Here is a 57,671-nt window from a genome sequence, read left to right on the forward strand (position 1 = left end):
ACAAATAAAGTCCAACCTAGCCATCCTCGGATACTCAGCAAACAAAAAGGAGTATAACTTCCTGCAATCAAAAGAAAAATCGAACTATGATCGAATACTTGGAACACCTTTTTTGCTTTTGTAAAAATCAATGAATGAAACAAAGTAGACGTTAAAAATAAAAGAATCATCATCGATCCATAGATAGCATAAGAGACAATATGGAGGGAGGAATGCAAGTGGGCACCTTTTACTAAAAGAACCACTAGTCCCGCGATACTCAATCCAGTCCCAATTCCATGGGTGACTGCATTAAACACTTCATTTAATATTTCATACGTTCGATTAAATTTCGTTTTTTCCATGAAAACGGCTCCTTTACTAGGTGTAATTAATGAAAAATCATTATTTGTCTGTTATACTAAAAATAGAAATTGTCTTACATGTAGTTTAACATGAATAAGGCATCTTGTTAAAGAAAGAGAGAGAGAAAATAATGACAAATGTAAAAATCGTAACAGATTCTTCATGTACGATGGAAAAAAATGTACGCGATGCTTTAGGCATTCGTGTCATGCCGCTATCCATCATGATCGACGGAACAGTATATCCCGATGATGACCAACTAGACGGCGAAAGATTTATGGAAATGATGGCGAAAGCAAAAAATCTGCCCAAAACAAGCCAACCACCAATTGGAGAATTCATCTCGATGTATGATGAGCTAGGAGAAGACGGCAGTGAAGTGATTTCGATCCATATGACAAAAGGCTTGAGTGGAACAGTAGAAGCAGCAAGACAAGCCAGTAATCTAACAAAAACGAAAGTAACGGTTATCGACAGTGATACCACTGACCAAGGATTATCTTTTCAGGTAATTCGAGCAGCTGAATTAGCAAAAGAAGGTAAAACAGTAGAGAAAATCCTTGAAGAAGTCAAAAAAGTACAAGACAATACAAAATTATACATCGGAATATCCACACTAGATAACTTGGTAAAAGGTGGAAGAATCAGCCGAACAACTGGTTTGCTGTCTAGTGTTTTGAACATACGCGTGGTGATGAATTTCGCCCATTCTGAATTAATCCCTGTAACTAAGGGGCGAGGAAAGAAAACGTTCGATAAATGGTTTAATAATTTGAAAAATGAACTGAAAGAATTGCCAAATGTGCGACAAATCGGTATTTCACATGCGGATGCAAAAGAATTGGCGCAAGAATTCAAAGAGGGTTTGCAAGAATTATTCCCGGACATGCATATCCCTGTACTGCATACGAATCCGGTTATCGCTACGCATACTGGTAAAGACGCGTTTGCAATCATGTATTATGTAGATTAGTCGAAAAGAGGATAAGCCCTCAGCCTGAAAGGCTTGCAGCTTATTCTCTTTTTCTTTATAAAATTAGGAAAATAATTGTTTTCTTTTTTCATAAAGACTACCTTTTTGATAAAATTTTTGATAACATTAGAACCAATCGAATACAAGAGGTGAAAAAATGAAATTAACGAAACGACATTTGATCCTCGTTTTGTTCCCATTATTAATTGCGATCATCATCTATGCAGGTTTAGCTGCTTCTATACCGAAAGCTGGCCCACTAATGAAACCAGTAACTACTGTGAGAGAAGATCCAAATAAAAAAGAAAAACTTCACTACATAGCTATCGGAGATTCGCTGACTGAAGGAGTAGGAGATCAAACCAAGCAAGGAGGATTCGTTCCCCTTGTCGCAAATGATCTAAAAGACCGTTATAATTTGACCGCGGTTGAAACAGAAAACTATGGTGTAAATGGTGAACGAAGTGACCAGATCTTAAAGCGAGTAAAAACAAAAGAAGAAATTCGAAACAATATCAAAACAGCTGATTTTATCACACTGACTGTTGGCGGTAATGATTTGATGAAAGTTATCCAAAATAATTTATTCGGGTTAACGGTCAATTCCTTTAAAAAGCCACTGAAAAACTATCAGGAAAATGTCACAGAACTATTGGAAGAATTTCGATCCCTCAATAAAACCGCACCTATTTACATTTTAGGCATCTACAATCCATTTTATTTGAACTTTCCTGAGATCACTGACATGCAGACAATTGTTAACAATTGGAACAAAGGAACAGAAACGGTGACAAAAAAAATGCCGAACTGCTACTTTATCCCAATCAATGATTTGCTTTATCAAGGATTGAATCAGGAAGTAGGTGTCACAGAAGAAGGAACAGATCAAACAACTAGCACGACAGAAAATCTAAATGGCATCAAAAATAATGTGCTCTATGAAGAAGATCATTTCCATCCAAATAATTTAGGTTATCAATTGATGGCAAATGCAGTGAGAGATCAGCTGATCGAGACACAAAACCAATGGTTAGAGAAGGAGGATGATCAATAAACATGAAAACAAGATCTGACGTATCTTCAAACAAAACAAAGAAAACAAATTACTGGAAATTCGCCTTCCTTATCCTTCTTGGGGTAGTACTTGGTTCGACCGTATTTTTAGGCAGCCGTATTTTTGCTAATCGGGAACCAGAACTCCCAGAAATACCAGCTCTTACGGAAAGACAAGGAGATCCTGTCTTAACGATCAATTCAAATAAAGAAAAAGTCAATCAAATCATCAGCTTTTTCCTTAGTGAGTATCAAAAAGATAGTGATATTGAATATAAATTTTATTTGGAAAATGAAGCACTACTCAATGGTACTTTCGAAGTACTAGGTTTTCCTATCGATTTCTATTTATATTTTGATCCGTATGTGATGGAAAACGGAAATGTCCAACTAAAAGCTAGAAGTCTTTCTATCGGAACATTGAGTTTGCCAATCAAAGATGTGATGAATATGATCAAGAGAAACTATAAATTACCAGATTGGATCGAAGTCAATACAGATGATCTGACTATCATGCTTAGGTTGGATCAATTCCGAATGCAAAACGGGATGTATATTAAAGCAGATAAAATCGACTTAGTAAATGATGACATTCGGTTTAGTCTATATTTGCCAAAAGATACCTCTGATGCTTCAAACAACTCAAATACCAACAAAACTAGCACCAGCAGTACTGAAAGCAAGACAAAAGAAAATAAAAAATCATCGGATGAGTAGTATTAGAGGGGGAATCATAATGGAACGAGCAATATTTGCAGGAGGCTGCTTCTGGTGTATGATCCAGCCTTTCGACACGCTTCCTGGTATCCATACAGTGATGTCAGGATATACTGGAGGGCATGTACCAGATCCGACTTATGAACAAGTAAAAAGCCAAACGACTGGACATACAGAAGCAGTGGAGATTATCTATGATCCAACATTGATTTCATATGAACAATTAGTAGAACTTTACTGGCAGCAAACTGATCCAACTGACGCTTTCGGACAATTCGAGGATCGCGGTGACAATTATCGCCCGGTGATCTTTTATTTGACAGAAGAACAGCGGATCATTGCTGAAAAAAGTAAGAAACAGTTAGCTGAAAGTGGACGTTTCGAACAGCCAATCGTTACAAAAATCGAACCAGCCCAACCATTTTATCTAGCAGAAGAAGACCATCAAGAGTATTATAAAAAGCATCCTGAAAATTTTAAAAGAAACCATGCACGCCGGGCTGCCTTTATCGAAGAAAATTGGAGGAACGAAGGGTGAATCGAAGCTTTTTTCATTATTTAATGACACTGCGAGGCGGTGGCACACATGATGCTTTATCTGTTTTCGCTACAGAAGCCGGTAAAGACATCCAATTTCCTAAGCACAGCTCTAGCTACGAAGAAATTTCTAATTATCTGGAACTGAATGTCGACTATTTGCCGTCCATGGATATCTTTGACGAAGCATGGGAAAAATATTTAGAAAATAATCATGACATATAAGAGATAGTTTTGTACTTTATGATCAAAAAAGTTTTTTGTCCAATAGCCTAATTGAAAGAATTATTTTTATTTCAGCTATCTAGTCGCATTTTTTTGATATTTTTCTTATAATAAAGAAAGAATGAAAAAAAGAGGGATGGATTGATAGAGATTGACAAAAAAACAACGCTATATTAATCGCTTCTGGCTTGTATTCAAATACTTACTTGTTTCTGTATTCCTTGCGTTCATGTTGCGGGGATTTTTATTCATCCCGGTACCAGTGGAAGGCAATTCAATGGAAAACGTGTTGAAGCAAGGTGATATGGTTGTGATGGAAAAATTTTCGGAGATCAGACGATTTGATATTGTTGTTTTTCAATTAGCAGATGGCACGATTTATATCAAACGAGTAATCGGTCTTCCAGGAGAAAATGTCAGCTACCAAAATGATCAATTGAAGATCAATGGGAAAGTAGTTAAGGAACCTTATCTAACTAAAAACCTGAAATCAGATCATGCAAATGCATCCTATACGACGGACTTTACACTACAAGAGCTAACGGGACAATCCAAGCTTCCGGAAGATAATTATTTTGTACTTGGAGATAATCGAAGAGTTTCAAAAGATAGTCGTTCGTTTGGCACGATCAATAAAACTGATATTCTAGGTAAAGCAAGATTTGTCTATTATCCACTTGATGAAATAAAATGGATCCAGTGAGAAACAATAAAGCGTGCAGTCTGTTGAGACTGCACGCTTTATTGTTTAATCCAAAATCAGTTTACTACCTTAGTACGTAAAATCAAACAGCTCGTTTAAACACTTTTCTAGCCTCTAAAGTTTTGATAAATGAATAAACAACCATTATTTGAATAGGGATTTGGATCATATTCCTGATGAATCTACCTAGAAAAATTACTTTGAAATCTGCACCAAACAAAACAGACATCAGCCAAGAATTGATAAAAAGGCTGACTGGGATCATAATCAATAATTGGGCAGCGATGACGGAAGGCAGGTTTATCTTTTTATGATATAAAAATAAGCCATTAATAAATCCACCAAGGAAAGCCGTGATAAGAAAAGCAGCTTGAAACGTTCCTGAACCAAATATCGTGAAATTTAAAGTGTTCGACAACATTTCAAGCAAACCAGCCCAGATCGGTCCATATAGATAACCCATAAGCGCCATACTTAAAAATCCGAATGTGATTTGAAAATAAGCAGGACCAATCGCTATCTTGTATAAGATGACATCAAGGGCTAATAAAAGAGCAGAGGTCGACAACAATCTTGCATTCATTTCGGGCAATCTAAAAACGTCTTTTGCAATCAAAGTGTTCAAAATATTCTCTCCTTTGTCAGTTAATAATAAAAGGATACCATAAAATCACCAATGTGTCATGACACATTGGTGATTTACATACACTGGCATCTAACAATTAAAAAAAGGGTGAGAAGACTGCTTTTATAAACTGTAAAAAAGAGATTGTACGAATAAAAAAAATAGAGGCGGAGAATACTTATCGTATCATCCGCCTTTGTTTTTTTGTTATAAAAAACGTCAGATTAGTTATCTGCTTACATCTTCATCCATACGGGTTCTAATGTATTTCCGTCTAGATCTTGGACTTCTAATGAAAACATTTCTTCTTCAGGCATTCCCATATCTACTTCGTGGAAAGTACCACCATTTTCTTTTGCAATTTGAGCAAATTTTTTTACTTCATCCGCATTTTCAACACTAAACGAAATCAAAGCACCACTTGTTTTTTTATTATCAGCTATTTCTTTATCTTTTATAAATTTTTTATAAAAATCATGAGAGAGAAGCATTATCCAAAAAGTGTCATCCCATACCATTGAACCAGCTTCTTCAGTAGAAAATTCTTCATTTTTTTTAAAACCCAGCTTTTCATAAAAAGCAACGGAACGATTGACATCAGCAACAGGAAAATTAACAAAAACCATACTATTCATTTGTTTCGTCTCCTTTCTGTTTTGTTCGTCTATCATCTCTTATTTAGGAAACGCTGTCAAAAATTTAGATTCATATATAGAAACCAAAATAAAAATTTGCATCATCAAAAAAGTGAAGATGTGATAGAATGAGGACTGGTTCACTTTCACTTAACTAATAGATGGAATTTCTTTATAACGCCGATTGTAAAATTAAGCTAGACAACTAAAAAAGTCATTTGTGCTACACTCAAAATAGTTCCGTCCAAAGAATTATAAGGAGTGAGTACAAATGACCTATACCCATCTTACAACGGATGAACTTGTAATGATAGAGTCTTATTTCAAAATAAATCAATCTGTTGCGAAAACTGCGCATTTCTTGAATCGTTCAAGACAAACGATCCATAAAGTATACCTGTTCTTCAAGCAAGGAAAATCAGCCTTAGAGTACTATCAACAGTATAAGAAAAACAAATCAAACTGTGGTAGACGCCCGCTTGTTTTACCTGAGGAACAATCAGAATATATTCAAAGAAAGGTTGTTCAAGGATGGACACCCGATGTGATTGTTGGTCGTGCAGCGTTTCCTATTCGTTGTTCTGCTCGTACCATTTATCGTATGTTCAAAAAGGGGCTATTTAATCCTTCTGACTTACCGATGAAAGGCAAGCGTAAACCAAATGGACATCAAGAAAGACGTGGAAAACAAGCTTTCCGTCGCTCTATTCATGAACGTGAAAAAGATTATAGCCAATTCTCAAATGAGTTTGGTCACCTTGAAGGTGACACTATCGTAGGTTTGAAACATAAAAGTGCTGTAATTACCTTAGTTGAGCGATTATCAAAAGTTATCATCACATTGAAACCGTGTGGTAGACAAGCGATTGATATTGAAAACAAATTAAATCATTGGTTTGAATCTGTACCGAAAAATCTATTCAAATCCATCACTTTTGATTGTGGAAAGGAATTTTCAAATTGGAAACAGATCAGTAATGCCAATGATATTGCCATTTATTTCGCTGATCCAGGAACGCCGTCTCAAAGAGGCCTAAACGAGAATTCTAACGGATTGTTACGTAGAGATGGTTTATTGAAATCTATGGATTTCAATTCAGTAGATGAATCTTTTATTCAATCTGTCGCATCGAAACGAAATAATATTCCTAGAAAATCACTGAATTATCGAACACCTTTGGAAGTATTTTTGAGTTACGTAAGTATTGATGATTTGTCTAACTTAATTTGACAATTAAGATAATAAAAAAGTGAATTTATATTGAAAAAGAAAAAAACAAGTAAAGCCGGGGAATATTCCGGTATGAAAGGAATGGAGAGAACAATGACCATCCAATGGTTTCCGGGACATATGGCAAAAGCCCGACGAGAAGTTTCTGAAAAAATGAAATATGTGGACATCGTATTTGAATTGGTAGACGCACGATTACCTTTATCTTCTCGTAATCCAATGCTAGATCAGATCATTCAGCAAAAACCTCGCCTTGTTTTATTGAATAAAGCGGATCTGGCAGATCCACAACAGACAAAGCTGTGGCAAGAATATTTTCGTAAACAAGGCCATCTTGCATTAGCTATCACGGCACAAGAAAGTAAAGGAATTAAAGGTCTAGTACCTGCGGCTAAAGAAGCATTGAAAGAAAAACGGGCAAGAGATGCTGCTCGGGGGATCAAGCCTCGCGCTATTCGGGCAATGGTCTTAGGTATTCCAAATGTTGGGAAATCTACGTTGATGAATCGACTAGTAGGCAAGAAAATTGCACAGACAGGAAATAAGCCTGGCGTAACAAAAGGTCAGCAGTGGCTTCGTTTAGGTAATGAGTTGGAATTGTTAGACACACCAGGGATTTTATGGCCCAAATTTGAAGATGAAGAAATCGGCAAAAAACTAGCGCTGACAGGCGCGATCAAAGACCAGCTTGTCCATTTAGATGATTTAGCGATTTACGGATTAGACTTTTTTGCCCGATATTATTCAGGAAGAATCAGCGATCGTTATGGTTTATCAATCGAGCAAGAAGAAAAATTGGCACCGGAATTACTGATGGATATTACAGCAAAACGTGGGTATAAAGAAGACTATGATCGTGGCAGCGAATTAGTCGTGCATGATATTCGTCAAGGAAAACTTGGACGATACACACTGGATCGTTGCGAAGAAATGGAGCAAAAAAGTGATGACTGAATCCATCCAAAGTATCAAAGAACGATTGAAAAGCATACAGAGAATAGATGATCCTACACTAGAATCATTAAGAAATGATCCACGCAAAGGCGTGCAGCAAGCACTGGCTTCTTTTGAACGACGATTGAAAAAGGAAGCATTAATTAAGGAAAAATATGAAGAAATGTTTTGCTTTGAAAAGCAAGGGTACGCACAAGGTCACCAATGGATTGCCGGCATTGATGAAGTAGGAAGAGGACCATTAGCTGGACCTGTCGTGGCAGCTGCAGTTATCTTGCCGAAAAATGAGATCATATTAGGGCTGAATGACTCCAAACAATTATCAGAGAAAAAGCGAGAACTTCTTTATCAACAAGTTCAAGAAAAAGCCCTGGCAATCGGGATCGGGATCGTTGATCAGCAGACAATCGATGATGTGAATATTTATGAAGCAAGTAAATTAGCGATGATCCAAGCAGTAGAAAAATTGTCCATTGTACCAAGCTATTTGTTGATCGATGCGATGACCTTGGATTTGCCTATTCAGCAGGAAAAAATAATCAAAGGGGATGCACGATCTGTGTCGATTGCTGCTGCAAGTATCATTGCTAAAGTATATCGAGACCAATTGATGAAAGAATATGACGTGCTTTATCCTGGATATGGTTTCTCGCATAATGCAGGTTATGGAACAAAGGAACACTTAGAAGGACTTGAACGACAAGGAATTACGCCAATCCATCGTAAAAGTTTTGCACCTGTAAAAAAATATTTACAATAAAAAACAGCCGCTTTTACGTATCTTATTAGAAAGAGAGACGAAAGGCGGTTTTATGATGTATCAAATAGAAGAAAATTTATTGAAACTTGCTTATACAAAAGGAATCAGTAGTCAAGGAAAATGGGCACTTGCTAACTGGATGATGCAGTATCCTTATAAAGAAATCGGATTTGAAGACATCATTAAGATAGGTAAAATAACCAAACACCGGGAGCTGTTTCGCAAAAGTTGGCAGGAAATTCACGCTAACTGGGGCAAAATCCAATCGAAACAGTCGTTTATCACTTGCTTTGATCCCAAATATCCCCCTCAGCTGCTTCACTTGACCTATCCGCCAATTGTACTGTTTTATAATGGTGATCTATCTTTACTTTCTTGTAACATGTTAAGCGTTGTTGGTGGAAGACACACTTCTGCTTTAGCCAAAAAAACAGTTTATTATTTACTAAAACCAGTGATAGAAGCTGGATATGTGATCGTCAGTGGCTGCGCGAAAGGGATAGATACATACGGTCACCAAGCAGCAATCTCTCATGGTGGACGGACAATCGCAGTCATTGGAACAGGGATAGAGCAAGTCTATCCTGCTGAAAATCGTGACTTGCAAGAGGTGATTGCAAATGATCATCTTCTTTTGAGTGAATATCCTCCTCAATCCGGCCCGAAAAAGCATTGTTTTCCAATGAGAAATCGGATTATCGCAGCTTTGTCTAAAGGAACATGTGTCTTTGAAGCCAAGAAAAAAAGCGGCTCTCTGATAACAGCACAGCAAGCATTGGATCTTGGAAGAACAGTTTTTTCTGTTCCAGGAAATATTTTAACAGAACATTCTACCGGATGTCATCATTTGATCCAAGACGGTGCAGTTTGCACGGTTTCGGGTGAAGATATCTTGGCAGAATTTAAAGAATAACACCATACTTTTCATTTGCTTTTCTTGACAAACGTTTTCTGAATGGATATGATTAGCTACGATTTGTATGAATCCTCTTTTAATAGTAGGAACACGACAATGGAAAGGAGTCCATTCAGTAATGGCGTATAAATATTTAGTGATTGTAGAATCACCTGCAAAAGCCAAGACAATTGAGAAATATCTTGGACGAAACTATAAAGTAATGGCCAGTGTTGGCCATATAAGAGATTTACCGAAAAGTAAAATGGGTATCGATTTTGAAAACAATTATGAACCCCATTATATTTCTATACGCGGAAAAGGCGATGTCATCAAAAGCCTGAAAGCCGCAGCAAAAAAAGCTCAAAAAGTTTACTTGGCAAGTGACCCGGATAGAGAAGGAGAAGCGATTGCTTGGCATTTAGCGTACCTACTTGGGTTGGATCTGAAAGAAAAAAATCGGGTGGTCTTCAATGAAATCACAAAAGACGCAGTCAAAGCAGCTTTTAAGGAACCAAGAACGATCGATGTAGATTTAGTAGATGCACAGCAAGCTCGTCGTACCTTAGACAGAATCGTTGGTTATTCGATCAGTCCTATTCTCTGGCGTAAGGTCAAGAAAGGGTTAAGTGCAGGACGTGTCCAATCTGTCGCTTTAAAAATTATTATTGACCGTGAAAAAGAGATCCGAGAATTTGTTCCAGAAGAATATTGGAGCATCGACGGTAATTTTAAAAAAGCTCGCAAGAAATTCAAAGCAAATTTCTGGGGAATCGACGGTAAGAAAAAGAAATTACCAGATGCACAAAGTGTAAAAGAAGTCACTGCTAGAATTGATGGAACAGACTTCGAAGTTAAAAAAGTAGAAAAGAAAGAGCGCAAAAGAAACCCTGCGAATCCTTTCACTACAAGTAGCCTGCAACAAGAAGCTGCCCGTAAGTTAAACTTTCGAACAAGAAAAACCATGATGGTAGCACAGCAATTATATGAAGGAATCACTTTGGGTAAACAAGGAACAGTCGGCTTGATTACATACATGCGTACTGATTCTACCCGGATTGCCGATACAGCAAAAGCAGAGGCCGCAGCATTTATTGAAGATACGTATGGAAAAGAATTTTCTAGACATGGTCACCGAAAGATCAAAAATGCTCAAGGCGCACAAGATGCCCATGAAGCTGTGCGTCCAACGAGTGTGCTTCGTACACCAGATGAACTCAAACAATATTTAGATAAAGATCAATTGAAACTTTATACATTGATCTGGTCACGTTTTGTGGCTAGTCAGATGACACCAGCTATTTTAGATACAATGAAAGTGACATTAGAACAAAATGGTGTCATCTTCATTGCGAACGGTTCAAAAATCAAATTCAAAGGATTCATGCAAGTGTATGTGGAAGGTAGAGATGACGGCAAAGAAGAGAAAGAAAATATTCTTCCAGAACTTGAAGAAGGCGATGTAGTCCAATCTGTTGATATTGAACCAAAACAACATTTTACTCAACCACCAGCACGTTTTAGTGAGGCTACGTTGATTCGTGCACTAGAAGAAAACGGGGTAGGGCGACCTTCCACTTATGCACCAACACTTGATACGATCCAAAGACGCTACTATGTAAAATTGACACAAAAAAGATTTGAGCCGACTGAACTAGGAGAAATTGTCAATTCATTAATCTGTGAATTCTTCCCTCAAATCGTCGATATCCATTTCACAGCAGAAATGGAAGGAGATTTGGATAAAATTGAAGAAGGCACGGAAGCGTGGGTCAAAGTGGTTGATCGTTTCTATAAACCGTTTGAAAAAGAACTGACGAATGCGGAAGAAAAAATCGAAAAAATTCAAATCAAAGATGAACCAGCAGGATTCGATTGTGATGTCTGTGGACATCCGATGGTGATAAAATTAGGGAAATATGGGAAGTTTTATGCTTGCAGTAATTTTCCTGATTGTCGGAATACGAAACCAATCGTAAAAGAAATCGGTGTGACTTGCCCAGTATGTCATGAAGGACAAGTCATTGAACGAAAATCTAAGAAAAACAGACTATTCTATGGTTGTTCCCGTTTCCCAGAATGTGAATTCACTTCTTGGGATAAACCAGTGGGCAGAAATTGTCCAAAATGTGACGGATATCTGGTCGAGAAGAAAGTCAAAGGCGGTAAACAAGTAGTCTGTGTAAATGGAGATTACGAAGAAGACATCCAAAAATAATAGAAAAGAGGTTCTTTCATTGAAAATGGTAAATGTTGTTGGAGCAGGGCTTGCCGGAAGTGAAGCTGCTTGGCAGATCGCACAAGCAGGAGTCCCTGTCCGTTTATATGAAATGCGTCCAGTCAAATCGACTGAGGCGCATCACACAAGTAATTTTGCTGAACTAGTATGTTCCAATTCATTAAGAGGAAACAGTTTGGCTAATGCAGTAGGGTTATTGAAAGAAGAAATGCGCCGATTGAATTCGGTAGTAATCACTTCGGCAGATGAAACAGCAGTGCCAGCTGGTGGTGCCTTAGCTGTTGACCGCGATTCTTTTTCTGAAACAATTACCCGAAAAGTCAAAGAGCATCCATTAGTAACAGTGATAAACGAAGAAATTACTGAAATACCGGAAGGAATCACCGTAGTAGCAACAGGACCTTTGACTTCTCATCCATTAGCAGAAAGCATCAAAGCATTCAATGGTTCAGATGGTTTTTATTTCTATGATGCAGCTGCACCAATCGTAGACAAAGCTACGATCGATATGGATAAAGTATATTTGAAGTCCCGCTATGACAAAGGAGAAGCAGCTTACTTGAACTGTCCGATGACAGAAGAGGAATTCAAAGCTTTCCATGAGGCACTAATCAATGCCGAAGTGGCAGAACTTAAATCTTTTGAGAAAGAAAAATATTTTGAAGGATGTATGCCAATTGAAGTAATGGCACAGCGAGGATTCAAAACGATGCTTTTCGGACCTATGAAACCAGTTGGATTGGAAGATCCTAAAACTGGCAAACGTCCTTATGCTGTTATCCAGCTGCGTCAAGACAATGCTGCAGCTTCTTTATACAACATCGTGGGCTTTCAGACTCACTTGAAATGGGGCGAGCAAAAACGTGTTTTCCGGATGATTCCTGGGTTAGAAAATGCTGAATTCGTTCGCTATGGTGTGATGCACCGAAACAGCTTTATGAATTCGCCAGAATTGCTGAAACCGACTTACCAATCAACGAAACGCGAAGATCTGTTCTTTGCAGGTCAGATGACTGGTGTAGAAGGCTATGTTGAAAGTGCAGCGAGCGGACTACTTGCTGGAATCAACGCCGCACGCTTAGCAAAAGAAATGGAACCAGTCGAGTTTCCACAAGAAACAGCTATTGGAAGTATGGCTTACTACATTACTCATGCGGAAGGAAAACATTTCCAACCGATGAATGCCAACTATGGTCTGTTTCCTGAACTGCCAGAGCGCATTCGAGACAAAAAAGCAAGATATGAAGCAATTGCACAACGAGCTTTAAAAGCTAATGAGGCAATAAAAACAGAATTAGAAAAAACTGCAATCCCAAATGAGTAAGGAAACTCCATGAAGAGGGTGAGACGGATAGTCTCGCTCTTTTTCTTGCGTTTTTCTTAAGAATTTCTCAAACAAAATGTGAGGAATTGCGCCAATTGTGAACAAACTTAGAAATATTGGTTAAATTCTGACAATTTATTTGTCTTTTTATAAACGCTGTGCTAAATTATTCTCTGGGACAAAAGGAAGGTGAGAAAATGACAGAAGCCACGTGGGAACAAAAATTTTTGCGTTATTTGATTGTCGAAAGAGGATATTCAGAAAAAACGAAAGAAGCATATGAAGAAGACATTCTCCATTTCAAACATTTTTTGGAGGAATCTGGAGACGCTGATCTGCTGAAGGCGGAATATTTTACGGTTCGTGTCTATTTGAGTGCATTAGCTGATCATCGTCCTAGCTATAGCAGAAATTCTATCAGTCGCAAGATAGCCAGCCTACGTTCGTTTTATCAGTATCTTCTCAAAGAAGAAGTGATAAAAGAAAATCCATTTTCTTACGTTCATCTCAAAAAGAAAAATTTGAGACTGCCACGTTTTTTTTATGAAAATGAAATGCAAGCACTTTTTGACAGCGTAGCAGGAGATAGTCCTTTGGATTTGAGGAACCGCGCTTTACTGGAAGTCCTTTACGGGTCAGGCATCCGTTTAAGTGAGTGTAGCAGTTTGTCGGTATCAGACATTGATTTTGATTCAGAGGTCATGTTGATCCATGGTAAAGGGAACAAAGAGAGATATGCTCCTCTAGGTTCTTTTGCTCAAGATGCTCTGCAAGAATATTTCAGGGAAGGCCGCCAGGTATTGATGACAAAATATCACGAAGAGCATGATATCGTTTTTGTGAATCATCATGGAAAACCAATCACGCCTACTGGAATTGAATATGTCTTGAATCAAATGATCAAAAAAAGCAGTTTGGATAGTGATATCCATCCTCACATGCTGCGCCATACATTTGCTACTCATTTATTAAATAATGGGGCAGATTTGCGGACAGTCCAAGAATTGCTAGGACATGCCAATTTATCGACTACCCAGATCTATGCCCATGTAACAAAAGAAAGTTTACAAAAAAACTATCGTTCTTTCCATCCAAGAGCGTAAAAATAAGGAAAAGAACAAATTTAGGAGGAAACAAACATGGTCGAATCACCATTTCATTCAACCACTATCTGTGCCGTCGAAAAAGACGGGAAATTTGCTATGGCTGGAGATGGCCAAGTAACAATGGGTGAATCTGTTGTCATGAAAGGCACTGCAAAGAAAGTACGACGTATCTACAATGGAGAAGTTGTTGTAGGTTTCGCCGGAAGTGTTGCAGATGCGTTTACTTTAGAAGAAAAATTTGAAGGCAAACTAAACGAATATAACGGGAATCTACAACGCGCAGCTGTCGAATTAGCTCAAGAATGGCGGACACAGCAATCTATGCAAAAACTTGAAGCGATGCTGATCGTAATGAATGATAAAGAAATGCTTCTTGTTTCAGGTACAGGAGAAGTTATCACACCAGATGATGGTATCTTAGCTATCGGATCAGGAGGGAATTTTGCGTTGGCTGCAGCCCGAGCAATGAAAAACTATGCTCAAAACGACATGAGTGCGAAAGAAATTGCAGAAAATGCGTTAAATATTGCCGCAGATATCTGTATCTTTACTAATCATAATATTATCGTAGAAGAACTGTAAGAGGTGAGTAGATATGTATGAATTAAAACAAACACCAAGACAAATCGTAAGTGAATTAGATGAATATATCGTAGGACAGCACGCAGCAAAAAAATCTGTTGCCGTTGCTTTGCGTAACCGCTATCGCCGTTTGCAGTTAGATGAAAAAATGCAACAAGATATTACACCAAAAAATATGCTGATGATCGGACCTACAGGGGTCGGTAAAACAGAAATCGCACGACGTTTGGCAAAAATCGTCAATGCACCATTTGTCAAAGTCGAAGCAACAAAATTTACTGAAGTCGGTTATGTCGGAAGAGATGTAGAATCAATGGTTCGGGATTTAGTAGAAAATGCGATCCAAATCGTAGAAAAAGAGCAGTACAGCCGTGTATACACAAGTGCTAAAAAAAATGCAGAAAAACGTTTGGTAAAAATCTTGGTACCTGGTATCAAAAAAGAACAGAAACAATCCACTAATCAATTTGAACAAATGATGAATCTTTTTAATGCTAGTCAGCAAAATACCGCTGAACCGCAAGAAGAAGTGACAGAAGATATTCGAATCAATCGCCGTACAGTCTTGGAACAACTACAAAAGGGTTTACTGGATAGTCGTGAAGTAACCATTGAAGTTGAAGACCAAAAGAAACCTGCACCAATGATGAACAATGGATTGGAGCAAATGGGGATCGACCTAAATGAAACTCTAGGTGCTTTGACACCGAAGAAAAAAGTGGAACGGACGGTAACAGTCAAAGAAGCTTTAGAGTTATTGATCAAGGAAGAATCAGCAAAATTAGTCAAGGATGCTGATATCCATAGTGAGGCAATCAAATTAGCGGAAGAAAGTGGAATTATTTTTATCGATGAAATCGATAAGATCACTTCTAAATCACAGCAATCTGGAGAAGTATCCAGAGAAGGCGTCCAAAGAGACATATTGCCAATTGTCGAAGGTTCACAAGTAAACACAAAATACGGGATCATCCAAACAGATCACGTCCTATTCATTGCTTCAGGAGCTTTCCATTTGTCTAAACCAAGTGATCTAATTCCAGAACTTCAAGGACGCTTCCCGATACGGGTAGAATTAGATGATTTGACAGCTGAAGATTTTGTGAAGATTCTGACCGAACCAAATAATGCTTTAGTAAAACAATACGTCGCGTTGATCGGTACAGAAAATGTGTCAGTTACGTTTACAAAAGAAGCAATTGAACGGATCGCTCAAATCGCTTTCGATGTCAACCGTGACACAGATAATATCGGCGCACGCAGACTGCATACCATTTTGGAAAAACTACTAGAAGATCTATTATTTGAAGCACCAGATATGCAAATGGGAGAAATAACGATCACAGAAGCATATGTGGATGACAAACTTGGCTCAATTGCGGCAAATGAAGATTTAAGTCGCTATATTTTATAAAAAATCGGAGGACGACAATGACAGACTTGCTAACGAAAACCCGCAAGATAAACACACTTTTGCAGCAAAAGAATACTTTTGACATGCAAGCAGATTTGCCTTACGATAAAATGGCTGTCACACTAGGTGGTATTCTTGACAGCAACACCTATATCATAGGAAGTGACGGAGTATTACTAGGTTATAATGAACGTCACGATGTGAACAATGAACGAATCAAAACAATGTTTGTTGAGAAACAATTTCCTGAATCTTATACTGATACAGTGGCACAGTTGATGAAAACTGAAGCTAATATCCCAATTACTAGTGATATTACTGCATTTCCGGTAGAGTCAAGAGAGAAATATCCATTTGGTCTGACGACTGTCGTTCCGATCTTTGGAGCTGGCGAACGTTTGGGTACGATTATCTTATCTCGTATGGAACAATCGTTTGCAGATGACGATCTAGTCTTAGCAGAATATGGAGCTACGGTTGTCGGTATGCAGATCCTTTATCAGAAGTCTCGAAGCATCGAAGCAGATGTACGGAGTGCAACGGCTGTCCAAATGGCAATCAACACATTATCTTATAGCGAATTGAAGGCTGTACAAGCTATCTTTGAAGCATTGGATGGAGATGAAGGTCGTCTGACTGCTTCTAATATTGCCGATAGTATCGGCATCACTCGTTCTGTGATCGTCAATGCTTTACGAAAATTGGAATCAGCTGGAATCATTGAATCTCGTTCGTTAGGCATGAAGGGAACTTATTTAAAAGTATTGAATTCCCGTTTTAAAGACGAGTTAGCAAAACACAGTTATTAGAAGTAAGGGGACTGGGGCAGATAGAAATGTTTGTTCCAGCCTTCCCATTTTAAAAAGTAAGTCGAAGTTGGAGGAATGGCAATGACTGTTATTATTCAAAATGACCAGCTGATCGCCGAAATCGCTGAACACGGTGCGGAATTGATCAGTCTGAAATCAAAAGAACATGGTTTAGAGTATATCTGGCAAGGTGATCCAGCGTATTGGGGCAGACATGCACCGGTTTTATTCCCTTTTGTTGGACGTTTAAAAGATGATCAGTATGTTTATCAAGGGAAAACATATCAAATGGGGCAACACGGATTTGCTCGGGATATGGATTTTGAAGTCATTGAACATGGACAAGAAATGGCTAGTTTCATCTTAAGGAGTACGCCGGAGACATTAGAAAAGTATCCATTTGATTTTGAATTAGTGATCAGCTATGAATTAGGAGGAGACGGCATCACGGTTCATTATCAAGTGGCAAATACCGGTGAAAAAGAAATGTTCTTTTCTATCGGTGGACATCCTGCTTTCAATGTACCTCTTGAAGAAGGATTGTCATTTGAAGATTTCTATCTGGCATTTTCTCCATTGAAATCAAGATTACGCCTACCATTGAAAGGCCCATTCATCGATATGGATCAAAAGACGTTAGGTCAGACAAATACGAATCTGGCTTTGAATCGTGAACTTTTTGAGCAAGATGCCTTGGTTTTTGAAACAAGGGGTCTAAATGCGTACGCCATTCGAAGTGAAAAATCTTCCCATAGCGTAACTTTAAGCTATAAAGATATGCCTTATGTAGGGATCTGGTCTCCTTATCCAAAAGAAGCGCCTTTCGTTTGTATCGAACCGTGGTGCGGAATCGCTGACACGGTGAACAGTAGTGGAAACTTGATGGAAAAAGTAGGGATCAATCAACTAGGTGCCCATGAAATCTTCAAGACAAAATATTCCATCACAGTGAAGTAAGAGGTTGTGACCGAGAAGTTAGCAGGGAACACCGTTTACCAAGGTGTGTAAAAAAGCTATCCTGTAAGTAATAAGGGAGTGTGACATCGATTTGTCACACTCCCGTTTTATCTCTTTGGAATGAAAAAGTATCAGGATTTTTTCTTGCTGCTATTCAAACCAAACGGGATTCGACTTTCAGTATGGTTTCTGATACGCTTGATATTGTCTTTATGCCGATAAAAGATAAAGGAAGAAACTAAAAAGGCAATGATCGTCAGTAACCAATTGGGCTTAGCCAAAATCACAGGAGCTACATAAGGAAGGACGATCGTAGATAAAGTGATCAATACTGCACTGATCATACTGCTCAAACTCACCATACTTGTACAAAATAAACTAACGATAAAGATGATACAAGAATAAACAAAAAATACAGGATTAAATCCTAAAAGCATTCCTGCACTTGTCGCAACAGCTTTTCCTCCTTTGAACCCAGCAAAAATCGGAAATGTATGGCCAAGAATGGCGCATACCCCAAACCAAAGAGGGTTAATCCCAGAAAGGTGGAAGATCATCGGCAAACAAGTAGCCAATGTACCTTTTAAAATATCCATAAGCAGGACAACAATCCCGGCTGTTTTGCCTAATACACGAAATGTATTGGTCGTTCCAGTATTACCGCTCCCGTGTTGTCGGATATCTTTTTTGAAAAACAATTTGCCAATCCAGACACCGGAAGGAATAGAACCTAAAAGATATGCTAAAATAAGTAATAAGATCAATTTCATTTTTTACCCTCTTTCAAGTTGAAAACTATCCTTTATTTTAGCATGAATAGGTAACAGGAACAATTGAAAAAATGAAAGATACAAGTATAATAGATGGAATAAAAAGAAAAGCAAGGGGTGGCAGAAATGTCTGTAAAAAATCCAACACAAGAAACGATTTTCAACTATTTGGAAGAAGCAAAAAATATTGCCGTCGTAGGCTTGAGCAATAAACCAGAACGAACAAGTTACATGGTTGCACAGGTATTGCAAGACAATGGATATAAAATCATACCAGTAAATCCATTATTGGCTGGTGAAGAAATTCTAGGCGAGAAAGTCTATGCGAATTTGACAGAAATCGATGATCCAATCGATATCGTAGATGTATTTAGACGGAGTGAATTTTTACCTGAAATAGCAGGTGATTTTTTGAAAACTGATGCTAAAGTGTTCTGGGCACAATTAGGGATTGAAAACAAAGAAGCAGCTGAGATGCTAAGAAAAGCAGGACGTACAGATATCGTAATGGATCGTTGTATTAAGATTGAACTTGGTAAGTTGAAAGAAAACCAAAAATAAAAATGACCACAAAGAAGAGATGATCGATAGAGGGGAATGTCGAAAAAGCGGTTAGGAGATAATTAAAATTGATTTCTCGTCTACCCTCTTTTTTTTCACGACCTTTTCTAGTATGATAATCGTGGTGCGGTTTTGCCGCAAAGTATTATTGAAGGAGCGTTTGCCTTGGCAAAAAAAGTAAACAACGAATACAATGACTCGTCCATCCAAGTATTGGAAGGATTAGAGGCAGTTAGAAAAAGACCAGGGATGTACATTGGATCCACTGACAGCCGAGGCTTGCATCATTTAGTCTATGAAATCGTCGATAATGCAGTTGACGAAGCATTATCAGGTTATGGCAGTGAGATTGATGTGACCATCCATGAAGACAATAGTATAACTGTTGCAGATAGCGGACGTGGGATGCCTGTAGGAATGCATGCTTCCGGAATACCAACAGTTGAAGTGATTTTTACTGTGCTGCATGCTGGCGGAAAGTTTGGTCAAGGAGGGTACAAAACTTCTGGTGGACTGCACGGTGTAGGAGCCAGTGTGGTAAATGCCTTATCGAAATGGCTAATTGTAACGATCGTTAGAGATGGCGTAGAGTATCAGCAGAAATTTAAAAACGGCGGTAAACCTGACGGTACTTTGAAAAAGATAGGAAAAACAAAAAAAGCAAACGGGACGACTGTCCATTTTTTACCAGATGATACAATATTCAGTACAACGAAATTTTCATATGAAATTTTAGCCGAACGGTTAAGAGAATCTGCCTTTCTTCTAAAAGGCGTTAAAATCTCTCTTTCTGATCTTCGTGGAGAAGAACCAGTCAAGGAAATTTTTCATTACGAAGAAGGAATCAAAGAATTTGTTGATTATCTGAATGAAGAAAAAGATACATTGACACCAGTTGTTTATTTTTCAGGAGAAAAAGAAGGTATCGAAGTAGAGGTCGCTTATCAATACAATGACGGTTATTCAGAAAATGTTTTATCTTTTGTCAATAACGTTCGGACAAAAGATGGGGGAACCCATGAAGCTGGTATGAAAGCGGCGATGACGAAATCTTATAATGAATATGCGAGAAAAGTTGGTTTGCTGAAAGAACGGGACAAGAATCTGGAAGGTAGTGATTTCAGAGAAGGGTTAGCTGCTGTACTTTCTATCCGTGTACCTGAAAATCTTCTGCAATTTGAAGGGCAAACAAAAGAAAAACTTGGTACGCCAGTTGCTCGTACCGTAGTAGATAACGTCATCAGTGAACAAATGGGCTTTTATTTGCAGGAAAATAGCGAAATGAGCCAGATGTTGGTCCGTAAAGCAATCAAAGCCAGAGAAGCGAGAGAAGCAGCACGTAAAGCCAGAGAAGAAAGCCGAAATGGGAAGAAGCGTAAAAAAGGCGAATCTCTTCTTTCAGGAAAATTGACACCCGCACAATCCCGAAACCCTAAGAAAAATGAATTGTATTTAGTCGAAGGGGATTCTGCTGGCGGATCTGCTAAACAAGGAAGAGACAGAAAGTTCCAAGCAATTCTACCTTTACGAGGAAAAGTCATCAATACCGAAAAAGCTAAAATGCAAGATATCTTGAAAAATGAAGAAATCAATACGATGATCTATACGATTGGTGCAGGAGTCGGTCCTGAGTTTTCTATCGAAGACTGTAATTACGACAAAGTAATCATCATGACCGATGCGGATACAGACGGCGCCCATATTCAAGTATTACTGCTTACTTTCTTTTATCGTTATATGAAACCGCTGATTGAAGCTGGGAAAGTATATATCGCGTTACCGCCTTTATATAAAGTATCCAAAGGACAAGGAAAGAAGCAAGTCATTGAATATGCGTGGACAGATGACGAATTGGCAGCAATGATTAAAAAAGTCGGCAAAGGATATATGCTGCAGCGATATAAAGGACTTGGAGAGATGAATGCGGAACAATTGTGGGAAACAACGATGGATCCGACTTCCCGTACGTTGATCCGCGTCCGTATCGATGATGCTGCGCAAGCTGAACGTCGAGTAACCACACTGATGGGTGACAAAGTAGAACCTCGAAGAAAATGGATCGAAAATCACGTGCAATTTACGCTCGAAGAAGATGGCAGTATCTTAGATAAAAAAGAGGATACTGAAATCTCTCCTTCAGTTTCTAATGATTTATTAGATGAAGAACGAGCAGATAAAAATGAAAACAATCAGTTATTTGAAGTAGAATAGGAGGTCACCTGATGGAAAATCGACAAGAAGTACAAGAATTAACTTTAGAAGAAGTGATGGGTGACCGCTTCGGACGTTATTCCAAATATATTATCCAAGAACGTGCACTGCCTGATATCCGTGATGGATTGAAGCCAGTGCAACGCCGGATATTATTTGCCATGAACAAAGATGGCAATACGTATGACAAAGGATTCCGTAAATCAGCAAAATCTGTCGGAAATATCATGGGGAATTATCATCCTCATGGTGACATCAGTATTTATGAAGCGATGGTCCGCATGAGCCAAGACTGGAAGTTGCGGGAAGTACTGATCGAAATGCACGGGAATAACGGGAGTATGGACGGTGATCCACCTGCTGCGATGCGTTATACTGAAGCCAGATTATCCAAGTTAAGTGGAGAGATGCTAGCAGATATCGAGAAAGAAACAGTCGATCTCGTGTGGAATTTTGATGATACAGAAAAAGAACCAACAGTCCTTCCAGCTCGATACCCAAACCTTCTCGTCAATGGATCGACAGGTATATCTGCTGGATATGCAACAGAAATCCCGACTCATAACTTAGCTGAAGTGATCGATGGCACAATCTATATGATCGATCATCCACAAGCGAGCCTTGAAAAATTGATGGAATATATTCCTGGACCTGACTTTCCAACAGGAGGGATCTTGCAAGGAAAAGATGAAATCAAAAAAGCTTATGAAACAGGACGAGGAAAAGTTATTCTTCGTTCGAAAACAAAGATAGAGGCAATGAAGGGTAATAAACAGCAAATCGTGATCACAGAAATCCCATATGAAGTAAATAAAGCGACCTTGGTGAAAAAAATGGATGAGATCCGTTTGAATAAGAAAATCGATGGAATAGCTGAAGTACGAGATGAAAGTGATAGAACAGGTCTGCAAATTGTCGTCGAATTGAAAAAAGACGCCAATGCTCAAGGAATTTTGAATTATTTGTTCAAAAACACTGAGCTACAGATCAATTACAATTTCAATATGGTCGCTATCGACCATATGACTCCGCATCAAGTTGGACTGAAAGACATTTTAAGAAGTTATATCGAGCATCGAAAGCAAGTCATAACAAAACGTAGTCAATTCGATTTAGCCAAAGCTCAAAAAAGACAGCATATCGTAGAAGGATTGATGAAAGCTTTATCGATTCTGGATGAAGTAATCGCAACGATTCGTGAAAGTAAAGACAAAAAAGACGCCAAAAAGAATTTAGTCGACGTCTTTCAATTTACAGAAGAACAAGCAGAAGCAATTGTCACATTGCAATTATACCGTTTGACGAACACGGATATCACAGAGCTTCAAAAGGAATCCGAAAGCTTGATTGCGCAAATCACAGAGTTGAATAAAATCCTTTCAAATGACAAAGAGCTTTTCTCTGTTATGAAAAAAGAATTGCGAGAAGTGAAAAAAAATTATTCTTCCGCTCGTCTAACGACAATCGAAGACGAAATCGAAGAAATCAAAATTGATACGCAAGTCTTAGTGGCACAAGAAGACGTAATTGTCAGTGTGACGCGAGAAGGCTATGTGAAGCGAACAAGCCTTCGTTCTTATAGTGCTTCCAAACCAGAAGAAATCGGGATGCGAGAAGGCGACTACTTGCTATACTCAGGTGAATTGAGTACATTGGACCATGTTCTTCTGATCACAAATAAAGCAAATGTGATCTACCGCCCTGTCCATGAACTACCCGATTTGAAATGGAAAGATGCTGGTGAGCACATTTCTCAAACAATCTCCAATCTGTCTGTAGACGAATCGATTTTAGCTGTTTTCCCATATCAAAAAATTCAAGCAGAGAAAACATTTGTATTCATCAGCAAGAATGGATTGATCAAGCAAACACGAATGACAGAGTTCGAACCATGGCGCACCTATAAGAGCCGTCCGCTCAGCTGTATGAAGCTAAAGGCGGAAGAAGATGAACTGATTGCTGTGTATCTGAAAGAAGATCAGCCAGGCTTAGATGTTTTCTTAGTAACGCATCAAGGAATGGGTTTGCGCTATCCTTTAACAGATGTTCCCGTTGTTGGAGCAAAGGCAGCTGGAGTGAAGTCTATGAATTTGAAAGATGGAGATAGGATTATCAACGGGCTGCTTGTGTTAGCAGAAGGTGATACGCCGATCGTAATCGTTACTCAGCGAGGAGCTGTTAAACGCATGCTTGCTCAAGAAATCAGCCAAACTTCACGTGCGAAGCGGGGAGTGACGGTCATGCGTGAGCTGAAAAAAAATCCGCACCGTATTATCTATATGTCGGAAGGAAGATCAAAAGAAATAACCTTGATGAATCAAAAAGGGCAGCAGTTAACGATTGACCCAACTGATTTCCCTATAGGTGATCGAACATCGAATGGATCATTTGCGATGGATGAGAAAAAAGGTGGAGAAGTCATCGAAGTTATCGATGCTCCTGAGATTTTCATCGAGTCGTAACTGTTGTAGTATTTTAATGAAGAGACGCCATCTGTATTAATACAGGTGGCGTCTCTTTTTCATTCATTTTTAATAAATCCTTATACGTTTGCAAAAAAAGATGAAAGTGTTCACAATGCTTAAATGTTGGTATGTCAACGTTGATTTAAATATATGTAAATAAAACATAAAAATTGTTAAATAAAAAACAAGAAAACCCTTGCAAAGATAGGGTGCTGTGTTATACTAATCACGTAAAAACTGTTACATAAAACAGAAATTTAGGAGGTCCATACAATGGAGCAATGGAATGGATTTAAAGGTACCAAATGGAAAGAAGGCGTAGACACTAGAGACTTTATTCAAAATAACTACACTGAATATCGCGGTGATGACAGCTTTTTGGAAGGCCCAACAGAAGCAACAGAAAAATTATGGGATGAATTGCAAAAGTTAAATGATATCCAATTCGAGCGTAACGGTGTCTATGATATGGACACAGAAATCGTATCAACTATTACTTCACACGATGCAGGCTATTTGGATAAAGATTTGGAAAAAATCGTCGGTCTACAGACAGACAAACCTTTGAAACAAGCATTCATGCCGTTCGGCGGAATCAATATGGCTAACAATGCGCTAAAAAGCAATGGCTATACACCAAACGATGAATTGACACATATTTTCACTGACTGGCGCAAAACACATAATCAAGGTGTATTTGACGCTTATACTGCTGAAATGCGTGCTGCTCGTAAAAACAAAATCATTACAGGGCTTCCAGACGCTTACGGTCGCGGACGTATCATCGGTGACTATCGTCGTGTGGCATTGTATGGAATCGACTATTTGATGGAACAAAAGAAAAAAGATCATGATATGACTGGTTATCATACAATGAGTGAAGAAGTGATTCGTTTACGTGAAGAAATCACTGAACAATATCGTGCATTAGCGCAAATGAAAGAAATGGCTGCGAAATATGGCTATGATATTTCTAAACCAGCTGCAAATGCAAAAGAAGCTGTCCAATGGCTATACTTCGGATATTTAGCAGCAATCAAATCACAAAATGGTGCTGCGATGTCAATCGGACGTATCTCAGCATTCCTTGATATCTATATCCAACGTGATTTGGATAATGGAGTAATCACAGAAAAAGAAGCACAAGAATTGATCGACCACTTAGTAATGAAATTACGTATGGTCAAATTCGCGCGTACACCTGAATATAACCAATTATTCTCAGGATTCCCTATCTGGGCTACTTTATCCATTGCAGGTATGGGATTAGATGGTCGTTCATTAGTTACAAAGAATGATTTCCGTCTGCTTCATACATTAACAAATATGGGACCTTCACCAGAACCAAACTTGACTGTTTTGTATTCTGAACACCTTCCAGAAGGATTCAGAACATATGCTAGCAGAATCGCTATCGAAAGTTCTTCGATTCAATTCGAAAATGATAATCAGCTTCGTGAACAATGGGGTTCTGATGATTGTGCGATTGCTTGCTGTGTATCAGGAACAGTTGTCGGAAAAGACATGCAATTCTTTGGCGCTCGTGCTAACTTGGCTAAAACACTATTATATGCCATCAATGGCGGAGTCGATGAAGTGACTGGCGCCCAAGTTGGACCAGAATATCGTCCAATCACATCAGAAATACTAGACTTTGAAGAAGTGAAACATAACTTCATGAATATGATGGATTGGTTAGCAGAACTATATGTCAATACGTTGAACATCATTCATTATATGCATGATAAATATTCTTATGAAGCAGCTCAGCTGGCTTTGATGGATTCTGACTTGCAACGCACATTTGCTACAGGTATTGCTGGGATCTCTCATGCGGCAGACAGCTTGTCAGCGATCAAATATGCAAAAGTAAAAGCAATCCGTAATGAAAAAGGAATAGCAGTTGATTTTGAAGTGGATGGCGACTTCCCTAAATACGGAAATGATGATGACCGTGCAGATGAATTAGTTTCATGGATCTTGGAATACTTCATGGGACAAATCAAACGTCATAAAACTTACCGCAACTCAAAACCAACAACTTCATTATTGACGATTACTTCAAATGTTGTTTACGGTAAAAATACAGGAAATACTCCTGATGGCCGTGAAGCTGGAAAACCACTTGCGCCAGGAGCAAATCCAAGTTACAATGCGGAACAAAGTGGGTTATTAGCTAGCCTGAACTCAACAGCTAAAATGAATTACGGCTGTGCATTGGATGGAATTTCAAATACCCAAACAATCAATCCTTCAGGTCTTGGAAAAGAACAAGATACAAGAATCGAAAACTTGCGTAATGTCTTAGATGGATACTTCTCAAAAGGAGCTTATCATTTGAATGTCAATGTATTCAGTAATGATTTATTGCGTGATGCAATGGAAAATCCAATGAAATATCCGAACTTGACGATCCGGGTATCTGGTTATGCAGTTAAATTCCGTGACTTGACAAGAGAACAACAATTAGATGTCTTGATGAGAACTTCACACGACAGAATGTAAAAAGTTCGTGAAAAAAGTTTTTCGACTTAGCGTCGAAAGGACGTTGAATAGCCATCGCATCAAAATCGAATAATCAGTATGCTTATTTGAAAGAAACGATTTACAGGGGCAGGACTTGTATGTTCCGTCCCTGTAAATTTTACACATAACGAAGCGGCAATTGCGAAAAATTTTGTTCAGAAAGCTTCGCTTCGACAGCTAACTTGTACTTAAAATGAAATCAAAGAAAAGATGTGAACTTAAATGGAAGAAAAAACAATCGGCTATGTTCATTCTATCGAAACTTTCGGTTCAGTAGACGGACCTGGACTGCGCTTTGTCGTGTTTATGCAAGGATGCCGCATGCGTTGCCAATTTTGTCACAATCCAGATACTTGGAATATTGGCGGAGGGAAAGAATACACAGCAGATGAACTTTTAGATAAAGCAGAACGCTTCAGACCTTACTGGGGAGATAAAGGTGGTATTACTGTTAGTGGTGGAGAACCTCTATTGCAGATCGATTTTTTGATCGAACTATTTAAAAAAGCAAAAGAGCGGAAGATGCATACTACATTGGATACATGCGGAAAACCTTTTACGTATGAAGAACCTTTCTTTTCACGTTTTCAAGAATTGATGAAGTATACAGATTTACTGTTATTTGACATCAAACACATCGATAATGAAGAGCATAAAAAACTAACGCATTGGGACAATGAAAATATTTTAGAAATGGCTCAATATTTGTCAAAAATCAACAAACCGGTTTGGATTCGCCATGTACTAGTTCCTGAGCGAAGTGATTATGATGAATATTTGATCCGACTAGACAACTTTATTCAAACCTTGTCAAATGTAGACAGAGTAGAGATTCTTCCTTATCATACGATGGGAAAATACAAGTGGGAAACACTTGGTTTGAAATATCCATTAGAAGGGATCGAACCACCTACAAAAGAACGTGTCGAAAATGCTAAACGATTGCTTCATACAGAAGAGTATACAAAATATTTAACGCGATAGGTCGCATCGGAAAGAAGATAAGTATTGCTTCTTTCCGTTTTTTTGCTATTATTAAATAGGAGAAATCACAAAGGAGCGAATGACATGTCAAAAATTTTAGTTTTTGGTCACCAAAATCCAGATACAGATGCAATCGGGGCAGCCATTGCGTTTTCACACTTGCAAAATGAATTAGGTAAAGAAACAGAAGCAGTTGCTCTAGGTACACCTAATGAAGAAACACAATACGCATTAGACCACTTTCAGCTATCTGCACCACGAGTAGTAGAGTCAGCTAAAGCAGAAAATGCAGATGTCATGCTTGTGGATCATAATGAATTCCAACAAAGTATTTCAGATATCAGCGAAGTAAATATTTTAGCTGTAGTAGACCACCATCGTATTGCAAACTTTGAAACAGCTAATCCATTGTACTATCGTGCAGAACCAGTTGGATGTACAAGTACGATTATTTTAAAACTATATAAAGAAAACCAAGTAACAATTCCTAAAGAAATCGCAGGAATCATGCTCTCAGCTATCATTTCAGATACATTGTTGTTCAAATCACCAACATGTACGCCTGAAGATGAAGCAGCTGCAAAAGAACTTGCAGCAATCGCTGAAGTCGATCTAAACACTTATGGACTTGAAATGTTGAAAGCAGGAACAAATCTAAGTGATAAATCAGCTGCGGTTCTTCTTGATTTGGATGCAAAAAGTTTCCCAATGGGCAGTTCCAACGTTCGTATCGCTCAAGTCAATACAGTGGACCTTAATGAAGTGATGGATCGACAAGCAGAGCTAGAAGCAGCAATGGAAGATGAAATGAAAGCAAATGGCTACGATCTGTTCGTATTAGTTGTCACAAACATCTTAGACAGTGATTCAGAATTACTTGTTGCTGGTAAAGGAAAAGAAAAAGTAGAAGAAGCTTTCCAAACAACTTTGACCAACAACCGTGCTTTGCTTAAAGGTGTCGTTTCACGTAAAAAACAAGTCGTACCTCAATTGACGGCTGTATTTAGCTAATCAAATGGTAGTATGAAGCATTCAAAATGAATGGATAAGCGATTGATATAAAAAGAAACATAGAACATACTAAAGGCCGAAGAAATGGAGGAGAATAACAGTCAATTATGACTCTTGTTCTTCCTCCTTTTTACGTAAAAGCCTTTTAAGTAAAATAAAACGGATAGAAAAGAGAACATATATGAACTATTATTCAAAAAATAAGGAAAACTTTTATCAAAAACTGACCGATGATCCGCTTTTTTCTTCATTGACCGATTATCTATATGAACATCGAGAACAAGAAACGATTCTAAGAGAATTGAAAAAAGAATTTTCGCAAAATAAATTTTCCCATTTTCTTGATTTATTGATCGATGCAGGATTAATCAAGAGGGAAGAACGAAGATATCATTTGAACTTTCCAATATTTGATCCTAAAGATTACTTGCAACAAGCCACTTCGGCTGCTGAAACCATAGCTGAACAATTGAAGAGACTCTCTGTTGATGAACAAAAATTAGCGATGGGAGAAGTTATTTGGGCGTATTGTTTCGAAGATGAACGGAAAGAAGCGTATTTTTATGGAGTAAGAAACAGCCGAGAGACAGAATTGCTGAGGACAACTGCAGGAAATGAGAAGTACCGTTTTATCACACTTTCCTCTATAGAACACTTCCCGCTTACTTTGGCTAATTACTTTTTTGTACAGAAGAATCAGCTTCCTGTAACGAAGGCATTCAAAGAATTAGCCGAACTTATTGGAGACGTAAATGAATCGTACTTTTTTGATCAAATAGAAGTTATCGTTGACAGGATACGTAAGAATAAATATAAAAATCGCCGGCCTAGTATTTTCCATCAGTCTCTACTTGTGACGAATACTATAAAGGAAGAAGAATCATTCACATTAGAATTACCTATTGTCGAAAAAAACAATTTTGAGATTGAATTACCAACATTGGATCCTTCATTGACAATGGAGGAAATGGCCTTTCTTAAACGACAAATCTTTTCTGAGCTGAGCAAGAAATTTATACCGCATGCATTTTCTTATATCAAAGAATATGGAACAGTTTTAGTGAGTAAAACCTAAGAGAGCAGTAAGCAAAAATTATACTGACTCTTGCAGGAGGAGCCTTTCTCTTCCTTTATGGTTAAAAGAATTATTTGAGTATTTTGCCTATCTACCACCTATTAGATTCACTACATGGTCTGGAAACAAAGGAATGCAAAAAAATGGTGAGAAATGTGGAATGACAAAGGAAGTAGTGATAAGAAAAGTTAGATTTTTAAATAATCAATATTATGATTCAGTCAAGTATGGCATTTTATGGGAAGAACTAGCTGATTAGATTAGGAAGTCCATTTGATAATCCAGAATCACTAAGAAACGAATGGCGAGTCATTAATAATTTATCCAATCTTGGGTTATTCTTTTAGATTGAAGTGTTTAAAACTAAAAAAGCATTTATGAAGTCGTAATAGTCAGGCTTCAAAATGCTTTTTATTTTGTTTGTTTTTTCTTTGCCACATAAATACACCTAGACTGACGATGAAGAGCATATCCAACAGATTTCCTGCGACTTGGATCGTCGAAGGGTTGGTCAGTGGCATTAAAGCAAGGACAAAAAAGGAAAACAAGCTGTAAATAAAACAGGTGACAGGAACTAATCGAAAGAAGAGCGGACATTTCAATTGGCTAAAAATGAGTGAAAAAATAAAATAAGTAAAAATGGATAAAATCACGACTAAACCATTCATGATAAAGAAGAAAAGCGTATTGTGATTAAACGAATAAAAAAGAATTGCTAAAAAAGAAAACGTTTTAAATGCAATCAATACGCTTGAAGCTTCGTTTAACGTACCAGGATGTCGATGAAAAAAATAGGCACCGAAATAAACAGAAAACAGTAAGCCGCAAAGAGAAGACAAAATCAAAAAAAACGGATTTTCTTCGGCTTCTGTGATATCAGAATGATCCAAAAGCAACCAGCCTAATGCACTAGAAGGCGCATGTGAGGTCTTAAGGTATGAATAACATAGAAAAAATAAGATCGTCAAAGTTGCAAAAAAAGAGCCTAAATGTAAAAAATTAGTGGTTCTACGTTGAATTTCCATAATATCTCCAAATTAAATTGATAAGTATATAAAGTATAATAACAAATTGATGAGTATATGTCGATGTTTTTTAATCAAAATAATAAATAAAAACTGTCTAACATTTAAAATTTAATTTAGATATTAGACAGTTTTTAAGTTTGTGAGTTATTTTCCTTGTCGTTTTCTCACTTTTTTAGTCCAGAAACCACCTGAAATATATTTTGGCTCATAAGAAATGATAAAAGCACGCTCTTCGATTTCTTTGATCAGGCGATACAGTTCACGTTCGCTTTTTCTAGGAGAAAGTATTTCGAGAACTAGCCGCTCACCTTCCAGCCCCATTGCAGAAGTCTGTGTCACACCATAACCGTGTTCTCTCAGTATACCCGGCAAACTTTTATCTTCTGCGCTATTTGCTGGCAAAATCGTTGTGACCATGATGTATCCTAATGCCAATTTGTCTTCAATCAAAATTCCGACACTGATACCTACTGCGTAACCTAACGCATAGACAAATAAATTCAGTGGATTATCTAAACGATCTAAAACAAGGGATAAGCCGACGATATAAATCGTGATCTCGACCATACTGACAAGTGGAGCAATCAGTCGATAGCCTTTCATTGTCAACATGAAACGTAACGTGTTCAGAGTGATATAAGCAAAATTAATGAGGAAGATCATCCCCAACATTTTTGGATCAATCATTTGTAAAACTCCTTTCATTTATATAACAACAATATCAAAAAAAATCGTAAGTGAAGAAAAATTGAAACTTTATACATACAAAAAAATGATAAAATGATTATAATAGAATTATAAAGATAGGTTAGGTGATTAAAATGAAAACGGTCAATCGTGTGTTTTGTGCCAGCCACGTGCTAAGTCTCCTTCTCAGTATATACTTAGGTGTCTATTCGATTCAACAGCCAATTGAGGTAGAGAACATTGTTTTTCAGATGTCGCTGACAGATGGTTTAATTTTAAGCGTTTTTTTCTTTTTGATACTGTTTATTGGTAATATTTTCGGTAGCGTTGCCAGTTTTTTGAATTTTTCTATTTATCCACTCCTTTCGCTAGCATTAGGAGTGGTGGGACTTTGTTCTCTGTGCTTATTTCCCGAGCCATTCAGTCCTGCATTTATATTATTTGGTACACTGAACCTGTTCCAGACAACTGTTGGAGCATGGTTGCTATGGCGATCAGGAAATTTAATGAAAATAGGTGAGTAACAATTGAATCCAATTATATTGAAACGTTCTGTCCATCATATTCCAGTGTTAGAAGTTGTTCTGAAAGAATTAAGAGAGGAACGTATTCCCGTTGTCATCTATTATCACGGATGGCAGACAAGTAAGGAGTTAGTTTTGACGCAAGGAAGAAAAATTGCGCAGCAGGGCATTCGTGTGATCCTGCCAGATGCGATGAATCATGGGGAGCGCAAACAGCCGGTTTCTTCTATTCCATCCTATACATTTTGGGATAGTATCTACGGAAATCTGTTTGAATTTGACACACTTATCAAGCATTTAGAAAAAAGAGGTCTTCTACATGATCAGCTTGCAGTTGGCGGGGTTTCGATGGGGGGAATGACAACATGCGCCTTGTTGGCTAAACATCCTCATATAGTAGCGGGCGTGTGTTTGATGGGTTCCCCTGCACCTTTGGAATATGGAAAAGAAATCGTAAGGCGCGCATCGGAATATAATTATGTCGTACCAAAAGACTATTTTGATTTGATTTCATGGGTTAAGAGCTATGATTTGTCATTGCAGCCGGAAAAGTTAGCTGGACGTCCTCTGTTCTTTTGGCATGGACAAGCTGACGAAAAAATCCCTTATATACAAACGGAACGATTTGTAGAAAAAAATCGGCATAAGTCTTACGGAAAAGAAATTGTTTTTCGTTCCTCAAAAACACAGCGACATATGGTACAAATACCACTAATGGAAGAAGCTTCCACTTTTTTAGCAAAAAATTTGATAAAAAAGTATAAATAATTGAAACGGAAAATCACTCATGACGATAGAGGATTTTCCGTTTTTTATTTTGGGCTATAATAAACTCTGTTAGGAAAATTTGGTATAATTGATAGTAAGAATGACAACATGTTAGAAAGGAAGAGAGCATGCCCACTTTAGCAGATGTTGCAAAACGTGCCAATGTTTCAAAAATGACGGTCTCTCGAGTCATCAATCATCCGGAACAGGTGACTGACGAATTGAAAGAGTTAGTTTTCTCAGCAATGGCTGAACTGGATTACCGTCCAAATATTGCTGCAAAAGCACTTGTCACGAATCGGTCGCAGATCATCAAATTATTTATACTGGAAGAAATCGACACAACTGAGCCCTATTACATGAATTTGCTGATGGGAATCGCTAAACGGATCGGTAAAGCGCATTATTCTCTCCAATTAGTTACAAATGATGCCTTCGACGTCGGTTCTTGTGATGGATACATCATCACAGGTGTCAGAAAAAAAGACTTCGATTGGATCGACCGTTTGGAAAAACCAGTTGTCTTGTTTGGGGAAAATTCTGAAGGATATGATTATGTAGACAGCGATAATGAATATGGTACAGCAAAAGCAACGCAATATGCCTTAGAAAGAGATTATCAAACGATTATTTATATCGGTATCGAAGTGGACGAGCCTTTTGAAATTTCAAGGGAAACTGGTTATTTATCTGTGATGAAGGAAGTTGATCTTCCTAGTAAAATCTTGCGGTTTCCAAATCATTCGACAGAAGTAGAAAGATATATGACAGAAAACTGGGCAGATTTTACAGATAAAACTTGTTTTGTATGTAGTTCAGATCGGCTAGCACTAGGAGCAGTAAGAGGGATTATAAATGCTGGAGGACACTTGCCCGAAGAATTTGGTGTGATTGGATTTGATGGGGTATTTTTAGACCAAATCAGTTCACCTAAATTGACAACGATCAAGCAAGATATTATACGTATGGGTGAAGTATGTGGAGAAATGTTGTTAAAAAAAATAGAAGAAAAAGGGGCGAGTCAAGGTTATCGTCGTTTTTTTCCTGAACTAGTTATCAGAGAGACAACGAATTAAGTCTTATTACTATATATATATTTACCCGTGGTGCTAGTTAATTTTAATATCCTAAAGAATATCTCAAAGTTCCTTCAAAACGTCGTTGTGCTCGACTTAATAGAACACTGTAAGCCAGTAATATGCTTTCAAATCTACTCTCTAGCCCTTTAACAGAACGTGAGTTGAAATTTTGACAACCTAATTTTTCTAAGGAAGAAAAAACAGTCTCAACTGTTTTTCTTTGTTTTCCAAGTAAGCTGTGGTCTAGTTTTTCTGATTTATCCATGTTTTTACGTGGCGGAACGGATATAGTAATGCCCTTAAGGGCAAGCTTTTCATGGATTTTATGGCTAATATATCCTTTGTCCCCTAGGATATTGGGAAGATTCGCTTCTTCCGATAAAGTCTCTAACACTTTCACGTCATGGACACCTGGATTCGTGATTGAGTAAGTAATCGGAAAGCCAGTCTTAGTAACGATCATATGAATTTTAAGACCATAAAAATAAGATTTTTTTGTTGAGTTATAGCCAACTTTGGCTATTTGATTCAATAGTTTTGCTTGTCTATTTCTAACTGGTTTACATAATGGACTAGGAAAACTATCTATAATTCCGACTAGTTCACCTTTGGTGAGCTTCTTGATGAAAAAGTATCGAATAATCTTGATAGTGTAAGCTAAGTTTGAACTTAAGCGAGTGAATCGACTCCTACTAGGAAAGTCACCATTAGGAAATAAGACGGAACAAACCGCTCTATACGTGGCTCTTTGGCTAGTATAGCCATTAATTATGCCCCATATAACACAAGCAATAATCACTGTATCGCGTTGCTTCAGTTGATCAGTATTTCTTCGGTTTTTAATCTTATCTGGTACACAATTGTGGTATATGTTAGAAACAGTTCTCATAATTTCCTTGAATGTTATAAAAGTATCTGTATAATGTTCAGTATATTTTGATGAACGCATATGTAGTCCTCATTTCTTGGGAGTTTTGAGACTACTATATGCGTTTTTTTGTTGATTTACCAACATGTTTAGACATTTTCCTCTAGGAAAAAATTAACTAGCACCACGGGTATATATTTATGAAATTCATCGCTATTTTCTTAAAATAATCAGCGCATTGCTACTGAAAACAATGAATCTGTGCTATTATTGAGAAAAGTTCCATTTTTGAGAAGGATGGTTTGAATGAAAGAAATCAGACGAAAACATTTCCGTTTTCCTGCGTACGATGATGAGTTAGGCGTAAAATTAACCAACGACAAGAAGCGAGTATTATTTGACGGACAAGAAGATCTTTTGACTGAACAGAATCAGTCCCCGTTTGAACAGATGAAAGAATTTCATTTCACGAACACGAACACCGAGAAAATCCGTCGCAAGCGTCGTGCAACAAATGGATTGAAGTCAGCTCCGCGTAAGGAAAATTTGGAAAAGCATAAAGGAAAATTACCGGATTATACCGGCCATTACCAATCAGAAATCACATCGACAGGACGAAAAAAACTTTTTGGTGATTCCTCTCGTTCTGTCAGACAAAGTGAAACAAGGACAGAGTCCAAGCATACTACACGAAACGCATCTGTTGACACGAAGGTGCGGGAGCGTTCTTATTTTGTTCCTAAATATGTACCCGCATCGATTATCCCAGACCCTAGAGAAAGCAAAATTTCTGAGGATCATTTAATCGAATCGATGAAAAAAACGGATGACTCTTATCTGTTGTTCGATACAGAACCGACGCCGTATCAAGAAAAAAGAAATGGTGAGCCGTCTGTACGAACATTCAATCGAACAAAAACGTTAGAGGAAACAAAGCAGTCAGAAGAAAAAAAATCGAAAAAAAGCCATGGTATCTTAGAACGCTCATTACAAGGATTGATCGATGATCAAGGAAACTCTTTGGGAGAAAATAGCTATTTTAAATAAGTGATATACAAATTTATATTCGGCTACAGTTGGAAAGGAAACGCTGCGGCGTTTCCTTATTTTATACTCTATCCGAAAGTTTATATCGTATCCTCAAATTTTTTTGAGTTTAAGCGAATTTTTTCTCCCAATAAGTAAGAAAATAATGGCAAAATAAAAAAACAAACTATTTTCGCAGATCGTTTGCAAAAATAGTTTATTTTTTTATAAAGAAGATTTTACTGAATAATATCATTTTAGTTTACATAATGATATTTCTGTAAATTAAATAAAGTAGTGAAAAATAAGAATCAGTGCTCTAACTGTTCAAGAGGATCAAGTGGTTCAAATGTTTCTGTAGTCTGTTTTGCTTCCAATTGGGGCAAAACAGATCCAATTTCCAGATACTTCACTTTATTCAATGTATAAGATAGAATAGAACAGCTAAGTAATGTATACAGAAAATGTGTGAGATCCAAATAAAGCAAGGAGACAACTAAAATACCAAAAGTAATCAAGAAAAGACTTTTGCCAATCTTAATATGAAAATATTTTTCAATGGCTTGATAAATGATATCTGTTCCGCCTGTGCTTCCGCCGAATCGAAAGACGAGACCGCAACCAATGCCAGAAAGAATACCTGTCATCAAACTATTGATCAGTAGACTATCTACAGCAAAATGTATATGAAGGCTCTCCCATAAATGTAAAAAGAAAACTAGCGCAAATGTTCCGACGATCGTCCGGAGAAAAGCGTGTTTTCCAAAAAGAAACAATGAGATAAGCAATAAAGGTAAATTAAAAAGCAGTGAAGTGACAGAAGGAGCGAATCCAAAAAGATTATGCAAAAGCAAAGCAATACCAGTAACCCCACCATCTGCCAGCTTAGATGGAATATTGATTCCTGTCACAGCTAATCCGTAGATTCCTGCGCCTAAAATGATTCCGCACAATTCTGTAAATAAATTTAATTTTTTCATTTCTAGCCTCTTTTCTTTTGAAAATTTTCAGCAACTTCTTTATTATACTGACTTATACTCTTACTTCAAGAGGAAAATGAAAAAAAATTATTTTTGGCTGTTTCTTTTTATTTATCAAATAAGGAGTGGAAAAATGCGAGCAGCAGACTTATTGACAATTCTTACAAAATCACCCAAAAAAACAGAGTATCAAGGAGTTTTTTTGGCTCAAGAACAAAAACTGGTGCCTGTGACAATGGTCCAGATAAATAAAGCAAATCAATTTATCTTTTTATTTGAACACGGCAAAGCACCACTTGCTATGAAAGACATCTTTCTTTTTTTGATGAAGAACCGTGAGAAAGCTGTTTATTATCAGTCAAAAGAAGAACTCATTCCTCTTTATGGAGTGAAAGAGATAGAAAATAAAGTGGTGATATAAGTAAAAATAAGAAAACAAGACGTTTATGATGTCAAAACAACCATTTTTTACATTTTTGGCAAAAAAGTGTCATGATACAGTATAATATTCGTTGAACAGGCCAATAAAGGTGTTCTCCCCCACGAGATTTCTACTTTATTGGCTGTTTCTTTTTATTAAAATAAAAGTTGTGTGTGTAAAAAAGATATAGCTGATTCCAAGTGACAATTTCGTATAGATTTTTATGGTATTCGTAGTGAAAAAACGAGAACCAAAAAGTTGATCCGACTTTGTTGCTTGGATTCTTTTTTTGTCAGCATATTTAGAGGTATTTTTTTCTTTTTTTTGTTCGTGCTGTAAGGTTAAGGCAAGACAAGTTAGTTGGGAAAAAGGAAAGAAATGTTTATACTTAAAGAATAACAGAAAGGAAGGTCGCATGAATAATTTTATACAAACATTAAGTGAAAGAAAAGGCGAGTTGCTGGAAGCTGCATTTCAACATCTGTCCATTTCTCTCATTTCTTTGCTGATTGCAGCACTGATTGCTATTCCTTTAGCGATTTGGGCAGCCAATCATAAAAAAATGGCAGAAGTCTTATTGCAGATCACGGGTGTGCTCCAAACGATTCCTTCACTTGCCTTATTAGGTTTACTTATCCCATTTGTAGGGATCGGAACTGTTCCAGCATTGATTGCACTTGTTATTTACGCTTTGCTTCCGATTTTCCAAAACACGTATATTGGTCTAGCTGAAATTGACCCGTCTATTGAAGAAGCAGCGGTAGCATTTGGTATGTCCAGAATGAGACGCTTGCTGAAAGTAGAGCTTCCCATCGCATTACCTGTCATTATCTCAGGTATCCGAACTGCCTTAGTTTTAATCATCGGTACGGCTACTTTGGCAGCATTGATCGGAGCAGGTGGATTAGGGACATTTATTTTGTTAGGTATTGACCGAAATACACCTGTTTTGACATTGATTGGTGCGATCAGTTCTGCCTTGCTTGCAATTATATTCAGCGGACTGATTCGCTGGTTGCAGCATAAGAAACCTCGATATTCCATCATTACTTTAGCAGCAGTGGTGTGTTTATTTGGCGGCGTTTCTTTATATCAGTCTGCCTTGTTTAAAAATGAAACCATCACGATTGCTGGAAAATTAGGAGCGGAACCTGAAATCCTGATCCAAATGTATAAAGAATTGATTGAAGACAACACAAAAACAGAAGTTGAATTAAAACCGAATTTTGGCAAGACGAGTTTTTTGTTCAATGCACTGGATCAAGGTCAAATCGATATCTATCCTGAGTTCACAAGTACTGTCCTAGAAAGCTTGGTGAAGGTACCTGAAGCAATGAAAAGTGCTGATTTGACAAAAGAAAAAACATATGACGAAGCAGAAGAATTATTGAATAAGCAATTCGATATGACATTATTAAAACCAATGGCTTACCAAAATACGTATGCCTTGGCAGTCAAGAGATCTTTTGCGAACGAACATCAACTTAAAAAGATTTCCGATTTGGCAGCTATCTCTGATCAGATCAAAGCGGGATTCACACTGGAATTTATTGATCGTTCAGATGGATATAAAGGAATCCAAGAAGCATATGGCTTGAATTTTTCAAGTGTACAAAGCATGGAGCCAAGTTTGCGTTACCAAGCAATCAATAATGGAGATGTCAATATTGTGGATGCCTATTCCACAGATAGCCAGCTCAAGGAGTACGATCTAGTGACTCTAGAAGATGATCGAGGGTTATTCCCAGCTTATCAAGGCGCACCGCTGATGAAAAAAGATTTTGCTAAAGAACATCCTGAAATCGTTAAAGCACTGAATAAATTAAGCGGAAAAATAACAGAGGATCAAATGATTGATATGAATTACCAAGTCAATGTCGAAAAGAAAAAGCCGACAGAAGTAGCACGAATCTTCCTGAAAAATGAAGGATTAGTAAAGGAGGAAGATCAGTGACTAAATTAATCGAGTTCAAACATGTGCAAAAAAAGTATGATGGAAAGTATGTCATCGATGACCTAAATCTGGCAATCAAAAAAGGAGAAATCTTTGTTTTGGTTGGTCCTTCCGGTAGTGGAAAAACAACTACTTTGAAAATGATCAATGGATTATCTAAACCATCAGCAGGAGACATCTACTTCAAAGGAAAATCGTTAAATGAATATAATCTGCAGAAAATGCGGTGGAATATGGGATATGTGCTGCAGCAAATCGCTTTGTTCCCGACCATGACAGTCAAGCAAAATATTGAAGTCATCCCTGAAATGTTAGGTTGGGAAAAGCAGAAAAGAGCAGACCGTGTAGATGAACTTCTTCAAAAAGTTGGCTTATCTCCTGATATTTATCGAGATCGTATGCCTAGAGAGTTGTCTGGAGGAGAACAGCAACGGATCGGGATCATCCGAGCTATTGCTGCAAGCCCAGATGTGATTTTGATGGACGAGCCATTTAGCGCATTAGATCCGATTTCAAGAAACTCATTACAAGAATTGGTTTTGTCCTTACACGAAGAATTGGGCACGACCATCGTTTTCGTTACGCACAATATGGAAGAAGCAATCAAGCTAGGTGATCGTATTGCATTTATGAAGGATGGAGAAATTATCCAATGTGACACACCAGAGCAGTTATTGATGAATCCTAAAAACGACTACGTTCGGCATTTCTTTGATGAACCGAAACAGACGAAAGAGTGGCGAGTAGAAGATTTAGTCGTCAATGGATATTTCTTAAATGAAATACCAGAAAATGCTCGTCAACAAGTTTGCTTTGATACGCCTATGAAAGAAGTATATTCGCTTCTTTCGGTGTATCCAAGCATTGTGATAGTAGAAAAGCAAAGAAGTATTGGGTCGCTGACAAGTAAAGAAATCTTTGCTTTTTTAAGTCGAGAGGAGGAAGGAAATGAAAACATATGATGCAATCATCATCGGTTCAGGTGTGAGCGGCTTAAGTGCTGCTTATGGATTGAAAGAAGCAGGTAAAACAGTACTAGTGGTCGAAGAAGATCTATGGGGCGGGACTTGTCCTAACCGTGGATGTGATCCTAAAAAAGTCTTGTTAAGTGCAGTAGAGGCACGTAATCGGGTAAAACAATTGAGTGGAAAAGGTTTTAACGAGATCCCAACTGCCAACTGGGAAGAACTTCAAAAATTCAAACGAACATTTACGGATCCAGTCCCAGAAAGCCGAAAAAAACAATTAGCAGAAGCTGAAATCGATCATCTTTCAGGAACCGCTCGTTTTTTGGATGATTCATCTATTGAAGTCAACGAAGAAGTCTTCCATGCGGATTACTTAGTTTTGGCAACCGGGCAAAGACCTACGATCTTACCAGTGGAGGGAAAGGAATACTTGAAAACTAGTGCAGACTTTTTATCATTGCCTGTACTGCCTAAAGAAATCATTTTTATCGGTGGTGGTTATATTGCTTTTGAGCTAGCTACGATTGCCAATGCTGCAGGGAGCAAAGTAACCATTGTCCATCATAATCAACGGCCATTAAAAGAATTTGAGGCGTCTTTGGTAGAGGAAGCCGTCCATCAAATGGAAGCATCTGGCATTCAGTTTGCTTTTGGTGTTGAAACCCAAAAGATCATTTCAGAAGGTACTCGCTATCGTTTAGTCGGAAAAGAGACGGAATTAGTAGCAGATATGATTTTTTGTGCGACTGGGAGACAGCCGAATACAGAATCTTTAGCACTTGAGCAAGCGAATATCGTCTTTGATAAACACGGAATTGCAGTCAATGATTATCTGCAAACGAGCAATCCAAAAATTTTTGCGTGTGGAGATATTGTTTCAAGGAAAACCCCAAAATTGACACCAGTCGCCACTTTTGAAGGAAATTATGTAGCTAAGCGGATAACGGATGCAACAAGCGAACCTATCAAATATCCGATTATACCTACGATCGTCTACGCCAGTCCTAAACTTGCTGAAGTAGGAGTTACAAAAAGTCACGCCTCTTCGTCAGATCAAGTGGTAGAGATGGATCTTACCAGTTGGTTCACCTATCATCGTGTCAATGAACCAGTTGCTAAGGCTGAATTGACCTTTGACCAGCAAAATTATTTGATTGGTGCTGCAGTGATTAGCGAGCAAGCAGACGAATTGATCGATGATTTGACACTCGTCATCAATCAAAAATTGACTAAAAAAGAGTTGGATAGCTATATCATGGGGTATCCGACATTGGCAAGTGATCTCTCCTATTTATTGAAATAATCAGCATGATAACTAAAGCGCTTGTTGCTTTTTCCTTCTTGTGCTACACTTTAAAAAATGAATACCTGTTTCTGGGGATGTCGTAGACGACATGAGAGTAAGTTGTGAACTTAGACCCATTGAACCTGTCAGTTAATACTGGTGAAGGGAGAAACATAGCAGACGCTTGAAGCGGGTTACTATGTCGTGCCCATTTCAAGCGTTTTTTGTTATTCATATTAGAAGAAAGGAGGTAACAAAATGAAGAAAAATCTTTATCCAGCAGTCAGTATGGCATTCATTTTAATTATTTGGCAGATTGTTGTCATAGTTTGGAAAATACCTGCCTTTATTTTACCCGGACCTGCTGCTGTATTTTCTGCATTAGCGGCAGATGCACAAGTATTACTTTCCCATTCTGTCACGACATTAAATGAAGCAGTGCTTGGTTTGGTAATAGCTAGCGTTCTTTCTTTTATTACTGCCTTGGCAATGGATTATTGGAAGTTTTTAGAAATGTCTTTTTATCCGTTACTAGTGATTTCACAAATGTTGCCAATCATGGTGTTAGGGCCATTACTTACCCTATGGTTTGGTTTCGGTATGCTTCCAAAAGTGATCCTTGTTGTCTTGATAAGCTATTTTCCGATCGTAGTTTCTTTTTCGGATACATTGAGGAAAGTATCAAAAGAGCAAATCATCTTTTTGAAAACGATGGGGGCAGATACAGGGAAGATTTATCGAATATATAAAATACCAGCGGGTTTATCCGGCTTCTTTTCCGGTTTAAAAGTGGCTGCTACTTATTGTGTCAGCGGAGCAGTCGTTGGAGAATGGCTAAGCGCTCAAGCAGGCTTAGGGTATTACATGATACGCGTAAAAAACAGCTACCAGATCGATAAAGTTTTTGCTGCGATCATTTGTGTCATTCTATTGAGTTTATTGCTGAATGGCGCTTGTTCATTATTGAAAAAAGGGTATTATCGTATGCTTTATATTTTTTAAGAGAAGGGGATCAAATGAAAAAATTATGGCTTTTATTACCGCTACTGTTGCTTTTATCCGCTTGTGGCACTGCAAAAGAAACAAGTAGCAAACAAGAAATAAAGGATTTGAAAAAAGTGACACTTGTTTTGGATTATGTACCGAATACTAATCATACTGGCATCTACCTAGCAAAAGAAAAAGGCTATTATAAAGAGGCTGGTTTAAATGTCCAAATCATCGAACCAGGAGATAATTCGACAAGTATTGGTCTAGTAGGTGCGGACAAAGCACAATTTGGTGTAAGTTATCAAGAAGATGTCACTTATGCTCACGCAGATGGACAGAATATACCAGTCAAAGCAATTGCTACAGTGATCAAACATAATACTTCTGGATTCGCCACCCTATCAGACAGTAACATCCATTCACCAAAAGATTTTGAAGGAAAAACATATGCAGGTTGGCAAAGTCCAAGTGAAGAAGCTGTCTTAAAAGCTGTGATGGAAAAAGACGGCGGGGACTTTTCAAAACTGACAATGGTAGGAAGCAATGGAGAAGGGCCAGAAAGCTTAGGAAAATCCTCAGATATCCAATGGTACTTTGAAGGTTGGGATATGATCAAAGCAAAAGAAGCGGGTATTGAACTAAACTATATCCCATTGAAAGAATTAGATGAACGGTTAGATTACTATACTCCGGTAATTATTACGAATGATCAACTGATCAAAAGTGATCCAGAATTGGTACAGTCTTTTATGGATGCCACGAAAAAAGGCTATCAGGAAGCTATTAAGGATCCAAATGACAGTGCTAAACTGTTGCAAAAATATGCAAAAGAAAATGATCGGACGTTTTTAGAAGAATCACAAGCATTCTTGTCAAAAAATTATACGGATGATCCTGAGAATTGGGGATTGATGGAAGAAAAAGTTTGGCGCAATTATACAGCTTTTATGCAGGAAAACGGATTGATCAAGCAAGATGTACCTTCGCAAGAACTATTCACTAATCAGTTTATAAAATAGGAGTGATAGATATGTCAATCCAAATCAGCCACTTGAATGTAGTCATTGAAAACCTGAAAATATTAGAAGACATCCATTTCACTATCCCTAAAGATACCTTTACATCGATTGTCGCGCCAAGCGGAGCCGGTAAGTCAACATTGCTGAAAACTTTAACAGGAGTCCAGCCTATGACTTCTGGAACGATCAAAGTAGACGATCAAAAAGTAACTGGTCTCCATACAGCATTTAGTTATATGCCGCAAGAAGATATGTTACTTCCTTGGCTGAGCGTCTATCAAAACGTTACGTTATATCAAAAAATCAATCATCTAACAATCAATGAAGAACAAGTAAGGGATTATCTGGATATCTTTGGGTTAAACGGCTATGAACATTTTTTGCCGGAACAATTATCTGGCGGGATGAAGCAGCGAACGGCCTTGTTACGAACAATCATGAATCCTTCTTCTTACTTGCTTCTTGATGAACCATTTGGAGCGTTAGATGCTATGACCAGAGGGCAGATGCAAGACTGGATGTTGAAGCTGCCTAAAAAAGCAAAGCGGACTACTTTACTTGTGACGCATGATATCGAAGAAGCAATTTATTTATCAGACAGGATTCTTGTGCTTTCCGCCCGTCCGGCACATGTGATTGCTGAGATTCAAGTGCCTGAAAAACGACGGTCACGTGAATGGCTACTGCAGCAATCAGAGTTGAAGCAAACGATTTATCAGTTATTGGCAGGTGAATTAGATGTTAAGTGATGCTCATTGTCATTTAGATGGGAGTCAGAGTTTAGCACTCCTTCAGCAGGAACACACGATTTTGACGATCATCAATTGTGATTCGCCAGAAGAATGGAAGGAAAACAGACAGCTTGCAGCAAGTAAGACTCAAGCCTTAAGTTACGGTATCCATCCTTGGAAAGCAGATAGCTATACGTTTGAACAAGTTGAGCCTTTTTTGAAAAAAGCAAGGATCATCGGTGAAATAGGGTTAGATAATATTTGGACGAATGTACCGATGACTACACAAAAAAAAGTATTTGAGCGACAGCTTGCTTTTGCAGCCATAAATGAGAAACCTGTTGTACTGCACACAAAAGGATGCGAAAAAGAGATCTTAAATTATATCCAAGCTTACCCTAATCACTATTTGATCCATTGGTATTCTTCTTTGGACTATCAACAAGACTATATTGATTTAGGCTGTTATTTCAGCATTGGTCTTGATTTGAAAAAGAATCCAGCAGTCTGGCAACTAGCTAAAGCAGTCCCAATCGACCACTTACTTATTGAAACGGATGGACTACATGCAGCAGAGTGGGCTTTAGGGGGGATTTTTTCAGAAAAAGATTATGTCTCACTGCTTGAAGAACAGTTAAAGACAATCGCTGAGATCAAAGAGCTATCAGTTGAAGAAGTTAAAAAAAATACTTATCAAAACTTGGAACGTTTCATTAGATTAGGTAAATAAAAAAGAGATGTGACACAACTAGTGTCGCACCTCTTTTTGGCTTTCTTTGTATAAAAGTAAACTGTTTGATTAATAAATGAATCTTAGTACCAACCGTTTGCTTCCCAGAATGCTTTCGCCGCTTCCCAAGAACCATAACGTGAAGTAACATATTGTTCTGCTACTCTTTCTTGGTTTGCAGCAGAGTAGTCACCATTTAAGTAAGAAGAATCTAATTGGTAACGTCCGATGTAACGTCCGTTCGTTGCTGTGTAAGAACCGCTTGATTCTTTTTGTGCGATCCATTCTTTTGCAGAGCTTGTGCTTGCTGGAGTAGCAGCAGTTTCTGTTACAGCAGGAGCAGGTTGTGTTTCAGCAACAGGCGCTGCTTGTTTTTCCGTTTGAACCGTTTCTTGTACAACAGGTTGTTCAGCTTGGACTGGTGCTTCTTGAACGGCTGCTTGAGGTTCAGCAGCTGCTTGTGCAGAGCCTTCTGTTGGGATTGTTAATTGTTGTCCTGAGTAAATCAGGTTAATATCAGAAATTGAATTTGATTCTGCAATGGCATTGATCAAGGAGTTATCACCAACGTATTTTTGAGAAATCGTTGATAGAGTATCACCTGATTGAACGGTATAAGCTTCGTCCGCATGAGCAGTCGTTCCCATGAAGAATGCAGCGCCGGCAGCCAAAGTTGTTCCAAAAAGTAAAGTTTTAAGTGATGTCATGAAAAATCTCCTTTATTCGTTAAAAAGTTTTATTTGTTGTGTTCAACGAGGAATACTTTAACACGTGAAAATATTTCATAGGTAAAAGAAGCATGACAATTTATGACAAATCCGCGTTTTTTGTAATAAATACAGTAATCTATGAAATGAAAAGGGTTACGTTTAATAAAACTTGCTTTTTTGTTTTTGTTCACCATAAATATTTATTTAAGAAAGTATTAACCTGCATTTTTCTCTATAAAAAAGATTTTTTAAATAGATAAAAAAGGAGGATTAAATGAGTATTTGATAGTATTTATATTAAAATTACATATGTAATTTAAAAACGCTTGACATTGTGTTTGAGATCACTTACTTTTAGCATGTAAAAGTATTGGATTAAGGAGCTATGCAAATGAAAAAGAAATTTATTACTGGTGGGATTGTCGTTGCATTTCTATGTCTAATTGGCTACACAGGCACGCGGTACGCAAATGAAATTATTTTGTGGGGTGGAGAGACAGATATTGATACAATCAATGAGAATCTGACACAGCTTGATCATACATTGACAGATAAAGAGCAAGCGATTACAGATCTTACCGCTCGACTAGCACAAAAAGAACAGACATTGCAAGATTCAAAGGCAGATGTCCAAGAATACCAAACAAAAGTAAATGAATTAGAAAACCAAAAAAATCAATCGGCAGCAGAAAAACAAAACTTAGAAAGTCAATTAGTCAGCAAGGATGCACAACTACAAAGCAAACAAAATGAAATCAATGTCAAACTAGATGAGATCAACCAAAAAAATGATGAAATCAATCATCTGAATGCAGATTGGACAGCAAGACTACAAGAAGCACAAGCAAAACTTTCAGAATTACAAAATACTGTAAATGGTTTGAATCAACAAATCGCAACACTGACACAAGAAAAAACAAATGTAGAAACTCAGTTAACAGATACACAAAAGAAATTAGACGAAGCAACTGCTGAAAACTCAAGCTTGAAACAATATATTCAAAAGTTAGAAAAAGCAAAAGATGAAGTGGAAGATACAGCTGATAAATCTCAGCAAATTGTTGAAGAACATTTGCGTAAATAATCTTTCTTAACAAGTAAACCTAAATTAGTAAAGAAGCAACAGTAATCTATACTGCTGCCTCTTTTTTTTAGTACATGTCCTTCATCTTCGCAGGAAGTGCCAATATGATTTTAAGAAAGGTAATAGACAAAAAGTCAAAAAGATAAAACAGAGTTTCTTCTTTACAAAGGGAATGTATGTTCGTATAATGGTATTGAGGTGAAGGTTATGGAGAAAAAATATGGAACAGTAGATAAGATCCGTACTTTGCAAGTTAGTGCCAGACCGTTGATCCGTTTCAGTTTAAATGGGGTCAATTGTTTGATTGCTTCCCATAGTTTGAACTTCCTAGCTGAAGTAGACGAAGGGATGAAGTTAGTCGTTACAGGTTATTATAATAATAGAAAGCAATTTGTTGTGAGATCCTATCATGTGTTAGGGAAACCCAAAATTGTGGTAGAATATGAGAAAAGTCTATACCCAAGAAAAAAGGTCCGACAAGATGAAAGAATAAACTAGAAAACAAGCGGCTGAGACAAAAATGTCCTAGCCGCTTGTTTTGGAAAGATGGATGCAGACGATGGGATTTGAACCCACACGAGCATACGCTCACAAGAACCTCAATCTATATATAACTACATGTATTTAAGTATTTGTGATGAATCACTAAACTTTCCAAACTCATTTGAGGGATATTGCTTAAAGATTGAACAGATCAATTCGAAGCCCTATTAGTATTCGCTCAATGGGGGGATCAGAGGCCATAAAAAGAGACTAGTCATTACTAGTCTCAGGTAGTGGAATTGTAGGATTTTAAACGTTCCTGGAGAGTACCGGTATGTAACTCGAAGAGGTGATTATCATAGTCGTAAAAGTAAATTGAAGAAGCCTCGCCTTTCACACGAGAACGTCCTGGTTCGACAGTTAAACCTAACATTTGGATTTTTGAGACAAACGAATCTATATCTTGTTCGTCAATTTTAAAAGCAATATGATTGTATGTCTTTGGCAGTTTATTCGACGAATTCTGCATTACTGCAATCCATAGGTCCTTAACTAAGAAAAATTTTTCTGGATATAATGAAAATTTTTTTGTTGACTATCGTAGATTTCTTTTGCATCAAATAAGGTATTTAACAATTAAGTATTTAAAAGATAACTTTTAAGTTATCTTTAAGTAATGCTTAAAGCTATGTTATACTCTATTAGGAAATATAAGAAGGAGTATAAAAATGAACAAACATAATAGAAAAATAACGAATAACAAAGAACTGATCTTGTTACTAATAGGGATTTGGGGTATCTTTTTACTCTTTAATATGTATATGCCGACTATGAGAGCGGATGACGTAGTTTATGCAAGTAGATTAGATGAACTTGGCTATTTGGGTGCTTCGATAGAACATTATAAGACATGGAGTTCAAGAATTATTATAGAACTATTCTTAATGTTCTTTTCTAAACACTTTATGCTATGGAAATTATTAAATTCTACGATTATGTTAGGAATTGTAGTATTACTTTGCAAGTATGTTGAGAGTATAAAATATTTTGTGTAAATGAAAAAATCCATACAAAAAAGGAAGTCCCTTCTGTAGAATAAAGTTAACGACAACCAATTCACAGAAAAGAGGACTTCCCTATGAATGATTTTACTACAGAAATTGTGCAAACTCTAGTCACTAAAGGCGATTTAAATGAATTATTCCGTTCGCACTTAGAAAAAGCGATAAACACACTCCTACGGACTGAATTAACGGCTTTTTTAGATTACGAAAAATATGATCGCACTGGTTTTAATTCAGGTAATTCGAGAAACGGTTCTTACTTTCGATCAATCAAAACCGAATATGGTGAATTAACATTGGAAATACCTAGAGATCGTAATGGTGAGTTTAAACAACAAACTTTACCAGCCTACAAAAGAACAAACGATACATTGGAAACCACTATTATCCATTTATTCGAAAAAGGTGTTACGATGTCTGAAATTGCTGATTTGATCGAAAAAATGTACGGTCATCACTATACTCCACAAACCATGTCCAACATGACTAAAGTTCTGACTGAAGAAGTAAATGCCTTTAAATCCAGAGCCTTAAATGATAAGTATGTCGCTATTTTTATGGACGCTACTTACATTCCACTAAAACGTCAAACCGTATCCAAAGAAGCGATTTATATTGCCATTGGTATACGAGAAGACGGCACTAAAGAAGTACTGAGTTATGCGATTGCTCCAACTGAATCAACATACGTTTGGAATGAGCTGCTACAGGATATTAACTCCAGAGGAGTTCAAGAAGTCTTGCTTTTTATTACGGACGGCTTAAAAGGCATGAAAGATACTATCCATCAAATTTATCCTAAAGCAAAATATCAGCATTGTTGTATCCATGTATCTCGTAATATCGCTCATAAAGTACGTGTCAAAGACCGAAAAGAAATCTGTGATGACTTTAAGGCTGTTTATCAAGCTAACTCAAAAGAAGAAGCGAATACCTTCTTATCCGGCATGATTGAGAAATGGAAGAAAAACTATCCTAAAGTGACGCAGTCACTCATAGAAAACCAAGACTTATTAACTTTTTATGATTTTCCACCTAGCATTCGTAGAACCATTTACTCAACCAATCTAATCGAGTCTTTCAATAAGCAAATTAAAAGATACAGCCGTAGAAAAGAGCAGTTTCAAAATGAAGAATCACTAGAACGCTTTCTAGTCAGCATTTTTGATACATACAATCAAAAATTTCTAAACAGAAGCCATAAAGGTTTTCAACAGGTAACCGATACATTAGTTTCAATGTTTACTGAGTAACTAATTATTTTGCAGGAGGACAATTTATTTACACAAAATTATTGACGCTCCCAGTATGTTTTTGAGAAAATAAATGTTAAAAATTTATTATTGGTTTGCTCTATATACTGTTTAATACCATTGACAGTAATGGGGGAAACCGGTTGGAGAGCAACCACCTTGAACTATCAGTGGCCAGTAGCATTTAGTTTACTAACTTTTTATCCGTTTTTTCAACTCTTAAGAGGAGAAGAAATAAATAGAAAAATATATTGGGTAAGTATTCCTTTATTGATATTTTTAACTAATCAAGAACAAGTCAACGCCTGTTTTTTTGTTCTAACAAGTATAGTTAGTTTATATTTGATTGTCAATGGACGATATAATTATAAGTTATCAGTATTTTCAATAATAAGCTTAGCAGAATTAATTTTCTCTTTGACAACTCCAGGGAATGCATTACGTGCTGCACATGAAATTAATAAATGGTTTCCTGAATATAAAAATTTCAACTTTCTTAATAAGTTAGATTTAGGTATTTCATCATTTGGAAAGCCGTTTTTTTTAGACATGAATATCTTATTTTTATTGCTATTTTTCTTAATTTTCCTTCTAACATATAGGAAATGTCAAAACTATTATGTGCGTATATTGACTGCATTACCGTTTTTCTTAAACCTGATTATTTATTTTGGTAATACAATGGGTCAAAGCTTTACTTACGTCAATGGAAATAAAAGGGCAATGATTTGGAGTAGTAGTAACCTGAATAATCTCTTTACAGAGTTAGGAACGAAACTGTCACTTTTTTATCCAGGTACTTGGATAGCTACTTTAGTAGTCTTGGCATTATTACTATGTTTAATTGTTGGAATTTATTTAAGTTTTGACAATAAGAAAACTTCTATTTTTTTAGTTATTTTGATGATAATGGGATTTTGTTCAAGGTTAATTATGGGATTTTCTCCCACAGTATGGGCTTCCGGAATGCGGACGTACTATATACTTTATGTTGTTATCGCCATCTTAGTACTAATGGCAGTTAAAGAGCTAATGAAAAGCATGAGTGTACAAAAAAATGAATTTATGCAATTTGGATTAACCGTGCTTGGTATTTGTACCTTTATAATAACGGTGATAAACAGATAATATACAAAAAATCCCTCGCTTTAGTATTAGGTGAGGGATTTTACTCGTTTTTCGATTAATTGTTTTAACACTTGCAAGTTTCTACGAGTAGCTTGTTTCCGACCTTCATATACTCACCTCAGGCTGTTTACATGATTGTACGTTCTTTTTGTAAAGGATACAGTGATATGTATATAATGGCATAAAGAAACGTTCAAACAAAAAAACTCGTGAAGCAAAATTAACTTCACGAGTTGTAGTGCAGATGATGGGACTCGAACCCACACGAGCTAACGCTCACATGACCCTCAATCATGCTTGTCTGCCAATTCCAACACATCTGCGTAATAATAACACACTAATGATAGCGAGGTTTTACATAGTTGTCAAGCTCAAAAATGGGAGGACTTATTAAGATGGAGAAATATGACGGAGAATTTTCAGGACTGGGAATGATCTTAGGTGTATTGATTGGACTTGCATTCGGACGTTTTTTGCTTGGTTTTATGCTAGGAATCATTTGTGGAATTGCAATGGATTGGGCAGCGAATCTATGGAATGACTATCATGACAATTAAGTTCTCAACGCTTGTTTGTGTTTTTTTAATACTTACGTTTTTCCTAAATAAGTGGCAAAATTTTCTAGGATGGAGTATGATATTGAAATAGTAAATAACAAAAAATTTGGAAAGTTCTAACTTTTTGAAATGAGGGATTGGCTAAGTGATGAGAGAATTTGAAAAATCCAACAAATTAGAAGGTGTCAGTTACGATGTTCGCGGTCCCGTTCTAGAAGAAGCGGAGCGGATGCAAGAAGAGGGCATTAGTATTTTAAAATTGAACACGGGAAATCCCGCACCTTTTGGATTTGAAGCACCAAACGAAGTCATTCGTGATTTGATCATGAATGCCCGTGACTCAGAAGGCTACTCAGATTCCAAGGGGATCTTTTCTGCTAGAAAAGCAATTGAGCAATATTGCCAACTGAAACATTTTCCGAATGTGACGATCAATGATATCTACACCGGCAACGGAGTGAGCGAATTGATCACGATGTGTATGCAGGGGTTGCTGGACAATGGAGATGAAGTACTGGTTCCAATGCCGGACTATCCGTTGTGGACGGCTTCTATTGCATTAGCTGGAGGCACACCTGTTCATTATATTTGCGATGAAGAGGCAGAATGGTATCCTGATATTGATGATATCAAATCAAAAATAACGAGTCGGACAAAAGCTATTGTTATCATTAATCCTAATAATCCTACTGGGGCACTTTATCCAAAAGAATTATTAGAAGAAATCGTTGAAGTAGCTCGACAAAATAACCTGATTATTTATTCCGACGAAATCTATGATCGCTTAGTGATGGATGGTCTAGAACATATTCCGATTGCTACATTAGCGCCTGATTTGTTCGTTGTTACGCTGAACGGTCTATCCAAATCTCATCGTGTAGCAGGATTTCGAGTAGGCTGGATGGTCCTAAGTGGAGATAAGTCACACGTCAAAGGCTATATAGAAGGGCTGAATATGTTGTCCTCCATGCGTTTGTGTTCCAATGTATTGTCTCAGCAAATTATCCAAACCGCGCTAGGCGGTTATCAAAGTGTCGATGAGCTGCTCCTGCCAGGCGGAAGGATCTATGAACAAAGAGAATATATCTATAATGCAATCAATGATATTCCTGGTCTTTCAGCCGTAAAACCAAAAGCTGCTTTTTATATATTCCCAAAAATTGATACAAAGCGATTCAATATTTTGGATGATGAAAAATTCGTTTTGGACTTTTTACATGAACATCATATTCTACTTGTACATGGTGGTGGATTTAATTGGAACCAGCCAGATCATTTTCGAATCGTTTATCTTCCTAAAATGGATGATTTGAAACAAACAGCTAAGAAAATGAGAGAATTCCTAGCAACCTATCGCCAAAAATGATTTTAAAAACCAAATTTTTCAGTAGGAGGGCCACAGACAAACACACTGAGGCTCTCTTTCTAGTGGAGTTTTCTTAAATAACTAAAGTATATTATTTAGTTGCAAGTCTTTTCTTGAAGTTTGCGACTTCCTAAAGTAAAATACGAATAGAATGCGAATACGCATATTTTGGGGAGGATACTTATGGAAACGTTAATCGAGTCCTTTGGAACGATCATTAAAGAGATTCGAAAAGAACAAAAAATGACGCAAAAAATGCTTTCGCATGATATTTGTTCACAAAGTGTATTAAGTCGGATCGAAAATAATGAGGAACTGCCGAATGTATTGGTGATGATGCAGATTTGTCAACGGCTAGGGGTAACGATTGATCATGTGATGAATCTCTCTCGAAAAACTACTCGGACAAACGATAAATTATTTGAACTGTTGGATAGTTGTTTCCAAAAACGTGATTATCGGAAGTTAGAACAAGTACTAAAATCTTCTGATATTTCTGAAAATCTGTATCAAGCAACTGACTTTCAACGCTATTATTATTATCTCGGTGTTTGCGAATTCACGTTGCGTCAAAATATCTCTCAGTCCCTTTATTATTTGAAAGAAGCATTAAGCTACTCTAGCCAAAAAGAAAGAATCCATGTTTCTGACACAGAAATACAACTGATTAGTTGTATCGGAAAAATATATGGTGTGGCAGGAAAAACGGCTGAAGCACGCTACTATTTGAGTCGAAGCATCCAACTGCTGCATCAATCAGCTGATGAACGATCAAAAAGTGAATTTTCGCAAATTTTTTATAATTATGGAAATTTCTTATTCCATCAAAATGAAATCGACGAAGCGTTAGAACAGGTGAATCAAGGAATCTATTGGGCTCAAGAGAAGAATAGCTACTATTACCTCAATGATTTATTTGTGCTTAAAAGCTTAATATACAAGCGTAAAGAAGAACCAGAAAGAGCAGCATTCTATGAAGGCTTAGCACAAGCTGTGAAACAAATTTCAAAAAATTTGTAAATGGTGTAGACCATTCTTGACTTCTTCTCTAAATAAGAGTACTTTAGAGGTAGAAAAACAAAGGGAGAGAATAGAATGAGAACTTTTATCTATGCTGACAAATTCTTTTTAGCGTCAGGTGTCAAACATGCAGGCTATCTTGAAATTACCGATGGACTTTTTGGTGAATACACCAAAGAACTACCTGAGGGAGAAGTCAACATCATTGACCAAAGCGGCAAATGGATTGCTCCTGGTTTGGTAGATACACATATTCACGGCTATATGAATCATGATGTAATGGATAATGATGCAGAAGGCATCAAAGTGATGTCTGAAGGTCTGTTATCTTGTGGAGTGACTTCATTTTTACCAACAACATTGACGTCAAGCAAAGAACGTTTAAAAGATGTAGCTGAGACAATCGGCAAAATGTATCAGGAAGCACCAGGAGCTAAAATCAAAGGAATCTATTTTGAAGGTCCTTTCTTCACAGAAGAACACAAAGGGGCACAAAACCCAAGTTATTTCGGGGATCCTGATTTGGATACTTTCCATGAATGGCAAGAAGCTTCAGGTGGTTTAATCAAAAAAATTGCTTTAGCACCGGAACGTCAAGGTGTAGAAGAGTTTGTCAAACAAGTGACTGAAGAAGGAGTAGTTGTTTCTCTAGGACACAGTAATGCTACACTAGAAGAAGCGCAAAAAGCTGTTGAAGCAGGCGCAAGTGTATTTGTCCATGCTTTCAATGGTATGCGTGGATTGAATCATCGCGAACCAGGTATGGTGGGTGCGTTATTATCTTTAGAACATGTCTTTTCTGAATTGATTTGTGATGGCCATCATGTACATCCAAATGCTGCGGGAATCCTAATGGAAAAAGCAGGACATGATCATGTCGCATTAATTACAGACTGTATGATGGCCGGTGGGATGCCTGATGGAAATTACAATTTAGGCGAATTTCCAGTAGTAGTAAAAGAAGGAACAGCACGTCTAGAATCTGGCAACTTAGCTGGAAGTATATTGAAATTGAAAGAAGCAATTAAAAATGTTGTAGACTGGGGATTAGCAACACCAGAACAAGCAGTCATGATGGCTAGTCTGATTCCAGCAATCAGCTGTAAAATCGATGATACATGTGGAAAAATCGCTCAAGGACGCGATGCAGACTTTATCGTATTGAACCCTGATATGACATTGGAAGCAACTTATCTAGATGGCGTGGAACGTTTCCACGCATAATATAATTTAAGTTAACCTTAAAACTAAACTTCTTAAGTTTGGTTTTAAGGTTTTTTTTGTGTTCTAGTAAAAATCACTTTACATAAGTTTCAAAAGTTTCTTTAATTTCCTATTGTTCAATAAGTAACAATGTAAAGATAAAATTAAAAATGTTAATACGTATTAGCAAAATAAAAGCTTTTTTTATTGTGAATAAATGAACATAATTAGGAGGAGAAAGATGAACTTATTTGACATTTTTCGATCGACTTTGACAGATATGTCGATTGTCAGTGCAATCACTTCAACAGTTTTTATTATATTATTAGGGTTTGTTTGTAGAAAAAAGGGGATTTTTTCTGAATCTGTTGGAAAAATTCTATCGAAAGTCGTCTTAACAGTGGCTTTGCCAGCACTGGCATTTCGAGCTTTCATGCAAGATATCAATACAGAATTACTGATGCAAGGAATCAATGTCTTGATTTGGGGATTAGTTATTTATATTATTCTTATTCTAGTTTCAAAACCTTTTTTCTTAAGCTATAAAGGGGATAAGCAAACAACGTTGCGTGTCCTGACGATCTTTGGTTCTACGACCTTTTTCGGAACGCCTATCGTCAGTGCGATTTATGGTCCTGTCGGCGTGATGTATTCCTCAATTTTCAATATTGGCTACCGAATCTTTTTGTATTCTTATGGATACATAAAAATGAGTGGCTTGAAGATGGAAGCTAAAAATATCAAAGCGATGTTCGTCAATCCAATCATTATCGCTACTTTTGCCGGCCTTTTCATTTGGCTGTTCCAAGGGTATCTGCCACAAGTGTCAGTTACAGGTGCAGAAGGAGAGATAAGCCAAGTAGCGTTTTTGCGAATTGACCAGACTGCACCGTGGCTATTTCAGCCGATGGATTATTTAGCTGGTTTAAGTTCACCATTGGCGTGGCTAGCAATCGGCGCAACATTAGGTGAAGTAAGCTTCAAAAAAGCTGCATCTGAAAAAACTTCATGGTATTACAGTCTAGTCAAAGTGGTATTTGTACCTGCATTGAATATCGTGATTCTAGCAGTTTTGACGGCAACGAATATTCTACCAGTCAATTTTGAAGCACTGGCAACAATCGTTATCATGATGGCTACACCAGCTGCAACAGTGGCAGCAGCCTATGCTATCAGTTTTGATAGGGAGGCACTTTTAGCCTCCAATGCATCCTTACTGTCAACTATTTTTGCTGTGGTACTGACACCTGTATGGATCGTTGTATTACAAATGATTCATGGCATAGGTTTATTTTCATAAGAAATGGAGGAAGAAAGTATGAGAATCGCATGTTACGGTGTTCGTCCGAACGAGATAGATTTTTTTGAAAAATTGAATATTTACCATTATGATCTCAGTCTTTATGAAGAACTGTTGACACATGACAATATCGTGTCAGCAAAGGACCATGATGCTGTATTGTTGAGGGGAAATTGTATAGCAGATGAGACCAATCTTGCAAAAATGCAGGAATATGGGATTCGTTATGTTTTTACACGGACTGTGGGAGTCAATCATATCGATCTACAAGCGGCAGCTGATTTTGGTATGACAGTAGCCCGTGTACCATCGTATTCGCCAAATGCGATAGCAGAGTTATCTTTGACTTTTGCCATGATGCTTTTGAGAAATACTGCGTATACGACGATCCGAACATCTTTCAAAGATTTTCGAGTGGATGAGCAAATGTTTAGTCGTGAAATCAGAAATTGCACAGTAGGGATCATAGGAACAGGCAGGATAGGGTTGACGGAAGCTGTTTTGTTTAAGGGACTAGGAGCCAAAGTGATCGGCTACGATATTCATCAGACAGAAGCTGCTAAAAAAGTATTGACGTTCCACTCGCTTGAAGAGTTATTAGCCAAAAGCGATATTGTCAGTATTCATGTACCTCATATCCCAGGTGAAAACGATCAAATGATCAATGAAGGATTTTTAGCTCAAATGAAAAAAGGTAGCATCTTGATTAATACAGCCCGTGGAGAGCTTCAAGATAATGAAGCTATTTTAAGAGCTTTGAAAAGCAATCATTTAGCTGGTTTTGCAACCGATGTTTTTGCAAATGAAACAGAGGTTTTTTTCCGATCCTTCAAGCCATGGGAGACGATTCCAGACCCTGCTATCCAGCAATTAGTAGAAATGTACCCTAGAGTTCTTGTAACCCCGCATGTAGGTTCAAATACAGATGAGGCATTATCAAATATGATTTCGACAAGTTTCGAGAACTTTCGTGAAATAATAGAAACTGGAAAAACGAAAAATGAGGTATCTCTTCCTAAAGCCCGTCAATTAAGATAAGAAAACATGGATATTCGTCAATAAAATGTTTAAAAATAGTCCAAGTAAACAGTTGTTACTTCTGTATACTTGGACTATTTTGTATGGGATAATTCGATGACTCAACAGTAATCTGTGAGCTTTTTCCGCCCATTCTTTGTCAATTCATAACAGGTTAGCGGCCGGCCGATTTCCAAATATTTGATTCTTTCGTTCAATATATCTTGTTCTACTAAAAAATTCAAATATTTCTTGACGGATATACGTGACAGTGAGCTTTTTTGAGCCAGTTCTTTTGTTGAAAAAATAGTATCTTCTTTTAGAATAAATGCACTTATTTTTTTTAAAGTCAGTTTTGACAGACCTTTAGGCAAATCGATGAATGATGGTATTTCGTGAATGGGAGTGGTGTGGTTGAATACTTGATCGATCAATTTCTGATCGGCTTTTTCAGTCGTTTGGATTGTCTGAGAGAAAGCAAGATACTTTTCGATCGCCAGCTGAAAACGTTGCAAAGTGAACGGTTTGATCAAATAATCTAAGGCACCGTAGCGGATCACATTCTTTATGGTTTCGATATCATCTGCAGCAGTGATCAAAATCACTGGGATATCATTTCCTTGCTGTCTAAGCCAAGATAAAAAATGGATACCACTTTCGCCAGGCATGTATACATCAAGCAGCAGCAGATCTGCGTTTTTTTGTCTGAAATATTTTTTTCCTTCTTCTACATTTCTGAAA

At 37.4% G+C, this 57,671-nt stretch carries 57 protein-coding genes, 1 tRNA gene, 2 pseudogenes and 1 riboswitch (2 of these 61 running past the window's edge); of the genes and pseudogenes, 48 read left to right on the forward strand and 12 right to left on the reverse strand.

Annotated elements, in window-relative coordinates; translation table 11 throughout:
• On the reverse strand, window positions 1-344 hold the 5' portion of the coding sequence (gene trhA, locus ACIFUW_RS05390) for a PAQR family membrane homeostasis protein TrhA (RefSeq protein WP_002288393.1). The gene continues 310 nt to the left of window position 1, outside the view; the window shows 344 of its 654 coding nt (coding positions 1-344); the start codon lies at window positions 342-344; its stop codon lies off the left edge, out of view.
• 131 nt (window positions 345-475) lie between these two features.
• Between trhA and ACIFUW_RS05395 the strand changes: the two genes are divergently transcribed.
• The 6 genes from ACIFUW_RS05395 to lepB all read left to right on the forward strand — a co-directional run bounded on the left by ACIFUW_RS05395 (window position 476) and on the right by lepB (window position 4,553).
• Entirely contained in the window at window positions 476-1,318 is an 843-nt protein-coding gene (locus tag ACIFUW_RS05395) for a DegV family protein (RefSeq protein WP_002288394.1), read from the forward strand.
• A gap of 157 nt (window positions 1,319-1,475) precedes the next feature.
• The gene (locus ACIFUW_RS05400) at window positions 1,476-2,372 is read left to right on the forward strand and encodes an SGNH/GDSL hydrolase family protein (RefSeq protein ID WP_002288395.1); all 897 of its coding nucleotides are present in this window, start codon (window positions 1,476-1,478) and stop codon (window positions 2,370-2,372) included.
• 2 nt (window positions 2,373-2,374) lie between these two features.
• A complete protein-coding gene (locus ACIFUW_RS05405) occupies window positions 2,375-3,088 on the forward strand; it encodes a YpmS family protein (RefSeq protein WP_002288396.1) in 714 nt (237 codons plus the stop codon).
• 19 nt (window positions 3,089-3,107) lie between these two features.
• Window positions 3,108-3,626, forward strand: coding sequence for a peptide-methionine (S)-S-oxide reductase MsrA (gene msrA / locus ACIFUW_RS05410; RefSeq protein WP_002288397.1), 519 nt, complete (start codon window positions 3,108-3,110; stop codon window positions 3,624-3,626).
• Complete coding sequence (locus ACIFUW_RS05415) at window positions 3,623-3,850, forward strand: YozE family protein (protein WP_002288398.1); 228 nt, start codon at window positions 3,623-3,625, stop codon at window positions 3,848-3,850. Before msrA ends, ACIFUW_RS05415 begins: the two co-directional genes overlap by 4 nt.
• A gap of 151 nt (window positions 3,851-4,001) precedes the next feature.
• On the forward strand, window positions 4,002-4,553 hold the full coding sequence (gene lepB, locus ACIFUW_RS05420; protein ID WP_002294418.1) for a signal peptidase I: 552 nt from the start codon (window positions 4,002-4,004) through the stop codon (window positions 4,551-4,553).
• A gap of 82 nt (window positions 4,554-4,635) precedes the next feature.
• On the opposite strand, the gene ACIFUW_RS05425 is transcribed toward lepB, so the two are convergent.
• Window positions 4,636-5,178: a folate family ECF transporter S component gene (locus ACIFUW_RS05425; RefSeq protein WP_002288403.1), complete on the reverse strand. Its 543-nt coding sequence runs from the start codon at window positions 5,176-5,178 to the stop codon at window positions 4,636-4,638.
• A gap of 236 nt (window positions 5,179-5,414) precedes the next feature.
• Entirely contained in the window at window positions 5,415-5,813 is a 399-nt protein-coding gene (locus ACIFUW_RS05430; RefSeq protein WP_002288405.1) for a VOC family protein, read from the reverse strand.
• 271 nt (window positions 5,814-6,084) lie between these two features.
• On the opposite strand from ACIFUW_RS05430, the gene ACIFUW_RS05435 reads away from it, so the two are divergent.
• The 11 genes from ACIFUW_RS05435 to ACIFUW_RS05485 all read left to right on the forward strand — a co-directional run bounded on the left by ACIFUW_RS05435 (window position 6,085) and on the right by ACIFUW_RS05485 (window position 18,084).
• Window positions 6,085-7,044 (forward strand): IS30 family transposase, encoded by a 960-nt coding sequence (locus tag ACIFUW_RS05435; protein ID WP_002287225.1) that lies wholly within the window; start codon window positions 6,085-6,087, stop codon window positions 7,042-7,044.
• A gap of 93 nt (window positions 7,045-7,137) precedes the next feature.
• A complete protein-coding gene (ylqF, locus tag ACIFUW_RS05440) occupies window positions 7,138-7,998 on the forward strand; it encodes a ribosome biogenesis GTPase YlqF (protein ID WP_002296988.1) in 861 nt (286 codons plus the stop codon).
• Entirely contained in the window at window positions 7,991-8,758 is a 768-nt protein-coding gene (locus ACIFUW_RS05445) for a ribonuclease HII (RefSeq protein ID WP_002296990.1), read from the forward strand. Before ylqF ends, ACIFUW_RS05445 begins: the two co-directional genes overlap by 8 nt.
• Window positions 8,759-8,813: 55 nt before the next feature.
• Window positions 8,814-9,671, forward strand: coding sequence for a DNA-processing protein DprA (gene dprA / locus ACIFUW_RS05450; RefSeq protein WP_002303743.1), 858 nt, complete (start codon window positions 8,814-8,816; stop codon window positions 9,669-9,671).
• Between the two features lie 121 nt (window positions 9,672-9,792).
• Complete coding sequence (gene topA / locus ACIFUW_RS05455; protein ID WP_060805006.1) at window positions 9,793-11,871, forward strand: type I DNA topoisomerase; 2,079 nt, start codon at window positions 9,793-9,795, stop codon at window positions 11,869-11,871.
• Window positions 11,840-13,216, forward strand: coding sequence for an FADH(2)-oxidizing methylenetetrahydrofolate--tRNA-(uracil(54)-C(5))-methyltransferase TrmFO (trmFO, locus tag ACIFUW_RS05460; protein ID WP_002320953.1), 1,377 nt, complete (start codon window positions 11,840-11,842; stop codon window positions 13,214-13,216). The genes topA and trmFO overlap by 32 nt, the downstream gene beginning before the upstream one ends.
• 197 nt (window positions 13,217-13,413) lie before the next feature.
• Window positions 13,414-14,319 carry a tyrosine recombinase XerC gene (xerC, locus tag ACIFUW_RS05465; protein ID WP_002288415.1) on the forward strand — a complete coding sequence of 302 codons (906 nt, stop codon included), beginning with the start codon at window positions 13,414-13,416 and terminating at the stop codon, window positions 14,317-14,319.
• A 36-nt stretch (window positions 14,320-14,355) separates the two neighbouring features.
• Window positions 14,356-14,904, forward strand: coding sequence for an HslVU peptidase proteolytic subunit (gene hslV / locus ACIFUW_RS05470; protein WP_002288419.1), 549 nt, complete (start codon window positions 14,356-14,358; stop codon window positions 14,902-14,904).
• Between the two features lie 13 nt (window positions 14,905-14,917).
• Window positions 14,918-16,318 (forward strand): ATP-dependent protease ATPase subunit HslU, encoded by a 1,401-nt coding sequence (hslU, locus tag ACIFUW_RS05475; RefSeq protein WP_002288421.1) that lies wholly within the window; start codon window positions 14,918-14,920, stop codon window positions 16,316-16,318.
• Window positions 16,319-16,335: 17 nt separating this feature from the next.
• A complete protein-coding gene (gene codY / locus ACIFUW_RS05480) occupies window positions 16,336-17,127 on the forward strand; it encodes a GTP-sensing pleiotropic transcriptional regulator CodY (protein WP_002290223.1) in 792 nt (263 codons plus the stop codon).
• A gap of 81 nt (window positions 17,128-17,208) precedes the next feature.
• Window positions 17,209-18,084: an aldose 1-epimerase family protein gene (locus tag ACIFUW_RS05485; protein WP_002296994.1), complete on the forward strand. Its 876-nt coding sequence runs from the start codon at window positions 17,209-17,211 to the stop codon at window positions 18,082-18,084.
• 131 nt (window positions 18,085-18,215) lie between these two features.
• On the opposite strand, the gene plsY is transcribed toward ACIFUW_RS05485, so the two are convergent.
• The gene (gene plsY, locus ACIFUW_RS05490) at window positions 18,216-18,854 is read right to left on the reverse strand and encodes a glycerol-3-phosphate 1-O-acyltransferase PlsY (protein WP_002296995.1); all 639 of its coding nucleotides are present in this window, start codon (window positions 18,852-18,854) and stop codon (window positions 18,216-18,218) included.
• 126 nt (window positions 18,855-18,980) lie between these two features.
• Here plsY and ACIFUW_RS05495 point away from each other — a divergent pair, with 126 nt between their 5' ends.
• From ACIFUW_RS05495 to ACIFUW_RS05530, 8 genes are all read left to right on the forward strand, one after another.
• Window positions 18,981-19,415, forward strand: a complete 435-nt coding sequence (locus ACIFUW_RS05495; protein ID WP_002296996.1) for a CoA-binding protein — start codon at window positions 18,981-18,983, stop codon at window positions 19,413-19,415.
• Window positions 19,416-19,580: 165 nt separating this feature from the next.
• Window positions 19,581-21,626, forward strand: a complete 2,046-nt coding sequence (parE, locus tag ACIFUW_RS05500) for a DNA topoisomerase IV subunit B (protein ID WP_002303746.1) — start codon at window positions 19,581-19,583, stop codon at window positions 21,624-21,626.
• Window positions 21,627-21,637: 11 nt separating this feature from the next.
• Entirely contained in the window at window positions 21,638-24,088 is a 2,451-nt protein-coding gene (gene parC / locus ACIFUW_RS05505; protein WP_002320956.1) for a DNA topoisomerase IV subunit A, read from the forward strand.
• A 276-nt stretch (window positions 24,089-24,364) separates the two neighbouring features.
• On the forward strand, window positions 24,365-26,596 hold the full coding sequence (gene pflB, locus ACIFUW_RS05510; RefSeq protein ID WP_002289265.1) for a formate C-acetyltransferase: 2,232 nt from the start codon (window positions 24,365-24,367) through the stop codon (window positions 26,594-26,596).
• A gap of 243 nt (window positions 26,597-26,839) precedes the next feature.
• Complete coding sequence (gene pflA / locus ACIFUW_RS05515; RefSeq protein ID WP_002289264.1) at window positions 26,840-27,601, forward strand: pyruvate formate-lyase-activating protein; 762 nt, start codon at window positions 26,840-26,842, stop codon at window positions 27,599-27,601.
• 84 nt (window positions 27,602-27,685) lie between these two features.
• Window positions 27,686-28,612, forward strand: a complete 927-nt coding sequence (locus tag ACIFUW_RS05520; RefSeq protein WP_002289263.1) for a manganese-dependent inorganic pyrophosphatase — start codon at window positions 27,686-27,688, stop codon at window positions 28,610-28,612.
• Window positions 28,613-28,793: 181 nt separating this feature from the next.
• Window positions 28,794-29,687 (forward strand): DUF1803 domain-containing protein, encoded by an 894-nt coding sequence (locus tag ACIFUW_RS05525; protein WP_002289262.1) that lies wholly within the window; start codon window positions 28,794-28,796, stop codon window positions 29,685-29,687.
• Between the two features lie 133 nt (window positions 29,688-29,820).
• On the forward strand, window positions 29,821-29,946 hold the full coding sequence (locus ACIFUW_RS05530) for a GNAT family protein (protein ID WP_002296999.1): 126 nt from the start codon (window positions 29,821-29,823) through the stop codon (window positions 29,944-29,946).
• 133 nt (window positions 29,947-30,079) lie between these two features.
• Here ACIFUW_RS05530 and ACIFUW_RS05535 read toward each other — a convergent pair whose 3' ends face one another.
• Both ACIFUW_RS05535 and ACIFUW_RS05540 read right to left on the reverse strand, forming a co-directional pair.
• Window positions 30,080-30,712, reverse strand: coding sequence for a hypothetical protein (locus tag ACIFUW_RS05535; RefSeq protein ID WP_002289266.1), 633 nt, complete (start codon window positions 30,710-30,712; stop codon window positions 30,080-30,082).
• Between the two features lie 147 nt (window positions 30,713-30,859).
• Window positions 30,860-31,402 carry a DUF2179 domain-containing protein gene (locus tag ACIFUW_RS05540; RefSeq protein WP_002289260.1) on the reverse strand — a complete coding sequence of 181 codons (543 nt, stop codon included), beginning with the start codon at window positions 31,400-31,402 and terminating at the stop codon, window positions 30,860-30,862.
• Between the two features lie 134 nt (window positions 31,403-31,536).
• On the opposite strand from ACIFUW_RS05540, the gene ACIFUW_RS05545 reads away from it, so the two are divergent.
• From ACIFUW_RS05545 to ACIFUW_RS05555, 3 genes are all read left to right on the forward strand, one after another.
• A complete protein-coding gene (locus ACIFUW_RS05545) occupies window positions 31,537-31,926 on the forward strand; it encodes a hypothetical protein (protein WP_002297001.1) in 390 nt (129 codons plus the stop codon).
• Window positions 31,927-31,929: 3 nt separating this feature from the next.
• The gene (locus ACIFUW_RS05550) at window positions 31,930-32,694 is read left to right on the forward strand and encodes an alpha/beta fold hydrolase (RefSeq protein ID WP_002289259.1); all 765 of its coding nucleotides are present in this window, start codon (window positions 31,930-31,932) and stop codon (window positions 32,692-32,694) included.
• A 128-nt stretch (window positions 32,695-32,822) separates the two neighbouring features.
• Window positions 32,823-33,770 (forward strand): LacI family DNA-binding transcriptional regulator, encoded by a 948-nt coding sequence (locus ACIFUW_RS05555; RefSeq protein WP_002289258.1) that lies wholly within the window; start codon window positions 32,823-32,825, stop codon window positions 33,768-33,770.
• A 43-nt stretch (window positions 33,771-33,813) separates the two neighbouring features.
• Here ACIFUW_RS05555 and ACIFUW_RS05560 read toward each other — a convergent pair whose 3' ends face one another.
• Complete coding sequence (locus tag ACIFUW_RS05560; protein ID WP_002295743.1) at window positions 33,814-34,722, reverse strand: IS982-like element ISEfm1 family transposase; 909 nt, start codon at window positions 34,720-34,722, stop codon at window positions 33,814-33,816.
• A gap of 225 nt (window positions 34,723-34,947) precedes the next feature.
• Here ACIFUW_RS05560 and ACIFUW_RS05565 point away from each other — a divergent pair, with 225 nt between their 5' ends.
• Window positions 34,948-35,688 carry a hypothetical protein gene (locus ACIFUW_RS05565; RefSeq protein WP_002289257.1) on the forward strand — a complete coding sequence of 247 codons (741 nt, stop codon included), beginning with the start codon at window positions 34,948-34,950 and terminating at the stop codon, window positions 35,686-35,688.
• A 290-nt stretch (window positions 35,689-35,978) separates the two neighbouring features.
• On the opposite strand, the gene ACIFUW_RS05570 is transcribed toward ACIFUW_RS05565, so the two are convergent.
• A complete protein-coding gene (locus ACIFUW_RS05570; RefSeq protein ID WP_002297002.1) occupies window positions 35,979-36,647 on the reverse strand; it encodes a YitT family protein in 669 nt (222 codons plus the stop codon).
• Window positions 36,648-36,780: 133 nt separating this feature from the next.
• Between ACIFUW_RS05570 and ACIFUW_RS05575 the strand changes: the two genes are divergently transcribed.
• The 8 genes from ACIFUW_RS05575 to ACIFUW_RS05610 all read left to right on the forward strand — a co-directional run bounded on the left by ACIFUW_RS05575 (window position 36,781) and on the right by ACIFUW_RS05610 (window position 44,745).
• Entirely contained in the window at window positions 36,781-37,068 is a 288-nt protein-coding gene (locus tag ACIFUW_RS05575) for a hypothetical protein (protein ID WP_002289767.1), read from the forward strand.
• Between the two features lie 415 nt (window positions 37,069-37,483).
• Window positions 37,484-39,022, forward strand: a complete 1,539-nt coding sequence (locus tag ACIFUW_RS05580; protein WP_169040322.1) for an ABC transporter permease/substrate-binding protein — start codon at window positions 37,484-37,486, stop codon at window positions 39,020-39,022.
• Entirely contained in the window at window positions 39,019-39,984 is a 966-nt protein-coding gene (locus tag ACIFUW_RS05585; RefSeq protein ID WP_002289763.1) for an ABC transporter ATP-binding protein, read from the forward strand. The genes ACIFUW_RS05580 and ACIFUW_RS05585 overlap by 4 nt, the downstream gene beginning before the upstream one ends.
• Window positions 39,971-41,293: a dihydrolipoyl dehydrogenase family protein gene (locus ACIFUW_RS05590; protein WP_002289757.1), complete on the forward strand. Its 1,323-nt coding sequence runs from the start codon at window positions 39,971-39,973 to the stop codon at window positions 41,291-41,293. The genes ACIFUW_RS05585 and ACIFUW_RS05590 overlap by 14 nt, the downstream gene beginning before the upstream one ends.
• Before the next feature lie 62 nt (window positions 41,294-41,355).
• Window positions 41,356-41,460, forward strand: a riboswitch (TPP riboswitch).
• Window positions 41,461-41,533: 73 nt separating this feature from the next.
• Window positions 41,534-42,277: an ABC transporter permease gene (locus ACIFUW_RS05595; protein ID WP_002297003.1), complete on the forward strand. Its 744-nt coding sequence runs from the start codon at window positions 41,534-41,536 to the stop codon at window positions 42,275-42,277.
• A gap of 14 nt (window positions 42,278-42,291) precedes the next feature.
• On the forward strand, window positions 42,292-43,284 hold the full coding sequence (locus ACIFUW_RS05600) for an ABC transporter substrate-binding protein (protein ID WP_002297008.1): 993 nt from the start codon (window positions 42,292-42,294) through the stop codon (window positions 43,282-43,284).
• An 11-nt stretch (window positions 43,285-43,295) separates the two neighbouring features.
• On the forward strand, window positions 43,296-44,033 hold the full coding sequence (locus ACIFUW_RS05605; protein ID WP_002297010.1) for an ABC transporter ATP-binding protein: 738 nt from the start codon (window positions 43,296-43,298) through the stop codon (window positions 44,031-44,033).
• Window positions 44,023-44,745 carry a TatD family hydrolase gene (locus tag ACIFUW_RS05610; RefSeq protein WP_002297012.1) on the forward strand — a complete coding sequence of 241 codons (723 nt, stop codon included), beginning with the start codon at window positions 44,023-44,025 and terminating at the stop codon, window positions 44,743-44,745. Before ACIFUW_RS05605 ends, ACIFUW_RS05610 begins: the two co-directional genes overlap by 11 nt.
• Window positions 44,746-44,828: 83 nt before the next feature.
• Here ACIFUW_RS05610 and apf read toward each other — a convergent pair whose 3' ends face one another.
• Window positions 44,829-45,452 carry an aggregation-promoting factor gene (apf, locus tag ACIFUW_RS05615; RefSeq protein WP_002326685.1) on the reverse strand — a complete coding sequence of 208 codons (624 nt, stop codon included), beginning with the start codon at window positions 45,450-45,452 and terminating at the stop codon, window positions 44,829-44,831.
• Between the two features lie 394 nt (window positions 45,453-45,846).
• Here apf and ACIFUW_RS05620 point away from each other — a divergent pair, with 394 nt between their 5' ends.
• Together ACIFUW_RS05620 and ACIFUW_RS05625 are read left to right on the forward strand one after the other, a co-directional pair.
• Window positions 45,847-46,539, forward strand: a complete 693-nt coding sequence (locus tag ACIFUW_RS05620; RefSeq protein ID WP_002296429.1) for a hypothetical protein — start codon at window positions 45,847-45,849, stop codon at window positions 46,537-46,539.
• Between the two features lie 207 nt (window positions 46,540-46,746).
• On the forward strand, window positions 46,747-47,037 hold the full coding sequence (locus ACIFUW_RS05625) for a hypothetical protein (RefSeq protein ID WP_002295437.1): 291 nt from the start codon (window positions 46,747-46,749) through the stop codon (window positions 47,035-47,037).
• Window positions 47,038-47,308: 271 nt separating this feature from the next.
• Here the strand turns inward: ACIFUW_RS05625 and ACIFUW_RS05630 are convergent.
• Window positions 47,309-47,658, reverse strand: a pseudogene (locus ACIFUW_RS05630) (VOC family protein).
• 92 nt (window positions 47,659-47,750) lie between these two features.
• Here ACIFUW_RS05630 and ACIFUW_RS05635 point away from each other — a divergent pair.
• The 3 genes and pseudogenes from ACIFUW_RS05635 to ACIFUW_RS05645 form a co-directional block, all read left to right on the forward strand.
• A pseudogene (locus tag ACIFUW_RS05635) lies at window positions 47,751-48,053 on the forward strand (DUF6056 family protein); the annotation flags it as partial.
• A gap of 107 nt (window positions 48,054-48,160) precedes the next feature.
• Entirely contained in the window at window positions 48,161-49,339 is a 1,179-nt protein-coding gene (locus ACIFUW_RS05640; protein ID WP_000997695.1) for an IS256-like element ISEf1 family transposase, read from the forward strand.
• A gap of 69 nt (window positions 49,340-49,408) precedes the next feature.
• Window positions 49,409-50,467 carry a hypothetical protein gene (locus ACIFUW_RS05645; protein ID WP_223924304.1) on the forward strand — a complete coding sequence of 353 codons (1,059 nt, stop codon included), beginning with the start codon at window positions 49,409-49,411 and terminating at the stop codon, window positions 50,465-50,467.
• Between the two features lie 239 nt (window positions 50,468-50,706).
• On the opposite strand, the gene ACIFUW_RS05650 is transcribed toward ACIFUW_RS05645, so the two are convergent.
• Window positions 50,707-50,790, reverse strand: a tRNA-Leu gene (locus ACIFUW_RS05650).
• Between the two features lie 54 nt (window positions 50,791-50,844).
• Here ACIFUW_RS05650 and ACIFUW_RS05655 point away from each other — a divergent pair.
• From ACIFUW_RS05655 to ACIFUW_RS05680, 6 genes are all read left to right on the forward strand, one after another.
• Complete coding sequence (locus ACIFUW_RS05655) at window positions 50,845-51,024, forward strand: hypothetical protein (RefSeq protein WP_002303756.1); 180 nt, start codon at window positions 50,845-50,847, stop codon at window positions 51,022-51,024.
• Window positions 51,025-51,172: 148 nt separating this feature from the next.
• A complete protein-coding gene (locus ACIFUW_RS05660; protein ID WP_002303757.1) occupies window positions 51,173-52,390 on the forward strand; it encodes a pyridoxal phosphate-dependent aminotransferase in 1,218 nt (405 codons plus the stop codon).
• Between the two features lie 183 nt (window positions 52,391-52,573).
• Window positions 52,574-53,410, forward strand: coding sequence for a helix-turn-helix domain-containing protein (locus tag ACIFUW_RS05665; RefSeq protein WP_002297129.1), 837 nt, complete (start codon window positions 52,574-52,576; stop codon window positions 53,408-53,410).
• 75 nt (window positions 53,411-53,485) lie between these two features.
• A complete protein-coding gene (gene nagA / locus ACIFUW_RS05670; RefSeq protein ID WP_002289803.1) occupies window positions 53,486-54,634 on the forward strand; it encodes an N-acetylglucosamine-6-phosphate deacetylase in 1,149 nt (382 codons plus the stop codon).
• 277 nt (window positions 54,635-54,911) lie between these two features.
• The gene (locus ACIFUW_RS05675; RefSeq protein WP_079291926.1) at window positions 54,912-55,913 is read left to right on the forward strand and encodes an AEC family transporter; all 1,002 of its coding nucleotides are present in this window, start codon (window positions 54,912-54,914) and stop codon (window positions 55,911-55,913) included.
• Between the two features lie 18 nt (window positions 55,914-55,931).
• Window positions 55,932-56,951, forward strand: a complete 1,020-nt coding sequence (locus ACIFUW_RS05680) for a 2-hydroxyacid dehydrogenase (protein ID WP_002289800.1) — start codon at window positions 55,932-55,934, stop codon at window positions 56,949-56,951.
• A 101-nt stretch (window positions 56,952-57,052) separates the two neighbouring features.
• Here the strand turns inward: ACIFUW_RS05680 and ACIFUW_RS05685 are convergent, their stop codons facing one another.
• A protein-coding gene (locus ACIFUW_RS05685) for a response regulator (protein WP_002321172.1) crosses the window boundary here: on the reverse strand, window positions 57,053-57,671 show its 3' portion. 98 nt of this gene lie beyond the right edge of the window; 619 of the gene's 717 nt are visible here — the last part of the coding sequence; its start codon lies off the right edge, out of view; its stop codon occupies window positions 57,053-57,055.

The organism is Enterococcus sp. PLH-Efm8, assembly GCF_053011625.1.

Excerpts from the sequence above, each read along its gene's own strand:
- ACIFUW_RS05395 (WP_002288394.1), top strand. The coding sequence starts at position 476 with ATGACAAATGTAAAAATCGTAACAGATTCTTCATGTACGATGGAAAAA.
- ACIFUW_RS05400 (WP_002288395.1), top strand. The coding sequence starts at position 1,476 with ATGAAATTAACGAAACGACATTTGATCCTCGTTTTGTTCCCATTATTA.
- ACIFUW_RS05405 (WP_002288396.1), top strand. The coding sequence starts at position 2,375 with ATGAAAACAAGATCTGACGTATCTTCAAACAAAACAAAGAAAACAAAT.
- msrA (WP_002288397.1), top strand. The coding sequence starts at position 3,108 with ATGGAACGAGCAATATTTGCAGGAGGCTGCTTCTGGTGTATGATCCAG.
- ACIFUW_RS05430 (WP_002288405.1), bottom strand. The coding sequence starts at position 5,813 with ATGAATAGTATGGTTTTTGTTAATTTTCCTGTTGCTGATGTCAATCGT.
- ACIFUW_RS05435 (WP_002287225.1), top strand. The coding sequence starts at position 6,085 with ATGACCTATACCCATCTTACAACGGATGAACTTGTAATGATAGAGTCT.
- ylqF (WP_002296988.1), top strand. The coding sequence starts at position 7,138 with ATGACCATCCAATGGTTTCCGGGACATATGGCAAAAGCCCGACGAGAA.
- ACIFUW_RS05445 (WP_002296990.1), top strand. The coding sequence starts at position 7,991 with ATGACTGAATCCATCCAAAGTATCAAAGAACGATTGAAAAGCATACAG.
- dprA (WP_002303743.1), top strand. The coding sequence starts at position 8,814 with ATGTATCAAATAGAAGAAAATTTATTGAAACTTGCTTATACAAAAGGA.
- topA (WP_060805006.1), top strand. The coding sequence starts at position 9,793 with ATGGCGTATAAATATTTAGTGATTGTAGAATCACCTGCAAAAGCCAAG.
- trmFO (WP_002320953.1), top strand. The coding sequence starts at position 11,840 with ATGGAGATTACGAAGAAGACATCCAAAAATAATAGAAAAGAGGTTCTT.
- xerC (WP_002288415.1), top strand. The coding sequence starts at position 13,414 with ATGACAGAAGCCACGTGGGAACAAAAATTTTTGCGTTATTTGATTGTC.
- hslV (WP_002288419.1), top strand. The coding sequence starts at position 14,356 with ATGGTCGAATCACCATTTCATTCAACCACTATCTGTGCCGTCGAAAAA.
- hslU (WP_002288421.1), top strand. The coding sequence starts at position 14,918 with ATGTATGAATTAAAACAAACACCAAGACAAATCGTAAGTGAATTAGAT.
- codY (WP_002290223.1), top strand. The coding sequence starts at position 16,336 with ATGACAGACTTGCTAACGAAAACCCGCAAGATAAACACACTTTTGCAG.
- ACIFUW_RS05485 (WP_002296994.1), top strand. The coding sequence starts at position 17,209 with ATGACTGTTATTATTCAAAATGACCAGCTGATCGCCGAAATCGCTGAA.
- plsY (WP_002296995.1), bottom strand. The coding sequence starts at position 18,854 with ATGAAATTGATCTTATTACTTATTTTAGCATATCTTTTAGGTTCTATT.
- ACIFUW_RS05495 (WP_002296996.1), top strand. The coding sequence starts at position 18,981 with ATGTCTGTAAAAAATCCAACACAAGAAACGATTTTCAACTATTTGGAA.
- parC (WP_002320956.1), top strand. The coding sequence starts at position 21,638 with ATGGAAAATCGACAAGAAGTACAAGAATTAACTTTAGAAGAAGTGATG.
- pflB (WP_002289265.1), top strand. The coding sequence starts at position 24,365 with ATGGAGCAATGGAATGGATTTAAAGGTACCAAATGGAAAGAAGGCGTA.
- pflA (WP_002289264.1), top strand. The coding sequence starts at position 26,840 with ATGGAAGAAAAAACAATCGGCTATGTTCATTCTATCGAAACTTTCGGT.
- ACIFUW_RS05520 (WP_002289263.1), top strand. The coding sequence starts at position 27,686 with ATGTCAAAAATTTTAGTTTTTGGTCACCAAAATCCAGATACAGATGCA.
- ACIFUW_RS05525 (WP_002289262.1), top strand. The coding sequence starts at position 28,794 with ATGAACTATTATTCAAAAAATAAGGAAAACTTTTATCAAAAACTGACC.
- ACIFUW_RS05530 (WP_002296999.1), top strand. The coding sequence starts at position 29,821 with ATGCAAAAAAATGGTGAGAAATGTGGAATGACAAAGGAAGTAGTGATA.
- ACIFUW_RS05535 (WP_002289266.1), bottom strand. The coding sequence starts at position 30,712 with ATGGAAATTCAACGTAGAACCACTAATTTTTTACATTTAGGCTCTTTT.
- ACIFUW_RS05540 (WP_002289260.1), bottom strand. The coding sequence starts at position 31,402 with ATGATTGATCCAAAAATGTTGGGGATGATCTTCCTCATTAATTTTGCT.
- ACIFUW_RS05545 (WP_002297001.1), top strand. The coding sequence starts at position 31,537 with ATGAAAACGGTCAATCGTGTGTTTTGTGCCAGCCACGTGCTAAGTCTC.
- ACIFUW_RS05555 (WP_002289258.1), top strand. The coding sequence starts at position 32,823 with ATGCCCACTTTAGCAGATGTTGCAAAACGTGCCAATGTTTCAAAAATG.
- ACIFUW_RS05560 (WP_002295743.1), bottom strand. The coding sequence starts at position 34,722 with ATGCGTTCATCAAAATATACTGAACATTATACAGATACTTTTATAACA.
- ACIFUW_RS05565 (WP_002289257.1), top strand. The coding sequence starts at position 34,948 with ATGAAAGAAATCAGACGAAAACATTTCCGTTTTCCTGCGTACGATGAT.
- ACIFUW_RS05570 (WP_002297002.1), bottom strand. The coding sequence starts at position 36,647 with ATGAAAAAATTAAATTTATTTACAGAATTGTGCGGAATCATTTTAGGC.
- ACIFUW_RS05575 (WP_002289767.1), top strand. The coding sequence starts at position 36,781 with ATGCGAGCAGCAGACTTATTGACAATTCTTACAAAATCACCCAAAAAA.
- ACIFUW_RS05580 (WP_169040322.1), top strand. The coding sequence starts at position 37,484 with ATGAATAATTTTATACAAACATTAAGTGAAAGAAAAGGCGAGTTGCTG.
- ACIFUW_RS05590 (WP_002289757.1), top strand. The coding sequence starts at position 39,971 with ATGAAAACATATGATGCAATCATCATCGGTTCAGGTGTGAGCGGCTTA.
- ACIFUW_RS05595 (WP_002297003.1), top strand. The coding sequence starts at position 41,534 with ATGAAGAAAAATCTTTATCCAGCAGTCAGTATGGCATTCATTTTAATT.
- ACIFUW_RS05600 (WP_002297008.1), top strand. The coding sequence starts at position 42,292 with ATGAAAAAATTATGGCTTTTATTACCGCTACTGTTGCTTTTATCCGCT.
- ACIFUW_RS05605 (WP_002297010.1), top strand. The coding sequence starts at position 43,296 with ATGTCAATCCAAATCAGCCACTTGAATGTAGTCATTGAAAACCTGAAA.
- ACIFUW_RS05610 (WP_002297012.1), top strand. The coding sequence starts at position 44,023 with ATGTTAAGTGATGCTCATTGTCATTTAGATGGGAGTCAGAGTTTAGCA.
- apf (WP_002326685.1), bottom strand. The coding sequence starts at position 45,452 with ATGACATCACTTAAAACTTTACTTTTTGGAACAACTTTGGCTGCCGGC.
- ACIFUW_RS05620 (WP_002296429.1), top strand. The coding sequence starts at position 45,847 with ATGAAAAAGAAATTTATTACTGGTGGGATTGTCGTTGCATTTCTATGT.
- ACIFUW_RS05625 (WP_002295437.1), top strand. The coding sequence starts at position 46,747 with ATGGAGAAAAAATATGGAACAGTAGATAAGATCCGTACTTTGCAAGTT.
- ACIFUW_RS05640 (WP_000997695.1), top strand. The coding sequence starts at position 48,161 with ATGAATGATTTTACTACAGAAATTGTGCAAACTCTAGTCACTAAAGGC.
- ACIFUW_RS05655 (WP_002303756.1), top strand. The coding sequence starts at position 50,845 with ATGGGAGGACTTATTAAGATGGAGAAATATGACGGAGAATTTTCAGGA.
- ACIFUW_RS05660 (WP_002303757.1), top strand. The coding sequence starts at position 51,173 with ATGAGAGAATTTGAAAAATCCAACAAATTAGAAGGTGTCAGTTACGAT.
- ACIFUW_RS05665 (WP_002297129.1), top strand. The coding sequence starts at position 52,574 with ATGGAAACGTTAATCGAGTCCTTTGGAACGATCATTAAAGAGATTCGA.
- nagA (WP_002289803.1), top strand. The coding sequence starts at position 53,486 with ATGAGAACTTTTATCTATGCTGACAAATTCTTTTTAGCGTCAGGTGTC.
- ACIFUW_RS05680 (WP_002289800.1), top strand. The coding sequence starts at position 55,932 with ATGAGAATCGCATGTTACGGTGTTCGTCCGAACGAGATAGATTTTTTT.